At 58.8% G+C, this 57,046-nt stretch carries 47 protein-coding genes, 1 tRNA gene and 6 pseudogenes (2 of these 54 cut by a window edge); 25 read left to right on the top strand and 29 right to left on the bottom strand.

The features are described 5' to 3' along the window. Together ettA and gdhA are read left to right on the top strand one after the other, a co-directional pair. A pseudogene (ettA, locus tag D3Z90_RS27460) lies at nt 1-689 on the top strand (energy-dependent translational throttle protein EttA) (it extends 973 nt beyond the left edge of the window). 255 nt (nt 690-944) lie between these two features. Continuing rightward, nucleotides 945-2,282: an NADP-specific glutamate dehydrogenase gene (gene gdhA / locus D3Z90_RS23200; protein WP_136478225.1), complete on the top strand. Its 1,338-nt coding sequence runs from the start codon at nt 945-947 to the stop codon at nt 2,280-2,282. Here gdhA and D3Z90_RS23195 read toward each other — a convergent pair. From D3Z90_RS23195 to D3Z90_RS23180, 4 genes and pseudogenes are all read right to left on the bottom strand, one after another. Further along, nucleotides 2,279-2,774 (bottom strand): annotated as a pseudogene (locus D3Z90_RS23195) (GreA/GreB family elongation factor). The gene gdhA and the pseudogene D3Z90_RS23195 sit on opposite strands and share 4 nt — an antisense overlap. A 67-nt stretch (nt 2,775-2,841) precedes the next feature. Then, complete coding sequence (locus D3Z90_RS23190) at nt 2,842-3,177, bottom strand: hypothetical protein (protein ID WP_136478224.1); 336 nt, start codon at nt 3,175-3,177, stop codon at nt 2,842-2,844. 114 nt (nt 3,178-3,291) lie between these two features. Then, nucleotides 3,292-5,140: pseudogene (locus tag D3Z90_RS27455) on the bottom strand (DUF4105 domain-containing protein). 76 nt (nt 5,141-5,216) lie between these two features. Further along, nucleotides 5,217-5,705, bottom strand: a complete 489-nt coding sequence (locus tag D3Z90_RS23180) for a DUF3015 domain-containing protein (RefSeq protein ID WP_136478223.1) — start codon at nt 5,703-5,705, stop codon at nt 5,217-5,219. 277 nt (nt 5,706-5,982) lie between these two features. Here D3Z90_RS23180 and D3Z90_RS23175 point away from each other — a divergent pair, with 277 nt between their 5' ends. From D3Z90_RS23175 to D3Z90_RS23155, 5 genes are all read left to right on the top strand, one after another. After that, nucleotides 5,983-8,421 (top strand): Lon protease family protein, encoded by a 2,439-nt coding sequence (locus tag D3Z90_RS23175; RefSeq protein WP_136478222.1) that lies wholly within the window; start codon nt 5,983-5,985, stop codon nt 8,419-8,421. 160 nt (nt 8,422-8,581) lie between these two features. Beyond that, entirely contained in the window at nt 8,582-8,923 is a 342-nt protein-coding gene (locus tag D3Z90_RS23170) for a hypothetical protein (RefSeq protein WP_136478221.1), read from the top strand. 123 nt (nt 8,924-9,046) lie between these two features. Then, nucleotides 9,047-9,535 (top strand): TIGR00645 family protein, encoded by a 489-nt coding sequence (locus D3Z90_RS23165; RefSeq protein ID WP_038614811.1) that lies wholly within the window; start codon nt 9,047-9,049, stop codon nt 9,533-9,535. Between the two features lie 148 nt (nt 9,536-9,683). Next, nucleotides 9,684-9,989 carry a DUF6482 family protein gene (locus D3Z90_RS23160; RefSeq protein ID WP_136478220.1) on the top strand — a complete coding sequence of 102 codons (306 nt, stop codon included), beginning with the start codon at nt 9,684-9,686 and terminating at the stop codon, nt 9,987-9,989. A gap of 86 nt (nt 9,990-10,075) precedes the next feature. After that, a complete protein-coding gene (locus tag D3Z90_RS23155; RefSeq protein ID WP_136478219.1) occupies nt 10,076-10,693 on the top strand; it encodes an FKBP-type peptidyl-prolyl cis-trans isomerase in 618 nt (205 codons plus the stop codon). Between the two features lie 73 nt (nt 10,694-10,766). On the opposite strand, the gene D3Z90_RS23150 is transcribed toward D3Z90_RS23155, so the two are convergent. From D3Z90_RS23150 to D3Z90_RS23140, 3 genes are all read right to left on the bottom strand, one after another. After that, nucleotides 10,767-11,015, bottom strand: coding sequence for a hypothetical protein (locus D3Z90_RS23150; RefSeq protein WP_136478218.1), 249 nt, complete (start codon nt 11,013-11,015; stop codon nt 10,767-10,769). Nucleotides 11,016-11,147: 132 nt separating this feature from the next. Next, nucleotides 11,148-11,489, bottom strand: a complete 342-nt coding sequence (locus D3Z90_RS23145) for a zinc ribbon domain-containing protein YjdM (protein WP_136478217.1) — start codon at nt 11,487-11,489, stop codon at nt 11,148-11,150. Between the two features lie 134 nt (nt 11,490-11,623). Continuing rightward, nucleotides 11,624-12,592 carry a polyprenyl synthetase family protein gene (locus tag D3Z90_RS23140; RefSeq protein ID WP_136478216.1) on the bottom strand — a complete coding sequence of 323 codons (969 nt, stop codon included), beginning with the start codon at nt 12,590-12,592 and terminating at the stop codon, nt 11,624-11,626. A 252-nt stretch (nt 12,593-12,844) separates the two neighbouring features. Between D3Z90_RS23140 and rplU the strand changes: the two genes are divergently transcribed. From rplU to D3Z90_RS23115, 5 genes are all read left to right on the top strand, one after another. Then, a complete protein-coding gene (rplU, locus tag D3Z90_RS23135; protein ID WP_010225695.1) occupies nt 12,845-13,156 on the top strand; it encodes a 50S ribosomal protein L21 in 312 nt (103 codons plus the stop codon). 33 nt (nt 13,157-13,189) lie between these two features. Then, complete coding sequence (rpmA, locus tag D3Z90_RS23130; protein WP_045187979.1) at nt 13,190-13,447, top strand: 50S ribosomal protein L27; 258 nt, start codon at nt 13,190-13,192, stop codon at nt 13,445-13,447. A 193-nt stretch (nt 13,448-13,640) separates the two neighbouring features. Further along, nucleotides 13,641-14,864 carry an Obg family GTPase CgtA gene (gene cgtA, locus D3Z90_RS23125; RefSeq protein ID WP_136478215.1) on the top strand — a complete coding sequence of 408 codons (1,224 nt, stop codon included), beginning with the start codon at nt 13,641-13,643 and terminating at the stop codon, nt 14,862-14,864. Between the two features lie 75 nt (nt 14,865-14,939). Next, entirely contained in the window at nt 14,940-16,058 is a 1,119-nt protein-coding gene (proB, locus tag D3Z90_RS23120; protein ID WP_136478214.1) for a glutamate 5-kinase, read from the top strand. Between the two features lie 10 nt (nt 16,059-16,068). Continuing rightward, nucleotides 16,069-16,524: a CreA family protein gene (locus D3Z90_RS23115; protein WP_136478213.1), complete on the top strand. Its 456-nt coding sequence runs from the start codon at nt 16,069-16,071 to the stop codon at nt 16,522-16,524. A 64-nt stretch (nt 16,525-16,588) separates the two neighbouring features. Here the strand turns inward: D3Z90_RS23115 and mksF are convergent, their stop codons facing one another. The 3 genes from mksF to mksB are packed head-to-tail and all read right to left on the bottom strand — an operon-like array spanning nt 16,589 to nt 21,388. Beyond that, a complete protein-coding gene (gene mksF / locus D3Z90_RS23110; protein WP_136478212.1) occupies nt 16,589-19,423 on the bottom strand; it encodes an Mks condensin complex protein MksF in 2,835 nt (944 codons plus the stop codon). Beyond that, entirely contained in the window at nt 19,420-20,121 is a 702-nt protein-coding gene (gene mksE / locus D3Z90_RS23105) for an Mks condensin complex protein MksE (protein ID WP_136478211.1), read from the bottom strand. Before mksE ends, mksF begins: the two co-directional genes overlap by 4 nt. Next, nucleotides 20,111-21,388: an Mks condensin complex protein MksB gene (mksB, locus tag D3Z90_RS23100; protein WP_136478210.1), complete on the bottom strand. Its 1,278-nt coding sequence runs from the start codon at nt 21,386-21,388 to the stop codon at nt 20,111-20,113. Before mksB ends, mksE begins: the two co-directional genes overlap by 11 nt. A 179-nt stretch (nt 21,389-21,567) precedes the next feature. Here mksB and D3Z90_RS23095 point away from each other — a divergent pair, with 179 nt between their 5' ends. Together D3Z90_RS23095 and rimI are read left to right on the top strand one after the other, a co-directional pair. Continuing rightward, on the top strand, nt 21,568-22,359 hold the full coding sequence (locus tag D3Z90_RS23095) for an energy transducer TonB (protein WP_136478209.1): 792 nt from the start codon (nt 21,568-21,570) through the stop codon (nt 22,357-22,359). Continuing rightward, nucleotides 22,352-22,804 (top strand): ribosomal protein S18-alanine N-acetyltransferase, encoded by a 453-nt coding sequence (rimI, locus tag D3Z90_RS23090; protein WP_136478208.1) that lies wholly within the window; start codon nt 22,352-22,354, stop codon nt 22,802-22,804. The genes D3Z90_RS23095 and rimI overlap by 8 nt, the downstream gene beginning before the upstream one ends. Nucleotides 22,805-22,809: 5 nt before the next feature. Here the strand turns inward: rimI and D3Z90_RS23085 are convergent, their stop codons facing one another. Continuing rightward, nucleotides 22,810-23,133, bottom strand: a complete 324-nt coding sequence (locus tag D3Z90_RS23085) for a serine kinase/phosphatase (RefSeq protein WP_136478207.1) — start codon at nt 23,131-23,133, stop codon at nt 22,810-22,812. A gap of 118 nt (nt 23,134-23,251) precedes the next feature. On the opposite strand from D3Z90_RS23085, the gene can reads away from it, so the two are divergent. Continuing rightward, entirely contained in the window at nt 23,252-23,890 is a 639-nt protein-coding gene (can, locus tag D3Z90_RS23080) for a carbonate dehydratase (RefSeq protein WP_136478206.1), read from the top strand. Nucleotides 23,891-23,957: 67 nt separating this feature from the next. Here the strand turns inward: can and D3Z90_RS23075 are convergent, their stop codons facing one another. After that, complete coding sequence (locus D3Z90_RS23075) at nt 23,958-25,097, bottom strand: hypothetical protein (RefSeq protein ID WP_136478205.1); 1,140 nt, start codon at nt 25,095-25,097, stop codon at nt 23,958-23,960. Nucleotides 25,098-25,277: 180 nt separating this feature from the next. On the opposite strand from D3Z90_RS23075, the gene D3Z90_RS23070 reads away from it, so the two are divergent. Then, nucleotides 25,278-25,802: a D-Ala-D-Ala carboxypeptidase family metallohydrolase gene (locus tag D3Z90_RS23070; RefSeq protein WP_256658276.1), complete on the top strand. Its 525-nt coding sequence runs from the start codon at nt 25,278-25,280 to the stop codon at nt 25,800-25,802. On the opposite strand, the gene D3Z90_RS23065 is transcribed toward D3Z90_RS23070, so the two are convergent. Continuing rightward, nucleotides 25,790-26,668, bottom strand: coding sequence for a LysR substrate-binding domain-containing protein (locus D3Z90_RS23065; protein ID WP_136478203.1), 879 nt, complete (start codon nt 26,666-26,668; stop codon nt 25,790-25,792). The genes D3Z90_RS23070 and D3Z90_RS23065 overlap by 13 nt on opposite strands. A 123-nt stretch (nt 26,669-26,791) precedes the next feature. On the opposite strand from D3Z90_RS23065, the gene D3Z90_RS23060 reads away from it, so the two are divergent. Continuing rightward, a complete protein-coding gene (locus tag D3Z90_RS23060) occupies nt 26,792-27,409 on the top strand; it encodes a LysE family translocator (protein WP_136478202.1) in 618 nt (205 codons plus the stop codon). 51 nt (nt 27,410-27,460) lie between these two features. Further along, nucleotides 27,461-28,414 (top strand): FecR domain-containing protein, encoded by a 954-nt coding sequence (locus D3Z90_RS23055; protein ID WP_136478201.1) that lies wholly within the window; start codon nt 27,461-27,463, stop codon nt 28,412-28,414. Nucleotides 28,415-28,424: 10 nt separating this feature from the next. On the opposite strand, the pseudogene D3Z90_RS27170 reads toward D3Z90_RS23055, so the two are convergent. The 7 genes and pseudogenes from D3Z90_RS27170 to D3Z90_RS23020 all read right to left on the bottom strand — a co-directional run. After that, nucleotides 28,425-29,495: pseudogene (locus D3Z90_RS27170) on the bottom strand (surface lipoprotein assembly modifier). Between the two features lie 519 nt (nt 29,496-30,014). Further along, the gene (locus D3Z90_RS23045; protein ID WP_168198496.1) at nt 30,015-30,776 is read right to left on the bottom strand and encodes a Slam-dependent surface lipoprotein; all 762 of its coding nucleotides are present in this window, start codon (nt 30,774-30,776) and stop codon (nt 30,015-30,017) included. Between the two features lie 87 nt (nt 30,777-30,863). Beyond that, nucleotides 30,864-34,010, bottom strand: coding sequence for a TonB-dependent receptor domain-containing protein (locus D3Z90_RS23040; protein WP_136478199.1), 3,147 nt, complete (start codon nt 34,008-34,010; stop codon nt 30,864-30,866). 128 nt (nt 34,011-34,138) lie between these two features. Next, nucleotides 34,139-35,119: a FecR family protein gene (locus tag D3Z90_RS23035; protein WP_256658275.1), complete on the bottom strand. Its 981-nt coding sequence runs from the start codon at nt 35,117-35,119 to the stop codon at nt 34,139-34,141. Nucleotides 35,120-35,162: 43 nt separating this feature from the next. Then, nucleotides 35,163-35,660, bottom strand: coding sequence for an RNA polymerase sigma factor (locus D3Z90_RS23030; protein WP_136478198.1), 498 nt, complete (start codon nt 35,658-35,660; stop codon nt 35,163-35,165). A gap of 334 nt (nt 35,661-35,994) precedes the next feature. After that, nucleotides 35,995-36,071 (bottom strand) — tRNA-Met (locus D3Z90_RS23025). Between the two features lie 93 nt (nt 36,072-36,164). Next, a pseudogene (locus D3Z90_RS23020) lies at nt 36,165-37,771 on the bottom strand (TonB-dependent siderophore receptor); the annotation flags it as partial. Nucleotides 37,772-37,859: 88 nt separating this feature from the next. Between D3Z90_RS23020 and D3Z90_RS23015 the strand changes: the two are divergent. Continuing rightward, nucleotides 37,860-38,147: pseudogene (locus D3Z90_RS23015) on the top strand (TonB-dependent receptor plug domain-containing protein); the annotation flags it as partial. Nucleotides 38,148-38,266: 119 nt separating this feature from the next. Here the strand turns inward: D3Z90_RS23015 and D3Z90_RS23010 are convergent. Further along, complete coding sequence (locus D3Z90_RS23010; RefSeq protein ID WP_136478197.1) at nt 38,267-39,211, bottom strand: FecR domain-containing protein; 945 nt, start codon at nt 39,209-39,211, stop codon at nt 38,267-38,269. Between the two features lie 343 nt (nt 39,212-39,554). On the opposite strand from D3Z90_RS23010, the gene D3Z90_RS23005 reads away from it, so the two are divergent. From D3Z90_RS23005 to D3Z90_RS23000, 3 genes are all read left to right on the top strand, one after another. Next, nucleotides 39,555-40,772, top strand: coding sequence for an MFS transporter (locus tag D3Z90_RS23005; protein WP_136478196.1), 1,218 nt, complete (start codon nt 39,555-39,557; stop codon nt 40,770-40,772). A gap of 77 nt (nt 40,773-40,849) precedes the next feature. Continuing rightward, complete coding sequence (locus tag D3Z90_RS26885) at nt 40,850-40,993, top strand: hypothetical protein (protein ID WP_168198419.1); 144 nt, start codon at nt 40,850-40,852, stop codon at nt 40,991-40,993. Between the two features lie 121 nt (nt 40,994-41,114). Then, on the top strand, nt 41,115-42,275 hold the full coding sequence (locus tag D3Z90_RS23000) for an MFS transporter (RefSeq protein WP_136478195.1): 1,161 nt from the start codon (nt 41,115-41,117) through the stop codon (nt 42,273-42,275). A gap of 48 nt (nt 42,276-42,323) precedes the next feature. Here D3Z90_RS23000 and D3Z90_RS22995 read toward each other — a convergent pair whose 3' ends face one another. The 3 genes from D3Z90_RS22995 to D3Z90_RS22985 form a co-directional block, all read right to left on the bottom strand. Continuing rightward, nucleotides 42,324-44,798 carry a TonB-dependent receptor gene (locus tag D3Z90_RS22995; RefSeq protein WP_136478194.1) on the bottom strand — a complete coding sequence of 825 codons (2,475 nt, stop codon included), beginning with the start codon at nt 44,796-44,798 and terminating at the stop codon, nt 42,324-42,326. 96 nt (nt 44,799-44,894) lie between these two features. Beyond that, complete coding sequence (locus D3Z90_RS22990) at nt 44,895-45,872, bottom strand: FecR domain-containing protein (protein WP_136478193.1); 978 nt, start codon at nt 45,870-45,872, stop codon at nt 44,895-44,897. Next, nucleotides 45,859-46,374, bottom strand: coding sequence for a sigma-70 family RNA polymerase sigma factor (locus tag D3Z90_RS22985; RefSeq protein ID WP_136478192.1), 516 nt, complete (start codon nt 46,372-46,374; stop codon nt 45,859-45,861). The genes D3Z90_RS22990 and D3Z90_RS22985 overlap by 14 nt, the downstream gene beginning before the upstream one ends. 149 nt (nt 46,375-46,523) lie before the next feature. On the opposite strand from D3Z90_RS22985, the gene D3Z90_RS22980 reads away from it, so the two are divergent. Beyond that, nucleotides 46,524-47,273 (top strand): FadR/GntR family transcriptional regulator, encoded by a 750-nt coding sequence (locus D3Z90_RS22980; RefSeq protein ID WP_136478191.1) that lies wholly within the window; start codon nt 46,524-46,526, stop codon nt 47,271-47,273. A gap of 67 nt (nt 47,274-47,340) precedes the next feature. Here the strand turns inward: D3Z90_RS22980 and D3Z90_RS22975 are convergent, their stop codons facing one another. The 5 genes from D3Z90_RS22975 to soxR form a co-directional block, all read right to left on the bottom strand. Then, nucleotides 47,341-48,924, bottom strand: a complete 1,584-nt coding sequence (locus tag D3Z90_RS22975) for an aldehyde dehydrogenase (NADP(+)) (protein WP_136478190.1) — start codon at nt 48,922-48,924, stop codon at nt 47,341-47,343. A gap of 108 nt (nt 48,925-49,032) precedes the next feature. After that, the gene (gene garD, locus D3Z90_RS22970; protein WP_136478189.1) at nt 49,033-50,586 is read right to left on the bottom strand and encodes a galactarate dehydratase; all 1,554 of its coding nucleotides are present in this window, start codon (nt 50,584-50,586) and stop codon (nt 49,033-49,035) included. A 69-nt stretch (nt 50,587-50,655) separates the two neighbouring features. Then, nucleotides 50,656-52,032: an MFS transporter gene (locus D3Z90_RS22965; RefSeq protein ID WP_136478188.1), complete on the bottom strand. Its 1,377-nt coding sequence runs from the start codon at nt 52,030-52,032 to the stop codon at nt 50,656-50,658. 107 nt (nt 52,033-52,139) lie between these two features. Then, on the bottom strand, nt 52,140-53,051 hold the full coding sequence (gene kdgD, locus D3Z90_RS22960) for a 5-dehydro-4-deoxyglucarate dehydratase (RefSeq protein ID WP_136478187.1): 912 nt from the start codon (nt 53,049-53,051) through the stop codon (nt 52,140-52,142). A 203-nt stretch (nt 53,052-53,254) separates the two neighbouring features. Beyond that, complete coding sequence (soxR, locus tag D3Z90_RS22955; protein ID WP_371922333.1) at nt 53,255-53,689, bottom strand: redox-sensitive transcriptional activator SoxR; 435 nt, start codon at nt 53,687-53,689, stop codon at nt 53,255-53,257. A gap of 136 nt (nt 53,690-53,825) precedes the next feature. On the opposite strand from soxR, the gene D3Z90_RS22950 reads away from it, so the two are divergent. Both D3Z90_RS22950 and D3Z90_RS22945 read left to right on the top strand, forming a co-directional pair. Next, nucleotides 53,826-54,932, top strand: coding sequence for an efflux RND transporter periplasmic adaptor subunit (locus D3Z90_RS22950; RefSeq protein ID WP_136478185.1), 1,107 nt, complete (start codon nt 53,826-53,828; stop codon nt 54,930-54,932). Then, nucleotides 54,919-57,046, top strand: the 5' portion of a protein-coding gene (locus tag D3Z90_RS22945; protein WP_136478184.1) for a MexW/MexI family multidrug efflux RND transporter permease subunit. It continues 962 nt past the right edge of the window; only the first 2,128 of its 3,090 coding nucleotides appear in the window; its start codon is at nt 54,919-54,921; its stop codon lies beyond the right edge, outside the window. Before D3Z90_RS22950 ends, D3Z90_RS22945 begins: the two co-directional genes overlap by 14 nt.

The following is a 57,046-nucleotide window of genomic DNA, read 5'->3' as shown; positions in this document are numbered from 1 at the left end:
GTTCAAGAAACGTCACCAAAGGTTATGGCGATCGCGTCCTGATCGACAACCTGTCGTTCAGCATGCCTAAAGGCGCCATCGTTGGCGTAATCGGCGGTAACGGTGCTGGTAAATCGACTCTGTTCCGCATGCTCATGGGCAAGGAGCAGCCGGATTCGGGCACCATCGAAATCGGTGAAACCGTGCAACTGGCCTGTGTTGACCAGAGCCGCGAAGACCTGGACGGCAGCAAGACTGTGTTCCAGCAAATCTCCGACGGTTCCGATCAGCTGCGTATCGGTACCTACGAGATTCCGTCGCGCACCTATGTGGGTCGCTTCAACTTCAAAGGTGGCGATCAGCAGAAGTTCGTCAAGGACCTCTCCGGTGAGCGTGGTCGCCTGCATTTGGCCCTGACGCTGAAAGAGGGCGGCAACGTCCTGCTGCTCGACGAACCGTCCAACGACCTTGACGTGGAAACCCTGCGTTCGCTCGAAGAAGCCCTGTTGGACTTCCCTGGCGCCGCCATTGTGATCTCTCACGATCGCTGGTTCCTTGACCGCGTGGCCACTCACATCCTGGCTTACGAAGATGATTCGCAAGCGGTGTTCTTCGAAGGCAACTACACCGAGTACGAAGCCGATCGTAAGAAGCGCCTGGGCGAAGCTGCTGCCCAGCCGCATCGGGTACGGCACAAAAAACTGGCATAAACCTGCGGGTTTTGCACTGAAACGGGGCCTTCGGGCCCCGTTTTGTTTTCTCAGGAAAAGCGCACTGTCCCCACGTGCAGGGCTTCCCGTGGCCGCGGGCTTGCCCGACGATATGCGCGCGAACATGTATACACTTATACAAATGCACCATTTAATTTCGAAAAAACGACATAACGCCCTGTTGCGGTGCGACTGGTTCTTGGTAAAGTCTGGAAAAAACCAATAAGTCCAATCTCTATCTGGTGAAGTGTCTAAATGATCGAATCCGTCGAAGACTTCCTTGCGCGCCTGAAACAGCGCGACCCGGCCCAACCTGAATTCCACCAAGCAGTGGAAGAAGTATTGCGCAGCCTCTGGCCTTTCCTTGAAGCCAATCCGCATTACCTTCAGGCAGGTATCCTTGAGCGTATGGTCGAACCGGAGCGTGCAATTCTGTTCCGCGTGTCATGGGTCGACGATTCCGGCAAGGTCCACGTCAACCGCGGCTACCGCATCCAGATGAGCAGTGCCATCGGTCCGTACAAGGGCGGCCTGCGTTTCCACCGCTCAGTAAACCTGGGCGTACTCAAGTTCCTGGCATTCGAACAGGTATTCAAGAATTCCCTGACCTCGTTGCCCATGGGCGGCGGCAAGGGTGGTTCGGACTTCGATCCGAAGGGCAAGAGCGACGCCGAAGTCATGCGCTTCTGCCAAGCCTTCATGAGCGAACTGTACCGTCACATCGGCGCAGACCTGGACGTGCCTGCCGGTGACATCGGTGTCGGTGCCCGCGAGATCGGCTACATGTTCGGTCAGTACAAGCGCCTGGCCAACCAGTTCACTTCAGTGCTCACCGGCAAGGGCATGACCTACGGTGGCAGCCTGATTCGTCCCGAAGCCACCGGCTATGGCTGCGTGTACTTCGCCGAAGAAATGCTCAAGCGCCAAGACCTGCGTATCGACGGTCGCCGTGTGGCCATCTCCGGTTCCGGTAACGTTGCCCAGTACGCTGCGCGCAAAGTCATGGACCTGGGTGGCAAAGTCATTTCGCTGTCCGACTCCGAAGGCACCCTGTACTGCGAAGCGGGCATGACCGACGAGCAGTGGGACGCAGTGATGGAGCTGAAAAACGTCAAGCGTGGCCGTATCAGCGAACTTGCCGAGCGTTTCGGTCTGGAATTTCTCAAGGGTCAAACCCCATGGAGTCTGACTTGCGACATCGCTCTGCCATGTGCAACCCAGAACGAGCTCAATGGTGAAGACGCCCGTACTCTGCTGCGCAATGGCTGCATCTGTGTGGCCGAAGGCGCGAACATGCCGACCACCCTCGACGCTGTGGATATCTTCATCGACGCCGGCATTCTCTTCGCCCCAGGCAAGGCGTCCAACGCTGGCGGTGTGGCTGTGAGCGGTCTGGAAATGTCGCAGAACGCCATGCGCCTGTTGTGGACCGCTGGTGAGGTAGACAGCAAGCTGCACAACATCATGCAGTCGATCCACCACGCCTGTGTTCACTACGGTGAGGAAAATGGCCGGATCAACTACGTGAAAGGCGCCAACATCGCCGGCTTCGTTAAAATTGCCGACGCCATGCTGGCCCAGGGTGTGGTTTAAACCTCTGGTGTAACGGCGACGATCTCGATCGACAGATCCCCTGCGGGTCGTCGCCACACCACTTCATCGCCAGGGGCTGCACCCAACAGGGCGCGGCCCAGCGGTGAGCCCCAGTTGATCAGGTCGTTGGCCGCATCGGCCTGATCTTCACCGACCAGTTGCACCTGGTGCTCCTGGTTTTGTTCATCAATGAATGTCACCCGGCTGCCGATCTGTACCTTGCTTGTGGAAGTAGCCTTGGGCACCACTTGCGCGCTCTGCACGCGAACGTTGAAATAGCGCAGGTCGCTCGGTGTCGGCCAGGCGTTGTTTGTCTGAGTGCTCGCCTTGAGACTGCAACTCAGCGCGCAAGGTATTGAGTGCACTTACCCGCTGCTGCAACTGGACAAGCCCTTGAGCGGTGACATAGTTGGATTGTTCGCTGATCCTGCGCTCTACCGGCTGGTCCGCCTGCGCGGCGGCCTGGTCTTCGTTGACGAATGCTCGGCTCATGATGTCCTCCTTTCTAGAGGAGACCATGCTGACAGATCATCCGTTGCATCGATTGCGTACAAGCGACCTATTTGCGTCGATAGGCGCGGGCTGCATCGCGGTCTTTCTCTTCCTGCCACTGTTCGTTGCGTTCATCCCAATGGCTGGCGCGGTAGCTCTGCAAGTCCTGGTTTTCCTGCATTGAATGGCATTGGCGGAACCCATCATCCCAACCGCTTTCATACTGCCGGCTGTGCAGGTAGCGGGGTACATTCTTGCGAAAATCCCCAGCCATTACGCCAGCGGCCTGGCGGCCGCTGCTGCAGCCGTCCTGAAAACCGTCAGCGTAGGCGGGCGGATAACCTTGATTGATCAATTGCTCGTGGGTTGTCTGGCAACCGCCGAGCACCACCGCCATTCCCATTATTTGCGCCGTACCGCCACATATTCAGATTCTCCACGTGCCTGGAAAAGTCTAGGGCGTGGCTTGTCGGCGCGCTGTCAAAAGGATGTGATCAAGGTGTTGGGTGATCGAGGCCTAGTAGTAGTACCACTTCAATTCCAGCATCAGCTCGTTCTGCGCCGTCGCCAACTGACTGAATTCGCGCTTGGCGCTGAGACGCAAGCCCAGGTCGCGGGACAGCTCCCATTGCTGGTTCAGGCTCAAACTGCGGCGTACCTCGCCATTGGTGAAATAATCGCCTTTGCCTTCAAGGCTCAACGTGCCCAACGGGTTGCGCCATAGCAGGCGGTGTGAAGCCTGCTGCCGGAGAAATGACTTCGGCAAGCGTTATTGTGCTCAACCCTCACCTGTACCCAGGGCAAATCCAAGCAACTCGTCAGCAGCTGCCAGGTGCCCCCTGCGCCGCCATTGACGGTGGCTGACAGCACTTCATCCTCATGCTTGCCCAGTACGCGCTCAAGACCGCCGGTAACCTGCCCACGACCACGGCTGCAGCAGGGTGTTGCGCGGCGTCATCGAGCGGATAGTGGCAAGGTCCAGGCGTTGGACCTGCAGTCGTTGCCTTCGTACTGGCGTACCTTTAGTTGCAGAATTTCGATCTGTGCGCCGAGTGGGAAGCTATACGCGTTGTCGTTGAGGTCGTGATACGCCATGCGCAGACCGTATTCGGCAAAGGCGCGGTCTTCGCGAGTGCCTGCACCCAACTGCCAGGTGCGAGACTGATGGCCATCTTCGGGCAGGCCTGGACGTTCGATGTCCAGTTCTGGCGCCGGGTTGCGGTTGATCGCCCGCAACAATTCGAAACTGCGCTGGGTTCGCGCAGGGTCACGTTCCTGACCGTTGGCCCGATAGCGTTCCAGGCGGTAGGCGGCATCTTGTATCAAGGCCTGGCGCTCGCGGGGCAGGGCGGTGAACGCGGGGCTCTGCAACAGCGTGGTATCGGTGCTTACTGCCAACACTTGCTGTTGTTCGCTGGCGTCCAGAGGCTTGGCCCGCTCGAGCAGTTCGCGCTCGCGTGAGGGCCGATAATCTATTCGCTCCACCAGGCCGGACTGTTTGACCGCCTTGACTGTGTCGGTGGGTATTGCAGTGAGCGGGAACTGTGAAGTCAGGTCCAGGCTGGGGCGGGCCACCTGGAGCAGTTCCAGCAGGCGATAGGAGCAGTTTTCGTCGAAGAAGAAGTAGTCGAACTGGATCTGCTTGAGCTCCAGATATGTTCGACCATACGTCCGGTTTCTTCCGGGGTAAGGTTGAGCCGGTACTCCCACAGGTCGCGGTTCTCCAGGCTGCGGTATTCGGAGAGCTTTTCCTGATAGGGCACCAGGGCGAACAACCCCGGATAACCGCCCATCAGGCCTTTCCAGGCATAAAGAATACTGTTGTCGTTGCCTTCAATGTAGGCACCGAAGTTGACCGCATAGCTGAGCAGGGCCGTCTCGTTACTCTGCACGTCGGCCTGGTCGATGCGCAGCAGCGTGTGACCGAACATCGAGGACGGGCTGTTGAGATAGGCCGCCGGAAAGATCATTACCGCGCTATGTGGCGACACATCCTTGTACCACTGCGTGTACTCCTTGCAGTCGGGTGCAGGCAGGTCGGTGAGTTGCAGTTGCTCACGCAGCCACCGCGTGCGCGCCGGAAATACGCATTGTGCGTGCTTGTCGCCAAGGTTTGCCGGGGCATACAGCGCCGCAACCGTGGCCCGCAACTCCTGGTCGGGATGGTGCGCACCGTCCTCGGCAAGGAAGAAGCGCCGGTCATCGACATAGCTGCGCCATCCGCCGAGCTTGGCTGTTTCGTAGTGGCCCAAAGATATCCAGTAACGATCGGCAGCCAATTGTGAAAGGCGTGAGTCATCGATCGAGGGCGCAGCATGCAGCGGGGCGCAGGCACAGAGCGCCAGGTAGGCAAGGCGTTTGAGCATGTCGGGCAACTAAGTCTGAATGATGCCGATAGAGGCAGGAAACAACCCGCCCCGGTTAGGGGCGGGTGGGCCGAGCTTAAGCCTGGGTTGCGTATTTGGCCAGGCGTGGATCGCTTTTCAGAATGGCCAGTGTGTTGGTGTGGACATCTTCGGCGGTCACATCTGCAGTCTTGAAGATTTCCTGGAAGTGTTGATGGGTGACAGTGGCAAAGTGCGCACGGTCTTCTGGGGCTACGCCGAGTACCACGGCGTAGGTGGTCAGGGCTTCACCCTGGCCCTTGGCCATGTCTTCGGAGAGCTCGTTCATCATCCCGTTCATGGCGAACCAGGATTTACCGCCATAGGTCAGCGCTGCATTGGTCGAGCAGCCATTGGTGCCCGAGGTCATGCCGAACGTGGCGTTGCCAGAGGTGCCGTTGGTGGTGGATGCGAGGAAGTGGGCCGGTGTGCCTCGTTGGCCCTCGAACAGCATGTTGCCCCAGCCGCAGTCAGGTCCGCCAGGGGCCTGGGCCATGGCGTTGAGAGAGACCGCGGTGAACAGAGTACCCAGAAGAATCCGTTTCATAGCTTTGTTCTCTTTCTAGTCGTAGATACCAAAGGTCAGGGTTGTCTGGCATATCTGTCAGCAGAGTGCCAGGGGCGGGTCGGTTATTTACCCAGCCGCGCAGTAATGGAGTTTAGGCACGATCTAAGGGTTCCGTGATTTATTGCGAAAAATTGCTGAGGAAGTTGACGCCACGCGGGTTTTCACCCCTGCGACATATTGTTCCGATGAGCCTTGCAAGGCGCGGGCAGGCAGCGCCAGAATGCTTTCATCCGCCCCGCCGAAGTAAGGAAGCCCGATGCCCGATCCTGTTGCTGCGAGCCTGCGTCTTGCGCCAGAAGCCTTGACCCGGCCGTTTTCCGCCGAACAGTTCGCCTTTTCCACCACCAATGATCTGGAGCCTTTTCGCGGTGTGCTTGGCCAGGAACGTGCTGTCGAAGCCTTGCAGTTCGGCGTCGCCATGCCTCGTCCTGGGTACAACGTATTTGTCATGGGTGAGCCCGGTACCGGGCGATTCTCGTTCGTCAAACGTTACCTCAAGGCCGAAGGCAAGCGCTTGCAGACGCCCTCGGATTGGGTCTACGTCAACAATTTCGATGACCCTCGTGAACCCCGGGCCCTGGAACTGCCGCCAGGCAGCGCAGGATCGTTCATTTGTGACATTGGCGGTTTGATCGACAATTTGCTGGCAACCTTTCCGGCTGTGTTTGAGCATCCGTCCTACCAGCAGAAGAAAAGCGCCATCGACCGCGCTTTCAACCAGCGATACGACCGCGCGCTGGATGTGATCGAGCGCGCGTCGCTGGAGAAAGACGTAGCCCTGTACCGTGACAGCAGCAACGTTGCCTTTACGCCGATGGCCGATGGCAAGGCGCTGGATGAAGCGGAGTTTGCGCAGTTGCCAGAGGCCCTGCGCGAGCGCTTTCACGACGATATCGCTGATCTGGAGGAGCGCCTCAACGAAGAACTCGCCAGCCTGCCGCAGTGGAAGCGTGAGTCGAACAATCAGCTGCGTCAGCTGAACGAGGAAACCATTACCCTGGCGCTGCAGCCATTGTTGGCGCCGCTGTCGGAAAAGTACGCGGAGAATGCGGCCGTCTGCGCTTACCTGCAGGCCGTGCAGGTGTATCTGTTGCGCACAGTGGTCGAGCAACTGGTCGATGACAGCAAGACCGACGCCCAGGCGCGCAAGCTCCTGGAAGAGCAATATGCCCCGAGTCTGGTGGTTGGCCATCACGTCAGTGGTGGTGCGCCGGTAGTGTTCGAGCCGCACCCGACCTATGACAATCTGTTTGGCCGGATCGAATACAGCACTGACCAGGGCGCCTTGTACACCACCTATCGTCAGTTGCGTCCTGGCGCCTTGCATCGGGCCAACGGTGGGTTCCTGATTCTTGAAGCCGAGAAGATGCTTGGCGAGCCCTTTGTCTGGGACGCCCTGAAGCGAGCCCTGCAGTCGCGCAAGCTGAAAATGGAGTCGCCGTTGGGTGAGTACGGCCGTTTGGCTACCGTCACCCTCAATCCGCAAATGTTGCCGCTGAACATCAAGGTCGTGATCATCGGTTCGCGCCAGCTCTATTACGCCCTGCAAGACCACGACCCGGACTTCCAGGAGATGTTCCGGGTGCTGGTGGACTTCGATGAAGACATTCCAATGGTCGATGAAAGCCTGGAGCAGTTCGCTCAGTTGCTCAAGACCCGCACCAGCGAAGAGGGCATGGCGCCGCTCACCGGGGATGCCGTGGCGCGGCTGGCGACCTACAGCGCGCGCCTGGCCGAAAATCAGGGGCGCCTGTCAGCGCGTATTGGCGACTTGTTCCAGTTGGTCAGTGAGGCAGACTTCATTCGCCACCTGGCCAGCGACGATATGACCGATGTCGGTCATATCGAGCGGGCGCTGAAGGCCAAGGCTACCCGTACCGGTCGGGTGTCGGCGCGAATTCTCGACGACATGCTGGCCGGCATCATCCTCATCGATACCGAAGGGGCCGCTGTAGGCAAATGCAACGGTCTTACCGTGCTGGAGGTCGGGGATTCGGCCTTTGGTGTGCCGGCGCGCATTTCCGCTACGGTCTATCCAGGTGGCAGCGGAATTGTCGATATCGAACGCGAGGTCAACCTTGGCCAACCGATTCACTCCAAAGGAGTAATGATCCTCACCGGGTATCTGGGAAGCCGTTATGCCCAGGAATTCCCGCTGGCGATTTCGGCAAGTATTGCCCTGGAGCAGTCCTACGGATATGTGGACGGTGACAGTGCATCGCTGGGTGAAGCCTGCACTCTGATTTCAGCCCTGTCGAAGACGCCACTCAAGCAGTGCTTCGCGATCACCGGTTCGATCAACCAGTTCGGCGAAGTACAGGCGGTCGGTGGGGTCAACGAGAAAATCGAAGGCTTCTTCCGGCTCTGTGAAGCACGAGGACTGACGGGCGAGCAGGGGGCGATCATCCCGCGCGCCAACGTTGCCACGCTGATGCTGGATGAGCGGGTTCTGCAGGCCGTACGTGCTGGCATGTTCCATGTCTACGCGGTAAGCCAGGCCGACGAAGCCTTGAGCCTGCTGGTAGGCGAGCCTGCTGGCGAGCCGAATGCCGAGGGCGAATTCCCTGAAGGCAGTGTCAACGCCCGTGTAGTCGAACGCCTGCGAGTGATTGCCGAGATGATCAGCGAGGAAGACCTCAAGGAGGCCGAGAAAGAGCAGGCCGAACTGGCCTTGGCCCAGGTCAAATCGTCCTGAGTCAAATTATCGGCGCTCCAGCGGCTGTGACCGCTGGGCGCCGGTTTTTTCACGCGAAAGCAAATCTCTTCTATTCTTCACATTAAGGACTGTAGTCACTACAGGAATGAAACAGCCCTGTGCGCAGGGTTGAACAGGGGTTTTACCGAGGATCGACGCCATGCCGCGCAGCCTCAGCCTTACTCGTCAATGCCTGGGCCTGGTGACTCGCATTGAATGCAGTATTCGTCCGCTGGCCGGCGACAACGGCATGTGGACCCTTCTTTTCGCCGCAGGGATGGCGGGCGAACAACCTTCTGCGATCAAGGCTCAAGGGCCGTTTCATGGGCCTTTCGTGGCTGAGTCGGTACTCGATGCTATCGTCGACAGCTTGACCCTTCACGGTTATCAGCTGGCGGATGATCCGCAGATCTGGTGCGTGCATCTGCAAGCCCAGCTTCGCCGGATCAATGGCGAGCGCGTCCACCACGTCGGTGACTTCCAGTTCCATCCGGAAACCTGAAGCGTTCCTCCGGACCCGCCAATCTCGCCCGGTACTGCCTGTGTCAGCGTGCCACGGGCTTTTTCTGTCATGGCTGGCTGTTTATACTCCTGTTCGCTTTTAATGCCACCTGACGAGTTATCAATGGAACGTATTATCGAAAATGCGATGTATGCCTCGCGCTGGCTGCTCGCTCCGATCTATTTTGGTCTGTCGTTGGGCCTGCTGGCGCTAGCACTGAAGTTCTTCCAGGAGATCTTCCATGTATTGCCCAATATCTTTTCCCTGGCTGAAGCCGACCTCATCCTGGTGATCCTGTCCTTGATCGACATGGCGCTGGTGGGCGGGCTGCTGGTGATGGTGATGATTTCCGGCTACGAGAACTTTGTCTCGCAACTGGACATTGATGAGGACAAGGAAAAGCTCAATTGGCTGGGCAAGATGGACTCATCTTCGTTGAAGATGAAGGTTGCAGCGTCGATCGTGGCAATTTCCTCGATCCATCTGTTGCGGGTGTTCATGGATGCACGCAACATCGAGACCGAATACTTGATGTGGTATGTGATCATCCACATGACTTTCGTAGTGTCGGCATTCGCCATGGGCTATCTGGATAAGCTGACCAAGCACTGATCGCTCTGCCAGGCGTATTACCTGACCGCCCGTCCGTTGCAAAACGGACGGGCGGTTGTGTTTTTGCCTTGTGCTTTGACGCGTGCTGTACAAAAAATGAACCGTCACTCGAAGTGCCTGCTCCACGTTCCAGTAGCGAGGTATCGCAATGAACCTTCAACAACTGAACACTGAGGCCAAGGCCGGTCATGTGGAAGAGCTCAACCTGATTGCCATCGAAGGCGGCGACTTCATTCTTGAGGCCCGTGTCAAAGGCCATGCCCACCCCCTTTCCGATACGCAGGGGCAGCGTCTGAAAGTGCATTCGGTGGTCGATGCGCAACGTCTGCTCAATGGTTTGCCTGCCGTGCCTGTGCACCTTGTCCATTGGTCGATGGATGACGAGATGTGCGGAGGAAGCAGTGCCGGCGATGGCGATATGAAAATACCGATGCCGCGACGTTCCGCCTGGTAGCTGAACTGCTTTGCCGCAGTGTGCTAGGCTGCTCGCCCTTTTCATAAAGGGCGCGGTTGTCGTGCGCCCTGCAGCGGAGCAAGCAAATGTCCGAAATCAACCTGTCTACCGACGAAACGCGCGTCAGCTACGGCATCGGCCGTCAGCTGGGTGGCCAACTGCGCGACAACCCGCCACCGGGCGTTAACCTGGACGCCATCCTGGCCGGCCTGACCGACGCATTCAACGGCAAAGACAGCCGCGTCAGTGAAGAAGACCTGTCGGCCAGCTTCAAGGTCATCCGTGAAGTGATGCAAGCTGAAGCTGCTGCCAAGGCCGAAGCGGCTGCGGGTGAAGGCAAAGCGTTCCTGGCCGAGAACGCCAAGCGTGATGGCATCACCACCCTGGCTTCGGGTCTGCAGTTCGAAGTGCTGACCGCAGGCGAAGGCGCCAAGCCAAGCCGCGACGACAGCGTTCGCACTCACTACCACGGCACCCTGATCGACGGCACCGTCTTCGACAGCTCCTACGAACGTGGCCAGCCAGCAGAATTCCCGGTTGGCGGCGTGATCGCAGGCTGGACCGAAGCGCTGCAACTGATGAATGCCGGCAGCAAGTGGCGCCTGTACGTTCCGAGCGAGCTGGCTTACGGCGCTCAGGGCGTTGGCAGCATTCCGCCGCACAGCGTACTGGTATTCGACGTCGAGCTGCTGGACGTCCTGTAACACCTATCGCGGGGCTAGCTCACTCCCACAGGGTTGTAACTGCTGTGGGCGCGGGCTCGCCCCCCGATGCTGTTCAGTTCCACTCGGTTCCACCGCCAGGGCGCAACGCCCGTGCGTAGCAGAACAGGAACAGGTTCCTCACCAGTTCCTTGAGTACTATCGGCTCACTTGAGTTCAAGCCATTGATATCCAGGTCTCCCTGATCGCGCAGTTCGTCCAGTGCTTCTTGTTCGAGCACGGCACAGACTTCGCCGGTTTCCCGGTGCAGGATACGAAGGTAAGGGTGCGGCCGGTCAAGCCAGGCGTCTATCAGATAAGTCATGGCTATTCTCCTTGGAAGCGTCCAATGAGAATAATTCTTATTATCAAAATAGCAAGGGTCTATTGGTAAAAAAGCGCCCAATGGTGCAGCAAGTTGTTTCGAGGCCGGGCGCCAGCCTCGAAACCGGCAGGGTCAGACCTTGCGGACGAACTCGGACTTCAGCTTCATCGGGCCGATGCCGTCGATCTTGCAATCGATGTCGTGGTCGCCGTCGCACAGGCGGATGTTCTTGACCTTGGTGCCGACCTTGACCACCAGTGAGGTACCTTTGACTTTCAAGTCCTTGATCACCGTGATGGTATCGCCGTCCTGAAGAACGTTGCCAACCGAATCCTTCTTGACCGCTTCATCGCTGGCTGCCTCGGTTTCACCAGCGGCGGACCACTCGTGTGCACACTCGGGGCAGATCAGTTGGACGCCATCTTCGTAGGTGTATTCGGAGTTGCATTTAGGGCAGGGTGGCAAAGTGCTCACTAGGGTTCCTCAAGACGTACAGGTACAAAACCTACATTATATAGGGTTTTGTTGGCCAGCGGGCGAATGCAATCGCGGGGCAAGCCCGCTCCCGCAGTGGGAACGGGGTTGCCCCGCGATTGGGGAGGTGCGGATCAGTGGGTACGGGCGACTGCGAATTCGCTCAGTTCCACCAGGGCGTCGCGGTATTCGCTGGCTGGCAGCACTTCCAGGCAGGTGATGGCACGGGCTACATAGTCGCGGGCCAATTGCGCGGTGTAATCCAGCGAGCCAGAGGCTTCCACCGCTGCACGGATGCTCTCGAGGTCTTCGATGCCGCCTTTCTGGATGGCCTGGCGTACCAGGGCCGCCTGTTCGGGGGTGCCTTCACGCATGGTGTAGATCAGTGGCAAGGTTGGCTTGCCTTCGGCCAGATCGTCGCCGACGTTCTTGCCCAGGGTCTGTGCATCGCCCTTGTAGTCGAGCAGGTCGTCGACTAGTTGGAATGCGACACCGAGGTGATCACCGAAGGTGCGCAAGGCCTCGCTCTGCTCAGGCGTCGCCTGGGCCAGGGCAGCGGCGCTGTGGGTCGACGCTTCGAACAACATCGCGGTCTTGCCGCGAATGACGTCCATGTAGACCTCTTCGGTGGTGCTGGCGTCGCGTACCTTCGATAGCTGCAGGACTTCGCCTTCGGCGATCACGCGAGTAGCCTTGGAGAGGATCTGCATGACCGGCATCGAGCCCAGTTCGACCATCATTTCGAACGAGCGCGAATAGAGGAAGTCACCCACCAGCACACTGGGTGCGTTGCCCCACAGGGCGTTGGCCGTGGAACGGCCGCGGCGCATGCCGGACATGTCGACGACGTCGTCATGCAGTAAAGTGGCGGTGTGCAGGAATTCGATGGTGGCGGCCAGCAGGCGCACGTCGTCGCCTTCGCGACCAAGGGCTTTGCCACACAGCAGCACCAGCAACGGGCGCAAGCGCTTGCCACCAGCTGAAGTGATGTAGTCGCCGATTTTCGATACCAGCGGTACACGCGAAGTCAGCTGTTTCTTGATAATCTCGTCAACGGCGCTGAAGTCATCCGCTACCGCACGGTAGAAAGCTTGGGGTTGCATCGGCCACAGGTGCTCCATAAAGGTTGCGCGGCATGCTAGGTCGCGGGTCCCGGCCTGTCAAGGCGCGGTCCGGGCAAACCGGGGGCAGGACTTGCAAGGGATGCACGCCTTGCGTACAATCGCGCACCCTGAACTTCCTGGGCAGCACCTGCCTTACGCAATTGCACTGGGCCGTTCCAGCCCTATGCAGCCATGCCAGCCAATACTCTTACTATAAAGAGCTGGGTGAGCAGGATTATCGGAGAAATACCCATGTACGCAGTAATTGTTACCGGTGGCAAGCAGTACAAAGTCGCCGAAGGTGAATACCTGAAAATCGAAAAACTGGAAATCGCCACTGGCGAATCCGTTACCTTCGACCGCGTTCTGTTGGTTGCCAATGGCGACGACGTGAACATCGGCGCTCCAGTCGTTGCTGGTGCCAAGGTTGTTGCTGAAGTGATCTCGCAAGGTCGTCACGACAAAGTGCGCATCATCAAGTTCCGCCGCCGTAAGCACCACATGAAGCGTATGGGCCACCGCCAGTGGTTCACCGAAATCAAGATCACCGGTATTTCGGCTTAATCGCCTAAATCCCCATTTCTGGAGAATTGAACCATGGCACACAAAAAAGCTGGTGGTAGTACCCGTAACGGTCGCGACTCAGAAGCCAAACGCCTTGGCGTGAAGATGTATGGCGGCCAGGCTATCGTTCCTGGCAACATCATCGTGCGTCAGCGCGGCACCCAATTCCACGCTGGCTACGGCGTTGGCATGGGTAAGGATCACACCCTGTTCGCCAAGATCGAGGGTAAGATCAAGTTTGAAGTTAAAGGCGCCTTCGGTCGTCGTTACGTGAGCATCGTCGCGGCCTGATCGCGTTGACGCTGGAAAAGCCCTGTCTCGCGACGGGGCTTTTTCGTTTGTGGGGTGAGTCTCTTGCAAAGCTGTTTGTATGGGCTGCCGGCGCTGGTGTTTCGGTCGTTGACGGGGGCCGCCGCGCTCACTTTTGCAAGAGCCTTATGTCTTTGTGTCACTCAGCTCGTCAAGCTGACGAGAGGCGGTTTTTATGAAGTTTGTTGACGAAGTATCGATCCGGGTCAAAGCCGGTGATGGCGGTAACGGTTGCATGAGCTTCCGCCGCGAGAAATTCATTGAAAATGGTGGTCCCAACGGCGGTGATGGTGGCGACGGTGGTTCGGTATTCATGGTCGCCGACGAAAACCTCAATACCCTGGTTGACTACCGTTATACCCGTCACTTTGAGGCCCAGCGTGGCTCCAACGGTGGCAGCACCGACTGCACCGGCAAGAAAGGTGACGACCTGATTTTGCGTGTGCCAGTCGGCACGACCGTAATCGACTCCGCTACCCAGGAAGTCATCGGCGACCTGGTCAAGCCAGGTCAGAAGCTGATGGTGGTTCAGGGCGGCTGGCACGGTCTGGGCAACACCCGTTTCAAATCCAGTACCAACCGTGCGCCACGCCAGACCACTCCAGGTAAACCGGGTGAGCAGCGTGACCTGAAACTGGAAATGAAAGTGCTCGCCGACGTCGGTCTGCTGGGCTTGCCGAATGCCGGCAAGAGCACCTTTATCCGTTCGGTCTCGGCGGCCAAGCCGAAAGTCGCCGATTACCCATTCACCACCCTGGTGCCAAACCTGGGTGTGGTCAGTGTCGACCGTTGGAAGAGCTTCGTAATTGCCGACATTCCCGGCTTGATCGAAGGCGCGTCCGATGGTGCAGGCCTGGGCATTCGTTTCCTCAAGCACCTGGCGCGTACTCGCCTGCTGCTGCATCTCGTTGACCTGGCCCCGCTGGATGAAAGCAGCAGCGCTGATGCCGCCGAAGTCATCGTCAACGAGCTGACCCGCTTCAGCCCGTCGCTGGCCGAGCGTGACCGTTGGTTGGTGCTGAACAAGACCGACATGCTGATGGATGACGAGCGCGACGAGCGCGTCAAGGAAGTGGTCGAGCGTTTGCAGTGGGAAGGCCCGGTCTACGTGATCTCGGCAATCTCCAAGCAAGGCACCGAACAGCTCAGCCGCGACATCATGCGCTACCTCGAAGATCGCGCCGACCGTCTGGCCAACGATCCGGCCTATGCCGACGAGCTGGCTGAGCTCGATCAGCGTATCGAAGACGAAGCCCGTGCCCAGTTGCAGGCGCTCGACGATGCTCGCGCCTTGCGCCGTAGCGGCGTCAAGAGCGTGCACGACATCGGCGACGACGATGACGACGATTGGGATGATGACGACGAAGACGGTCCGGAAATCATTTACGTGCGCGACTGATTCGTTGCAGTACACTAAACGCCGCTCTCTGGAGCGGCGTTTTAGTATCTAAAGATCTATATAGGTTGGAAGAAGATGCGGAGCAAGGTGACGGGTGCGCAGCGCTGGGTGGTGAAAATCGGCAGTGCGCTGTTGACCGCCGATGGCAAGGGTCTGGATCGTGCGGCCATGGGTGTCTGGGTCGAGCAGATGGTAGCGTTGCATGAGGCGGGTGTTGAGCTGGTGCTGGTGTCGTCCGGGGCGGTCGCCGCCGGGATGAGCCGCCTGGGCTGGGCCAAGCGACCGAGCGCAATGAATGAGCTGCAGGCTGCAGCTTCGATTGGCCAGATGGGGCTGGTGCAGGCCTGGGAGTCGAGTTTTGCCGAGCATGGCCGGCATACCGCGCAGATCCTCCTGACCCACGACGACCTCTCGGATCGCAAGCGTTACCTCAACGCCCGCAGCACGTTACGCACGCTCGTGGAGCTGGGCGTAGTGCCGGTGATCAACGAAAACGACACGGTGGTCACCGACGAGATTCGGTTTGGCGACAACGACACCTTGGCCGCGCTGGTGGCCAACCTGGTCGAAGCTGACCTGTTGGTGATTCTCACCGACCGTGACGGTATGTTTGATGCCGACCCGCGGAACAACCCCGACGCGCAACTGATCTACGAAGCCCGTGCCGACGATCCGAGCCTGGATGCCGTAGCCGGTGGCACCGGTGGTGCGTTGGGACGTGGCGGCATGCAGACCAAACTGCGCGCTGCTCGCCTGGCTGCCCGCTCCGGTGCCCATACCATCATCGTTGGCGGTCGTCTGGAGCGCGTGCTCGACCGTCTCAAGGCCGGCGAACGCCTTGGCACGCTGCTGTCACCTGAGCGTGGCATGCTTGCAGCGCGCAAGCAGTGGCTGGCCGGCCACCTGCAGACTCGTGGCACCCTGGTGCTCGACGACGGAGCAGTCAAAGCCCTGCGCCAGGCCAACAAGAGCCTGCTGCCGGTAGGGGTCAAAACGGTGCAAGGCAGCTTCCGCCGTGGTGAAATGGTCGTGTGCGTCGGGCCTGACGGTCTGGAAGTGGCTCGCGGCCTGGCTAACTACAGTGCGCTGGAAGCACAAAAAATCATCGGACAGTCATCTGAAGCCATCGAAGGTTTGTTGGGCTACATTGCCGAGCCGGAGCTGGTGCACCGCGACAACCTGATTCTGGTCTGAGGAAACAATCGTGTTCAAGGGAATTGTGGCAGCCGCGCTGCTGGCATTGCCGGTGCTGGCATCGGCCGAAGAAATTGGCCAGGTGTCGACCGTGTTCAAGTTTGTCGGACCCAACGACCGTATCGTCGTTGAAGCGTTCGACGATCCGAAAGTGGATGGCGTGACCTGCTACCTGTCGCGGGCCAAGACCGGTGGCGTGAAAGGTGGCTTGGGTTTAGCTGAAGACCGAGCCGAAGCGTCGATTGCGTGCCGCCAGGTTGGGCCGATTCGCCTCAAGGAGCAGCTCAAGGACGGTGACGAAGTGTTCAAGGAGCGCACTTCGCTGGTGTTCAAGACGATGCAGGTTGTGCGCTTCCTCGACAAGAAGCGCAACACCCTGGTCTACCTGGTGTACTCGGACCGCCTGATTGAAGGCAGCCCGCAGAATGCGGTCACCGCGATTCCTATCCTGCCTTGGGCCCAGTAACACCGGGCTCAACGCATCGCCGGGCAAACCCGCTCTCACGGTTGGGCTTGCCCGGCGATCGACCTCACGCTGAAGCTTCTTCCTCTTCTTCGTTGCGCACCACTGCCTTTTCCACGTCGCGGCGGCTGATGTATTTCCAGTCCGCTTCGTCGATGTAGATCCCGTTCGGTCCGCTACCGCCTTCCAGGTCGATGGCAACATGTGCCGACACCTGTGGCTTCACGCTCGCCAGAATCGGCACGAAGCCCAACTGCAGACTGGTTTCCAGCAAGGCCGCCTGGTTGCGTTCGTCGATGTCGGCCGCTTCGTCGAGGTAGTAGGGCAGGCGTACGCGGCCAGCCAGGTCGCGGTCCATCAGGTGCAGCAACAAATACATGTTGGTCAGCGCCTTGATGGTCATGGTGGTGCCGTTGGATGCCGCACCGTCGATGTCGGTGTGGATCACTGGCTGACCACCGACCTTGGTGATTTCAAAGGCCAGTTCGAACAGATCCTTCAAGCCCAGCTGGTTGTGGTTTGCCGCCACCAGTCGCGCCAGGTACTCCTTGGCCTCTTCGTTCTTGTTGTCCTGCTCGGCGCTCGCGTTGAGGTCGAACACCGACAGCGTCTCGCCTTCTTCGTACTGCCCGGCGCTGTGGATAATCTGGTCGATGTGCTTGAGTGCTTCCTTGTTCGGGGCCAGAACAATGCGGAAGCTCTGCAAGTTGGAAACCTGACGTTTGTTGATCTCGCGGTTGAACAAAGCCAGCTGGTGTTCAAGGCTGTCATAGTCGCTACGGATGTTGCGCAAGGTCCGGGCGATATCGGTCACCGCTGCACGGCGCGCCTTGCCCAGGGTCAGGGCTTCTTCGGTGCGGTGCGAGTAGGCGTTGATCAGCAGTTGCAGGCGGCGTTCCATGTCGTCTTCGCTGTCGAACTTGGCCACGCCCTTGAGGCGAACCTGGGCGTACAGCGCTTCGATCTGGCCATCGACGCGCAGCAAACCTTGCCAGCTGTCCTGGTAGTCGTTGAGCAGGGGCAGCAGGTTGTCCATGGAATCGTCTACCGGCTCCATGAACGGCGTACCGAATGGCAACTCGGCGGGCAGCAATTGGCGACGGCGCAAGGCGTCGTCCAGGGTGCGCTGCTTGGCTTCCATGTCGGCGATCTGCCGGCCAACCAGCTGCAGCTTGGCCGACAATTGCTGGACTCGCTCGGTGAAGGCGTCGCTGGAGCGTTTCAATTCATCCTGGGCTGCTTCCATCTGCGCCAGTTGTTCGAGCTTGTCGTCTTCTTCTGCGGCCAGCGTCTGGCTGCGACGGAAGTCTTCCAGGGCCTTTTGCGCATCCAGTACTTGCTGGTAGAGGGCTTCGGTCTGGGTTTTGCTGGCGGCGCGATCCGCGCTGACGGCTTGTTGGGTCTTGAGTTGTTTGAACTCTTTTTCCAGACGCTCTTTTTGGTCGCGTAGCGCGGCGCGATCGGCCAGGGCCTGCAGGGCAGGGGGCTCGATATGCGACAGGTCGATGGACAGGCCAGGCACTTCGAAGCGTTCGCCTTTGAATCCGTCCAGCACCGCTTCCAGGGATTTGACCCAGACGTCGCTGTCATCCAGCTCGATGCCTCGTTCGCCCAGCGGCAGGCTGAACAGTGCGCCGTTGAACAGGCGCATCAGGCGCTCGACATCCTGTTGGGAGAATTCTTCGCGCAGACGGGCATAGCTGTTGTTGTCGGCATGGTCGAGCTGCTGCTTGACCGACTTGAGGCGTTTCTCCAGCTCACGCAGACGCTCTTCGAGGTCTTCGGCGCTGAACTGACGCGACTGGGCCAGGGCGCCGGCCAGTTCGTCGTGGGCGTCCTTGGCGGCCAGCAGTTGCTGCTCCAGCACTTTGACGTCGTCGACCAGGGCAAAGCGGTGCTTGAGTACCGACAGCTCGCCGAGCCAGCGCTGCACGCCGGTGATCTCGCGCTCCAGGCGCATCAGCTCCTGGGTACCGCCACGTTGGTCGTTCTGCAGGCTGTCCTGTTCGTTCTTGTAGTGCTCGGCTTGAATGACCAGTTCTTCCTTGCGTGCGCTGGCGTAGTCCTGCCAGGTGCCAAGCAGCGAGTCGAGCAGCGGCGACAGGCGATGCAGCTTGCCGCGCAGAATGTCTCGCTGGGCCACGCCGTTGGCCAGGGCTTCGACCAGCGGACCGGCGGCGACCAGCGAGTTGTAATCCTGCTCCATCCGGCGCACATCGCGGAAGGCTTCTTCGCAAGCGGCAATGTAGTCGACGCTGCCCGAGCGCAAGCTGTGCTCGAAGGCATCGAGGAACAGCTGCTTGAGCTTGGCGGCAGTGATTTCACGCATGTGCAGCAGGTTGATGAACAGGGCGCGGAACGTCTTCAGGCTTTGCTCGCTGGTGGAGCGCAGCGGGATCAGGGTGAGATCCAGCGGGATAGTGGTATGGCCACCGACCAGTAGTCGACGCAGTTCGTCAGGCTTGAGCTCGTAGGCCTTGAGGCCATTGCGCTCAAGGTTGTTGAACAGTTCTTTCTGGCGCAGGCAGGTGTCGTTCTTCTGGTAATGAGCCAGGTCCAGCTCACCGGCATAGGCAAAGAACTGATGGCCGAAACCGCCGCCCGGGCCGCGCCCCACCACGCCGATCACGTGAGGGCCGTGGGGCAGGTTGACCTCGCAGAGGATGTAGCTGGTGTCGCTGGCGAAGTAGAAGCGGCGTGACTGCTCGAGGCTGTACTTGCCAAAGCTCATGTCGGACATGCGTGCCAGGATCGGGAACTGCAGGGCGTTGATCGAGGCACTCTTGCCCAGGTTGTTGGCACCGTAGACCGACAGCGGGTGTTCCAGGGGGAACAGGCCGAGGCTGTAACCGGCGGTGTTGAGCAATGCGAAGCGGCGAATGCCGTAGCGTTCCTGGCTCATGCGTCAATCTCCTGTTGCTCTTCGGCGATGGCTCGGGCCAAGGCGTCTTCTTCGCTTTCTTCGAACGGGCTGAGGTCGAGTGGATCGTCGGTCTTGTTGAGCTCTTCTGCGCTCTCTTCCTCGACCAACACCGGTGTTGGCAGTGGCAAGTTGCTGTGCAGGCTGGCGGCAAGGTCTCGGTCCTGCTGGACCGACAGGCAGACGTCAAGAAAGCGGTGCATCGGTGGCAGGAAGCGGTAGATGCCGTTTTCTTCATGGGCAAAACCCAGCTGGGTCATGCGTCGCATGATTTTTTCTTCCAGCTCGTCCGGTGTCTGTACTTCAGCCTGGATAAACAGGTCGCGGTATTTCTCCAGCATCGACGGCAACTCATCACGGCCAAGGCTGCCACCGTCGAGCACCGACATCGGATCGCGGCCCTGGTCGGCCAGATGCTCGACCAGGATGAAGGTGAACAGCGACAGGCGCTGGGCGGTTTTGTTTACCTGGGCGGCGGCCAGGTCCGGGACGAAGTAGTAGAAACCGCGGGTATCACATACCAGTTCGAAGCCAAGGGCCTTGAACAGACCGCGGTACTGGTCCTGGAAGTTCGACAGTTGGGCGTACAGCTCCGGGTCGCGGCGGCTGATATGAAAGCCCTTGAACAACTCGCGGAAGATCGGTGCGAGCTGAGGCAATTCGGAAAGATCAAGATGCATTGGCAGGGCTCGCAGTAGGCTCAGGCGATGGTTCGCGGCTCGATGTCAGGGCGAACGAGCGCAGGCTGACCAGGTGTTCGCGGGTGGTGTATTCACAGCGCTCCAGGCGTTCGCGGCTAAAGCGCTTTTCCCGGGACAGGCGTGAGAACCAGTACAGCAGCTCGTCGGTGGCGCCTTCGGGCTCCTGCTCCAGCAACCAGACCATCAGGTCGGGCAGTGGCAGGGCGCTTTCGCAGCGCTCGAGCATTTCCTTGACGGTGCGTGGTGCTCGCGGTGTTTCGCCCTTGCGGGTTTTATGCGCTTTCGGGAATTGCGCAGGCTTGGGTTCGAAGCGGGCCAGGGCGTAAACATAGGCTTCGACCTGGCTGGCGCTGCCGAGAAACGTGCTTTGTGGTCGCGTGAACATCGGCATGGCCGCTTGCGGTACCGCGTCCAGGCCCTTGCGCCGGATGACCGAGAGCGCCAGGGCTGCGCCACGGGTTACGGCGTTGTGACGGCGCGCTTCTTCACGCAGCGGCAACAGCAGTTCGCGAGCATGGCGCAAGGTCAACTGGGCGCTGGTCTGCATCTCGAGGATGCGCGCATGGGTGCGCAGGAGCATGTCGTCGTCGACCAGGTGCCCCAGGCGTGCCTGTTCGCCAAGCAGGCGCAGCAAAACGGTCTCGACCTTGCGTACACCCTGTTCGAATGCGCCATCGGCGTTGACCAGCTGGATCATCGGCTCGACGTATTCGTCCCAGGTGGCCAGGACTTCGGCATATCGCTGGCGCAGTGGGATCTGGCGGTCGCTGGTCTTAGCGCGTTCGGCCACGGCGACCAGGGCCTGCTCGTCGTTGTCGAGCTTCTTCAAAACGTCGCGCACACGCATGTCCAGCAGGCGCAGTTGGCGTGCCAGATCGTTACCGTCGCGAATCTCGAAGGCGTCCTGGATGTGGCCAGCGAGACGTTCCAGGTGGCGCAGGTAGGCTTCGATTTCCAGGCACAGGCCCAGGCGGTGCTCACGGCGCAGGTAAGCGAGGAAGTCGTGGATCTGGGCGTTGAGCTCGAAACGGTTGGGGCTTTTCGCCACGGGCACCAGAATATCCAGGCGGATCCACACGTCGAGCAGGCTGGTAATGTCCTGGGGCGTGCTCTCCAACTGCTGGTTGGCCAGTTGTTGGCGCAGTTCGCCGAGGCTCAGGGTGCCCCCGTCGAAGCGCTCGCACAACGGCTCGAGCAGGGCCCAGTGTTCGGCTAGGGCGCGCAGGACGCGCTTGGGTTCGATCATTGGCGGGTCGACTCGTTGCCAAATAAAAGCGCCGATTGTACTGCATCAAGTGCCTGTCGATTCACCCCCTGATCGCTAGAAGCTGCTGTCGGGCGGTTTTCTGCCGATCAACAGCGGCACCGGAGCGCGAACAACGGTAGAATATCGGCCCTGACTTATCCACAGATGGCCGATCCTTCTTGTTAATCGAGTCCCGCCGCCGCGCTTATCTCAATGCCATGCAAGTGGTGCATTGGCTGCCGCGTACCGAACTGCCGTTCGCCGCCCCTTCGCGCCCGGAGCTGTTGCTGGCGCTGGTGCCTGAGGCCGTACCCGAGTTCGATGAGGCACCGGCACAGCCGGTACGGGTGGCGGTCAGTACGCCGGTTGCGCGCAGCGGCGAGCGACCGAAAATCGAGATTCCCCGCCCTGGCACCGACGCCAAGGCAGCCAGTAAGCCAGCAGAGAAAGCCGAGCCTGCGGCCGAGATCACCAAGCCGAAGCCAGTTGCACCGCCGCGTTTTTCCCTGCAGTTGCTGCGTGCCGGCAATTGCCTGCTGCTGGTGGAACTGGCTACGGGCGAGGCGTTCCAGAGCCGTGACCCTTCCTACCTGTTGCTCAAGGACATGCTGCGTGCCGCCGGACTGCCTGATAGCCCGCAGATCATTGGCGAGCCGGTGCGCTGGCCGTTGCTGGTGCGCGGCAATCTCGACCAGGGCCCGCAAGCGGCGACCGATTTTGTCCAGGGCTTCATCCAGGCCCGGCTTGAAGAGACGCCCTGTGCCTGTTTGTGGCTGATTGGCCTGCCCGCCGTGCGTTTTGCCGGCGAGGCGGACGCCGAAGCTTATTATCGCGAGTTGCCGATAGAAGGGCTGGGCACTGCCTGGGCCTTGCCCGGCCTCGAATTGTTGATGGACGAGCCGCAGCGCAAGGCGCACGTCTGGCAAGCCATGCGCCGGCTTATGGCGCGCTGGAAACCAAGTGATGAGTGACACAATCAGCTTCCGCCGGATGACCGAGGCGGACCTGGACGCTGTACTGAAGATTGAATATGCGGCCTTCAGCCACCCCTGGACCCGCGGGATTTTCCTCGACGGGCTCAAATCCTATGAAATCTGGCTGATGTTCGAAGGCGAGCAGCAGGTGGGTCATGGCGTAATCAATGTGATTATCGACGAGGCGCACCTGCTCAACATCACCGTCAAGCCGGAAAGCCAAGGCCGTGGCCTGGGCTTACGCTTGCTTGAAGAGCTGATGAAGCGCGCCTACGAGATGAACGGCCGTGAGTGCTTCCTTGAGGTGCGCGCCAGCAACCAGTCTGCGTATCGCCTGTACGAGCGCTATGGCTTTAATGAAATCGGCCGACGTCGTGACTATTATCCGGTCGCTGGCGGTCGGGAAGATGCCCTGGTAATGGCCTGCACTCTGATCGATTGAAAGGCTCAGCGCTCTGGCTTGCCGTCCAGTGGGTCGCGACGAGCCAGTTCGGCCTCATCAAGGCCGTTGCCGCCACCAATTTCGCCTTCATCGACCACGCTCAGGTCCCAATCGGCCGGATGATTTGCGCCTGGCTCCGAAGGGGAGCGGGCTCCATCCTCGGGAATCAGTGTTTCAGGTTCGAGGTCGTCGTCGGTTGGATCGAAACCGCTGTCGACGTTGGGAGTATTCTCATCAAAGTGCAGCTCTTGCATCGAGCCCATGCGGTCTTCGTCGTCGTCGATCGGGGCCGGTTCGGGAGCGTGTGGCGGACGATGGGGTTGAGTCATGGTCAGTCTCCTGCGGGTGGCTGTAATGGGTGGACCCGACGGCTGCCGGAAGATTCCAAAGCGTGACCCGAACGGGCTTGCGCCAGTCACAAATGGGCACCAACCACGAGGCTTGACCATGCACGATCTACAAGAACTGATTGATAACAACGAGCGCTGGGCCGATGCGATCAAGCAGCAGGATCCGGATTTCTTTGCCAAGCTTGCGCGTCAGCAGACCCCTGAATACCTCTGGATCGGCTGCTCGGATGCGCGGGTTCCGGCAAACGAGATCGTCGGCATGTTGCCAGGCGACCTGTTCGTTCATCGCAACGTAGCCAACGTGGTACTGCACACCGACTTGAATTGTCTGTCGGTGATCCAGTACGCAGTGGACGTGCTCAAGGTGAAACACATTCTGGTCACCGGGCACTACGGTTGCGGCGGTGTCCGGGCGTCGATGCAGGATCGTCAGTTGGGCCTGATCGATGGCTGGCTGCGCTCGATTCGAGACCTGTACTACGAAAAGCGCGGTGAGTTGGCGCAATTGCCCACCGAAGAAGAACGTGTTGACCGCCTGTGCGAGCTGAATGTGATCCAGCAGGTGGCTAACGTCGGACACACCACCATCGTTCAGAATGCTTGGCACCGTGGGCAGAGCCTGTCGATTCATGGCTGTATCTACGGTATCAAGGACGGACGCTGGAAGAGTCTGAATGCAACCATCAGTGGCCTGGACCAATTGCCGCCACAGTATCGGTTGCGTCCACAGGACTGAGTGAGATCGTGTCGAGGGCAAACCCACAGGGCAATCGAGAGCCTGTGGGTCTGTCCCACGACGATGCTCACGCCTTCTTCAGTTCGCGCAGGGTCCGGGTTATCGATCCGCTGTTGCACTTGGCGCTTGCCTGATCCCGGGTCATCTTGGCCACCGTGCGGAAGTACAATTCGCATGTCTGCTTCTTCGCCGTCACTTGCCACTTCTGCGTGCATGCGTTCAGCGTCGCCTGGGCATCTGCGTGCGGGTTGCGGCCCATGCCCGCCTGCCAGCAGGCGGCGCTCAAATCCTGGCCCATCATTTTCAAGCCCGCACGATCAGCTTTATCTTGATCGCCATCGTGGTTTTTCTTATCAGCGGCATACCAGATTGCGCTGGGGTGGTTGGCGCCGAGCACCGGCACCTGTTGACCGCTCTGAGGGCTGATGCTTACCAGCCCCAATACGGTGAGCGCTGGTCCGTATTGTTGCTCGATCCAACTTCGCACCGGCGCACCGAACGCGACCATCGGCAGGGCAGTGCCATGGGCATCGCGGGTGAGCTCTTTGACCATGCGCAACTGGTAATCCTTGAAGTACTCATACACACCTTCCAGATCCTTGCCGGCGCTGGCGGGCGCGGCGATCGGAGCGATGTCGATGATGGTCTGGTAGGCCGGTGTCTGTTCGGCAGCAATGCCGTTGTAGGTCAATAGCGTCGCCCAGCGATCGGTGGTGTTGGAGCGCAGATAGTCTTGAGCCTGAGTCAGTGAGTAGTCCGGCGGGAAGTGCAACAACTCGATGCTGCGACGGTTATCCAGGGCCATGCCCAGCGGCAGGAACAGGTTCCAGTTGTAGGCCCACTTGCCGTCGTTGTTCAGGCGACTGGCGCCTTGGAAGGCCAACTCGCCAGCGTCGAGCAAAGCCGCCAGGGGTGTGCTGTAACTAGCGGGAACGCCCTGAATGTCAGCATACAGATTGTGGTTGTCACGGCTGACCCGCACCGTGGCAGCGGTATAGCCATCGCGCTGAACACTCATGGTCAGGTAATGCTCGACTGTCTGTTCCAGGCTCCAGTCGCGGAAACAGATGACATTGCAGTTGTTGGGGTAAGCGAAAAGCCGCGTTACTCGCTCGGTGCTGCCCAGGTCAAGTTGGGCATCGGCCAGCGCAGTCGCGCTGCATGCCAGGGCTGCCAGGCCTAGGCCCCATCGAACTGTCGTGTACATGCTTAACTCCTTGTCAGTAGCTCCTCAGAGTGGGAGTGGGCGCCATACTGGAGGCGTTTCGCGGGGATTGGGAAGGAGAAGATGCCAATGGTGGGGTGGCGCAGGGCTGGGATTCATGCAGGGCTTTTGCTGACGTTGCTGTGCGGCACCCAGGCAAACGCCGATCAGAGGGATGTGTATATGTTTGCCCAATGGGCAGGCGATCATGAAACCCGGGCGTTCCGGCAAATGCTGGTGGATGCGCGCTTGTATGGTGTCGTGCCTATCTATCAGTTGCTGCGCAGTGCCAGTGACTGGCGCTTGTGCTCGGCAGAGCCTTTCGCGGTGGCGCCCGCCGCGCAGTGGCCAGCGGTGCGTTCGACGCTGCAGTTGCTCAAAACGCTGGCGGATCAAGGCGTGCTGCGGCGCTATGAAGTGGTCTCCACGTACCGCGCGCCGCGGCTCAATCGCTGTGCCGGTGGCGCCTTCGACAGTGCCCATATGCGTGCGTTTGCAGTGGATGTATTGCTGCCAGCGGGGACCGACCCCAGACCGCTATGCACGTTCTGGCAGACCCAGGGCAAAGCCTGGAACATGGGACTGGGTCGTTACCCTTCGGGGCGCATTCATATCGATACCGCTGGCTTTCGCACCTGGGGTGGGGACTTAAGTGCCCATTCTTCCTTCTGTACTTTGCCCGCTGGCGCTACGTCTCATAGCAAATGAGCCAGGCAAGTGGCGGCTTGTGCACTGATCCATTGGGTGAAGCGCAGGCACTTTTCGTCGTTGGCCATGCTGGGAGGGCACAGCAGGTAGTACGCCGATTGATCGCGAACAAAGCCGTACGGAGCACACAGTTGGCCGCTGGCGATTTCGTCCGCCACCATCAGGAATGACGCCATGGCCACACCCAGTCCGGCCATGGCGGCCTGTATGCACAGGTAGAAATGCTCGTAAACGGCGCGGCGGGTGTCCTTGGCTGATGCGCCGGTCAATTCCAGCCAGGTGTTCCAGGCACCGGGGCGTGAGGCGCTGTGGAGCAAGCGCAGACCATCCAGGCCATGGCCCGGAACAATCTGGTTGGCGCTGCTAACCGGCCCCACCCGTTCATCGCAGATCTTCACGGCGTGAAGGCTGGCTTCCCAGCGAAAATCGTCGCGCCGTAACGCCAGGTCGACACCGCTTCGCGAAAAATCGACAGGGCCGCCGGCAGCCACCAGATGCAAGTGGATGTCCGGGTGGGCGGCATGAAAGTCCGGCAGGCGGGGAATCAGCCATTTCATCGCGATGGTCGGCTCGCAGGACAGTACCAATACGTCCTCACGAGCTTGTTGTTGGAGGCGGTAGACCGCGCCTTGCAACTGTTCGAAGACCGACAGCGTGGTGCCATGCAGGGCACGACCGGCAGGGGTGAGAAACACGGCGCGGTTTCGGCGCTCGAACAGCGTCACCCCCAGTGACTCTTCCAGCAAACGTACCTGACGGCTCACTGCGCCATGGGTGACGTTAAGTATTTCGGCTGCGCGGACGAAGCTTTCGGTCTGCGCAGCGACGTCGAAGTAACGAAAGGCCGAAAGTGCGGGCAGTTTCATATCGGTGAGAAAAACTAGCGGATTTACTGCACTATAAATCGCTTTTTGCCCAGCACGAAGCTTTCGATAATGGCCATCCATAACTTTATCTGTGCGATTGTCTAACCGATCGAGGAGCTTTTCGTGAATGAACTCATCGCCGTTGCCTTGTTCACCATCCTGGCGGTGATCAGCCCGGGCGCGGACTTTGCCATGGTCACACGCAGCAGTTACGCCTTTGGCAGGCGTGCCGGTTTGTCGGCGGCACTGGGCATCGCGCTGGGGGTGCAGGTGCATGTGATGTACACGATCCTCGGCATTGCCCTGATCATCAGTCAGACCCCTTCGTTGTTCCTGGCGATGAAGGTGCTGGGGGCGGGCTATTTGATCTACCTCGGTTACAAATCGCTGACCAATCGCACATGCATTTCCCTCGATGGCGACCCGGCTTCCAACCAGCTTGGGGTAGGCACAGCCTTGCGTTCAGGGTTTCTGACCAATGCCCTGAATCCCAAGACCATGTTGTTCGTCGTCAGTGCCTACACTCAAGTTGTACAACCGGGTAGCTCTCTTGCAACCAGTCTTGGTTATGGTCTGTTCATGTCCGTCGCTCACTGGCTGTGGTTCAGTCTGGTTGCGGTGTTTTTCTCTTCGCCGTCCTTGCGTCGGATCATGCTCGATCGGCAATTGCTGGTCGATCGAGTCATTGGCGTGGCCTTGATTGGCCTGGGATTGGCGGTGGTTCTGGCCAACGCGCGGTGACGCGCAGACAGCGGCCGTGTTGCAGTGTCATGCCGCCAGCGACAAACGCTCATGAACAAGTCACCTTCTGTGAAAGCGCTGCAAGAGGCAGCCGAATGGCTGGTGCGCCTGGACGGTGAGGTCGATACGGTCGAGCGCAATGCTTTTCGTGACTGGCTCAACGCTGATCCAGAACACCTGGCGGCCATCGAACGACTGGAGGGAAGCCTGGCAGCGTTGCATGAGTTGTCCCGCGAACCTGCACGGGTGGCTCTGGACGGCATCGTCCGACGGCGCACCCTGCGTCAGCCAATCAAGGCGCTGGCTCTGGCAGCGTTACTACTGTTGCCGGTCGGCTTGGCGATACAACAGTTTCCGCCGTCCTACTTGCTGGCGGACATCCGTACCAACAATGGCGAGTGGCACTCACAACAACTACCCGATGGCAGCCTTATCAGCCTTGATGGCAACACCGCCGTGGATCTACAGTTCGATGCTCAACGCCGTACTGTGCGCCTGGTGCAAGGGGAAGTACGGATGGATGTGGTCAAGGATGCCACGCGGCCTTTCCTGGTATTGACCGAGCATGGCAGCGTCAGTGTCATGGGCACTCGGTTTGTCGTCGAGCAGCTTGGTGATGCCACCCGTGTGGCGATGATCGATTCCACCGCGCATGTCGAAAGCGATGGCAAGCGCTTGGTTGTCCACGGTGGGCAGGAAGTGCACTTCAACGCTACAGGGTTGGGCGCACCGCAGAGCATTGATCCCGCCGCGCTGGAACAGGCTTGGCTGCAGCATCAACTGCTGGTTCACGAGCAACCCTTGAGTCAGGTGCTCGAACGCTTGGCGCGCAATCATCATGGTTATTTGCTGTATGACGCCGAGGCACTTGAAGTGCTGCAGGTCACGGCAGTACTACCTGCCGACGACAGTCAGCGGGCATTGCGCTTGCTGGCGCGCAGCCTGCCAATCAGGCTCGAATATTACACACCATGGATCACCCGCGTTGCGCTGGAACGGCCGTAGGCGAAACCAGCTAGAACTGCTTTTCCAGTTTGAAACTTATGCTGTTTTTGTCGTACGCATACAGCCAGTCGATGTTGCTGTCTACCTTGTTGTACTTGACTGTCAGGCTGGGAACGATGTCGTGCACTGCCAGGCGTGGAGCACGCAGAATAAAGGTGTAGCTCTGTTCATCGTCGTTGCGACGCGCATCGAGTATGGCGCTGTAAGCATCGTATTGGCGCTTGCGGTAGGAGGCGAACAACACTGCATTGACGCCAACACCAAAGTCCTTGGCGACACCAAGGCGCAAACCTTTTTGCAAATAGGCGGCAGTACGGTCCTGGCTGTTGCGGTCGCTGATGTCCAAGCCGCCGAAAAGCGTCCACTGCCGGGGCAAAGCCTGCCACAGGGTGGCGTACACCGAGCTGATATCACCATCCAGATTAGTGTTGATATCGTGTTTGTAGACCATGTCCTTGTATTCGCCTTCGAGCTTGAACATGCGTGTGGGTGATAGTGTATGCATCCATTCGCCGCGCAAACCCCAGGCGCTGTACATGGCGTTGTCGCCAATTGTGTTGAACTCGAACGAGGGGCCCAACGAGTACTGATTGCGAGCGTCGTGATAGCTTTAACCGGCGTTGTTGATCAGTGTGCCCTCGTTATATTTACTCTCCTTATCGTAGGCCTGGCCGTACAGCAGCGAACGCACGAACAGGCCATGGTGTCCGCGGATGGCCACGCGTTTGTTCAGTGTGGCCTCGTAATCTGCACCTTGCGCAGATACCGCTTTAGGTAGTGAGCGCTTGATCAAATAGGTGCCTTCCGCGGTATCCATGCGGTAGGTCACCGTGCTTTCGGAGGATTGGTTGAGGTTGTCGCTCCAGATTGGACCTATGGCGAGCGACCCTTGCCAGTCTTCGCGGTGATCCAGAGCCTGGAGAAAGCTGTCGACAGTCTTGCCCAAGCCCATGGCCTGCGCATCCGCAGGGCTGAGACTGTTGCTGATCTGCTCGAATACCGCACTGGAGTCGCGGTCCTTGCGGTTTTCGAACAGCACGCGCGCCAACTCCAGGCGCCCTGGAAGGAAGTCGGCCTGCATACCCAATAGTTGGCGGTAGTAGTGCTCAGCCTTTTCCAGGTCGCCGTCGGCGCGGGCCAAGGCACCATTGGCATAAGCGGTGAGCATCGGGTCGTGGCCGGGCAGGGTGGTGTAGCGCTTGAGGTAGTCCTTGGCGTGCAGCCATTGCTGGCGTTCGATTGATAGATAAACGGCGCGTCCCAATTCATCCAGGTTGTTGCCGACACTGTAGTTCTGGCCATTGATGTTCAATAGCGGCGCGGCGGTGTCGTTAGGTAGTTCGTCCTTTAGAAACTCGCGTTCCTGTTGGTTGGCGCGGTACTCGATAGACTGGTTCAGGCGCAGGCTGGTGTCCTGGTCGGCAGCGAAGCCCGCTGTGGTGAACATCAACAGGAAAAATGAAATAAGGTGCGGCGTGAAAGATCGCATGCAATAGGGCTGGGGCATTTCCAGGCTCTCAGAGTCACTTCAGCGCACCAAAAGCCAGGACCTGAACGCCAGGCACTGGCTTATGGTGCTACTACAGGTTCAACCCACTACTTACTTGCGAACGCCACCGAATGCAGTGTCATAGTTGCGATCGGTGAACTTGGCGATACCGGCCAGCGACGCGGTGGCGCCTGCGCCGAAGAAGCTACCTTGGGTGGTGCCTTTGGAGAGCTGGGCGTTGGTGGTTGGGTTCAGTGCTTGTGCTGCGCCGCTGAAGCTGGCATCAGCGGTGTTGATATTGGCTGCCAGTGAAACCTTCAGCGCGCTATTGCTCAACGCACCGGTCAAGGTTGGCGAGGCCGTGCCGAACGACGCGGTCAGGTCACCGGACAACAGGTTGGCGCCGGAGTAGTTGTTGATGCCCTGTACCGCGTAGGTCACGCTGGCCGTGGGCAATACGCGACCCGCCGTGTCACCGGAGTAGTAAACAGCGCGGGTCGGATCGTTGTGGACACCGTTCTGCGACCACTCGCCGTAGTACACCTGCTGGCTCGCTACTTGTTTGAAGTCAAAATTACCCAAGGCCGAGTGGGAGGTAGGCATCATTGCCGGCGTAATGCTGGTCACCCCATTGGCATCGGTCGCGACCATACCTTTAAGGCCGCTGAAGGCAACCTTCGCGCCGTTGTAAAAGGCTTTGACACCCACGGCCGGAGCGCCGTTGGCGCTAGGGTGATTCGGCGTGCCTGTACCTTGAGTTCCGTCAACGATGATTGCGTTGTCGTAACTTTGTGCGGACGAAGTCGCTGCCTGAGCAACGCCGGTCAGGCCAAAAATTGCAACTGCCAGTACGGTGTAGTTGAAAGATTTCATTTCATCATCCATTAAGTAATTTGAGTTAATTCAACACGTCAAGCACTTGCCAGGTAGCGCGTTAGCCACCCGTTTGATACCTCCGATTTAGAAAGTTGCGGTCAGTCCAAGTTTTAGGGTTCTGCCGGGCGCGGGCATCGCCGAGCGGGTCAGTGGGTCGATGTAGTAGAGGTTGCTTAAGTTAGTGCCGGTCAACTCTATTGAAGCGTCATCAGTCAGCTTGTAGTTTATGTAGGCGTCATAGGTGACAATCTTGTCCCATGACATGGGTGTATTCAGGTAATAACTGATCATGGCACTTTGACCGTAGTTATCATAAAATTTGCTTTCATGTTGACGGTAATAGATGGCTCGCCCGCCAACTTCCAGCTTACGATCGAAGAATCGTGCACCTAGGCCCAGATTGGCTGACCATTCAGGCATTGCCATGCTCACCAGATAACCGCCGACAAAACCGTCATCTACGCAATTTGAGGTGCTGCCCGTTGCGTCGAGCGAGATAGCCGAGCTCTCATCACAGACTTTATTTTTTAAAACATGGCCGATGCTCAAATCGGTGAAGATGCGTCCGTTATCGTAGCGGCCCTGCAGCTCAAGGCCTGCAGTGGTCTGCTTCTCAAGGTTGGAGAAGCGCATCTGGGGGCTGCGCTCAATCACATTCTTGGTGGTGTTGTGGTAATAGCTGAGCTTGATGTCGGCAATTTCGCTGCCGCCGAGGCCAGATAGGTTGTGGATATAGGCGGCTTCGTAATTATGCGCATGCTCTGGCTCTAGTCCCCATGGGTTCATTGAGGAAGAGAAACCGATAGTACTTTCAAACATGCTCGGGTAACGCAAGGCTTCGCTGTAACGTAGATAGACCCGGCCATTATCAGAGGTGTAGAACGTGGCAGAGAGTGTCGGTGTCCAGCCATGATCCCTTTGATGCTTGGCGCTTACATCTTTTTCATAGTTGACGGGGTTGCCGTCTGCATCTATTTCGCCGTACCCATATTCGTAATTGCTGCATGAAATAATTTTTTCCCGGGGGTCCTGGAAGTTAACGCAGGGGTTGTTGCTGCGAGAATATTTACCTTTACCATTGTGCGCCCAGTCTGCTAGATGTTGGGTTTCCTGAAGGCGTGGGGTTTGCTCTCTGGTTATTCTTATATCCTCTTGGCGTTGTTCCTCCGTCATACCGAACATGTCCCAGAAGGGTTTGGAGCTTTCAATTATTTTGGCGATTTTTGCTTCCCATTCAGCTTCTGTCAGGAGCTTTTGTGTGGTGTAAGCAACTTGCTGGCCGGTTTGCACATTTGCCTTGGTAATGCCATTACGCTCTTGGCTCTCCTTCAGATAATCATCAAAAGCCCAATAAGAGGAATAGCGCATCCCGGCATTGAAACGAGCAAAGGTCACTGGGCGCCAATCGAAATTGAAATTGTATTCCTGCTCTTCCCTGCGCCCAGCCCGCGGGTACATACGCAGTGTGGTGCTGATCGCCGTATCGTAGTAGTCGTCGTTAGAGCTGAGCTTTTCGTGCTGGTAACTACCGCCGAGGGTCAGATCGAGGCTATCGAGCAGTTTGAACGTGTTGCTGGCGGTCAGGCCGACACGGTCATGTTTGGCGTTTGCCACTGCGGTGTTTCTGAAGGCTGGATCAGCCATGGTGGTCTGATTGGGAACGCCACCGCTGCTGTAAGTGTCGCTGCGGGTATTGGTGGCCCAAAGGTTGGAGTAAAAATCCACCCACGGATTACCCTCAGGCTTTAGTTTGTACTCCAGGTTGTAGGCTTTGCTTTGCACATGGCTAAGTGGCCACTGTGGCACCCCATGTGTCGTTGCGTCATATAGGCTGCCGGGAGTAAAGAACGAGATCCGCGATGGTAGGATTTCGCCGTACAGCGAATCAGTGTCGCGGTAGCCGAACTCCAGAGACTGGCCTACATCGATTTTGAGTTTTGCTTTGCCCAGCCACGATTCCATCTTGCTGGAGGTGTTGGGCACCTCATCGCCTGGTTTGTAGATGTTCGCAAGGTTGGGAATGTAGTCCCAGCGGCCGTTGACCTGCTTTCCAGTGGAGTAGAAATCGCTCTTGTTCTTGCCCGCGTAATGGTTGCCTTTTTCCCGGTAGGCGTAGGCGGTCAGCAGCTCGAATTTTTCCTGTCGCGTTGCCAGGGCAAGGCGATAGGCATAGTCGTCGCTGGACAGCAGCCCGTTACTGCTGCTGGTCCGCGGCTGTTTGTACAGCGATGGGTCGAAATAGGAACTGATCGGGAAGTACTTGTAGTCAGGGCCGGGCATCTGCCCGGTCATCAGCGTCGGCAGCTTGGGCGAAACCGAGTTGTTGCTGCCCTCGATTTTGAATTCGCCGCCGAACTCACGACCCTCCTTGAGCACGTCATCGACGTTGAGGGTGCTGGCCACTACTGCGCCACCGACACCGCTATAAACGTTGCGCTCAAGGTTTGGCCCTTTGATGACCTTGATACTACCAATCAGGTTGGGATCGATGTAGTTGCGATTGCTGGCGCCCATATAGCCGCGATAAACCGTCAATGCCTGTTCAGTACCATCGATGGTCAGCGGTACCCGCCCTGGTCCCTGGATGCCTCGGATGTTCGGGTCCAGTGCGCCGCTGTTGCGAGCGTCGCCGCTGTAGACATTGAGCATGCCCTTGAACAGGTCGGCAGGGGCGGCGCCCTTGTAGCGTTCGATCTGTTCCTTGCCGGCATAGACCGAGGAAATATCCTGGTCGTAGATATCGTTGTAACCCTTCTCGTCGCGTGACTCCTGGTACTCCATGCCATGTACGTAGGTGGGGTGCAGGTCGTCTTTGGTAGCCGCTGAAGCTGCAGCCGTTTGCACTTGAATGACCGGTCGATCCGGCTCCCCGGCAACGCTGTAGGTTACATTTTGATTGGCCAGTAATTGCTGCAGGGCAGCGTCCAGTGACAGTCGACCCTGGACCGGGTTGCCATAAGCACCGGCAAAGTTGCTGCTGCCAATGTAAAGCTCGGCGCCGGATTGACGGGCCAGCAGTACCAATGCTTCGTCCAGTGCCATTGAGGGCACGTTGAAGGTATGGACAGCGGCCTGGGGCATGGTGTGTGCTGCAGGTTCGGTGGGGTTGGCCAGCACTGGACGGAGTATTGCTGCCTCGGCGATCAGTGCCAATACGGCGAGCTGTACGCCCAGCGCCAGAGGTGTGCGCGTGGGTGACTTGCGCTTGTTGTTGTTCTCTTGCGTTTGCAAAACCGGCCTCACTAAAAGCAAATAAGATTTATTTACGTTAGTAAGAACGGGCCAGCATTGGAAATGCGATAGATCGTTAAGGTCTATATATTTTGTTTTTTATTCATTAGTTGAATTATTTGCTGGCTTCAGTAGATCAGCGTCAACCCTGGAAACTCGATAATGCGGGCATGGGCTTGTGTTGCCAGGCGCTGGAGGGCGTCGTCGAGGTTATCCAGGCGCATTACCGCGCTGATCTGGACATCGCGCAACGCCTCGCCCTTGACCATGACCAGACCGGTTCGATAACGGTTGATGCGCGAGACCGCGTTGGCCAGGGATTCGCGTTGAAACACCAAGCGACCTTCTTGCCAACTTGCCAGCTCTTGCGGGGAGATCGACAAAGGAGTCAGGCCTTGCAAGGGACTGAACGTCAGGCTATTGCCTTCGTCGAGCCAGGTCGAACCGGCCACATCGTTGATCTCGCGCTGGACCAGATTGACCTCCACCCGGTGTTGCAACACTCCTACCCAGCCTTCGCGATTGTCCCCCACACCTACCAGGTACCGAGTACCGCGAGCCGTGATATCTGCGCCAGGCGTACTGACCGTAAAGGGTCGCTGCTCTTGTTCGTTCATAGGAGCAGGCGTGAACACGGCTTCGCCCTGGCTCAGGTGTACGACGCGACGCTGATCGCCATAGGCAATGTTCAGAATACTGTGGCTACCCAGCTCTACCTGGCTGCCATCTGCCAAGGTGATCTGGCGTACTTCACCGAAGCCGGTGTGGTAGTCGCTGCTTATGGCCTGGAGCCAGAAGGGTGGCGCCAGCAGCATCCAGCAGCCAAGTGCTAATGCCGTCACGGTGCTACCGGTTACCAGTGGCATTTGCAGCCAGCTGCGGCGCGGTGGGCGTTGGGGTTTTACGTAGCCGCGATACTGTTTGAGCTGGGCGCTGGCCTGCCAGGCGCGATCAACTCGCTGCGCGGCAGCAGCGTGCAAAGGGTCTGCAGCCAGCCAGCGGCGATAGGCCTTCAACTCTCGGGATGAAAGCTGGCCTTGGCGATGGCGCACCACCCAATCGGCAGCTTCGTGCTCTATCGGGTCGATACTCTGGGGGGAAGCTTTCACGGTTTAGTCTGGTTACCTTCTTGCTTTTTATAATCCACAAGGCCTAATTCTCTGGCCCTGGATCAAGCGCCCTGCCGATTTTGGCCAGAGCCATCGCCATGTGTTTTTGTACAGAGCTTGTAGATATCCGTAAATAGCGCGCGGTCTCTTTGTGCGTCATGCCCTCGACACGAAGGAGCAGGAACACGTCGCGGGTACGTGATGGCATACGCTCAAGCAGACTTTCCAGTTGCTCCAGTTCCAGGGTATCGATGGCTTGTTCTTCCGGGCGACTGGTTTCGTCGACCAGCGTGTCAAAGAGCGCTGCTGGATCGTTGTCGAAGCGCTTGTCGCCGTAGCGTCGATAATGATCAATCATCAGATTGTGCGCGACCCGGAACAGATAGGACGGTGCGCGAAGAACACTCTCCAGATTCTCCAACTGAGCAAGACGCAGAAACGTCTCCTGCACCAGATCGGAGGCCAGGCTCGGTGTGCATTTCTTTCGCAAGAGATAGCGGTGCAGGGCAGACGAATGTTGAGTGAACAATTTTTCCAGCACGGCAGCGCTTTCCTTTGCTCGGGCAGAACCGGGAGAGCGCAGAGTATAATGACAATCTTTCTCATTAAGCCAGTATTGGTTCAGGGCGCGCTATGTTGTCTCAGGCGTCTCGATGTTTTGGAAAGCCACTGCTGTGCGCCCTGCGTGGTCATGTATGTCCATCGTGAGCAGATTCCCATTCACCATGGAGCTACCCTTGGGTTCGATTTTCATCAAGGGGCAGGGAAAGGACAGAGTGGGGGCAGAGGCGTAGAGCCAGAAACAAGAAAGCCCGCACTAGGCGGGCTTCTTGAGGTGATTCACAGACTGCTGTAGACATCTATGAATCGGTACTTGGTGGCTACACAGGGACTTGAACCCCGGACCCCAGCATTATGAATGCTATGCTCTAACCAACTGAGCTATGTAGCCAAGTGGCGCGCATTATTCGCTTGAAACGATGTTGTGTCAACACATCTTTTCAAAAAATTTTACGCACGATCAACCGCTTAGCCGATCATCGGTTCAGAAGTCGTATTTGAACGTGGTCATCAGGTTACGTGGTGCGCCGTAATTTCCGTATGACGAGGCCATGGAGTAGTACTCTCGGTCGAAGGCGTTGTTCAGATTGACGCTGGCACTGAGGTTCTCGCTGATGTCGTAGCGTGCCATCAGGTTGACCAGTGCGTAGCTGCTCTGGGTAAAGTTGTGCAGGTCCAGACCGACTTTGCTTTGCCAGTTGACCCCACCGCCCACGGTGACCTTGTCCAGTACGCCAGGCAGGCGGTAGCTGGTGAACGTCTTGAAGCTGTGACGCGGCATCAGGGTGGCGATGCGTTCATCCTGGTTGTCGGTGGTCAGGGTATAGGTGTACCCCGCCCATGCCTGCCAGCCATCGGCCAGCTCGCCGTTGAGCTCCAGCTCCAGGCCCTTGGAGGTGGTGTCCTGCTTGGCCTCATAGACATCGTCGTGTTGCCAGATTGCCAGGTTGTCCTGTTCCAGCTTGAACGGCGCCATGCTCGAGTTCAGCTTGCCGTCGAAATGACTGCCCTTGACGCCGACTTCGTAACCCACGCCTTCCATGGGGTCGAGTGGCTGATTGTTTTCGTCGCGTACCCAGGAACTTTGCGGGTTGAAGATCTTGGTATAGCTGGCATACAACGCCCAGGTTTCGTCCAGGTCATAGACCACACCGGCGTAGGGGATGAATACACCGCTTTCCTTACGATTGACCTCGGTGCTGGCGGTGCCGTATGGGCGGTCTTCGCTGTCACGCTTCCAATCGATTACTCGGCTGCCGAGAATCAGGTTGAGGTCGTCGGTCAGGTGCAGGCGCGAGGTCAGGTAGGCCGCGTATTGAGTTTCCTCCATGGAGGACTTGCCGCTGATGGTGAAGTCCGGTTTGGGCTGTTTGCCGTCCCAGTCGAAAATATTGTCGATTGCCGCGCCAGGGGTAGCGTTGTAGTCGTAGCGCCATCCGCCCCAACTTGGGACGTTTTCGTTGTACCTGGACAACGTCACGCCGCCGATCAACTCGTGCTCGCGGTCGAACAGGCTGAACGGACCGGTGACGTACAGGTCGAGGTTGTCCTGACGCGGGTGCCGGAGAAACGCACCGGCAATTGGCTCAGGCCGCTGCCGTCAGGGTGCAGGTCACCCATGAGAAAGCCGAACACTTCGTCGAACTTGTTCTCGGAATGGCTGTATTCGATCTTGCCGCTCCAGCCGTTGCCAAGTTGCTGTTCCAGTGAGGTGAAGAAGCTGGTCTGTTCATGGTCGTTGTATGACCAGGTCGGTGCGTTGTTGATCGCACGCTTGAGGTTGGAGCGCTCACCTGTACTGAAGCGTGTGGGTAAACCGGTACGCGAAGGTGAGTCGACATCGGTGCGCAGATAGCTAAAGCCAAGGGTCAGCAGCGTGTCTTCGCTCAGGTCGAATTCGCTGATGCCATAAAGCAACTGGCTCTCCATTTTGTAACGGTCTATCCAAGCGCCTTCGGTCTTGTAGTCAGCGACCAGGCGACCGCGAATGTTGCCTGTCTCGGTCAGCGGCCCGGAAACATCTGACGCGCGTGTGATGCTGGCCTGGCCTTCGGCAGTCGGGCGTTTGCGAATAAGGTTGATGGTCGCAGCCCAGGCGCTGGAAGCACTCACCGCAGGCAGCAACGCTCGTTTTAGCCAGCCCAACGCCGACAGCTTCGTCGTCGATTTGCCGATGGAATTGAGCGGTGCATTGCAGCTGGATGCCATGAGTATTTCCGGTAAGGCGCCCGGTTCCACCACCGAAGGCACCGGGCTCTACACCACTTACTCCTCAAGCAGCTCGACACGCCTGAACCTGACGCCCCAGGAAACCCCGCAATCGCTAACGGTGATGACCCGCCAGCGCCTCGATGACCAACGTCTTACCAACCTTAGCGATGCCCTCGAGGCGGCCCCGGGGATCATCGTCACCCGTGACGGCCTGGGCGCCGGCGCGGGCAAGCGGCTGGCGCGTGAAAGCGAAATCGCGTGGGTACTGCATGTGTCCTCCCCCAGAGAATACAAATGTTAATGCTTCTTATGTGGAGGTGTGACGCAGCAGAATCAGGAATTACCGAGTGCGCGGAAAAATATTCTTCGCCCAGATCAGCGAACGATGATCCATTGCCCTGCAAGGTTGTCGATGTGCAGGTTCTGGTTACTGGCAAGGGCATCGAGGGCAGCCCCGGCCTGGTCAAGGTTGAAACTGCCACTGACCAGACGCCGACCAACCTGCTCGTCGATGTAGAGCAGGCGGCTGCCCTGATAATCGGCAAGTTGCTGCAGCACATCGCGCAAAGGGACTTCGCGTACCCGCAACTGTCCACTGCGCCAAGCCAGCAAGCGCTCGGCATCGACATTTTCGACCTGATCCAGGCGGCTGCCGCTCAGGGTCAAGCGCTGGCCAGGAGCAAGCATGCGCTTGTCGCCACTACGGCTGCTGACTTCGACCTTGCCCTTGAGCAGCACCACCTCATCATGATCGTGGCCACGGCTCACCGAAAAACGCGTGCCCAGTACCTGAACTTGTGCCTCGTTGACGTCCACCACAAAAGGACGGCCATCGTGGGTTACATCAATGAACATCTGCCCCTGGACCAAGCGAATCTTGCGCACGGGCCCACGCAGGTCGATATCCACGGCGCTTGCACTGCCAAGTGTCAGTTTGGAGCCGTCGGCCAACTGAATCTGCCGACGCTCGCCGGGAGCGGTGGCCACATCACTGTTCAAGCGTTGCAGCAGAGGAAGTTGCAGCATGACCAGGCCGCTGATCAGCAAGATGCTCGCTGCTACCGCCCAGCCGCCCCAGGAGCGAGGGGCGCTGCGCCGTTCGATCTTGTGCAGGCGGCGGGCTGGCATTTCCAATTGCTGCCAGAACAACTCGACTTCGGCAAATACCCGGGCGTTTTCCGGCGTCAGACGCCAGCGCTCGAACGCTTGCATTTGCTCATCGTCGAGGTCATCGGCGCGCAGCCTGGTGAACCAGTCGAGTGCCTGTTGTTCACGGTCGCCAGTTTCGGTCGGTTCAGCTGAATTTGGCGCTGTGCTCATGGCTGTTCAGTCTTGCGTGAAGTATTCAGGGCGGCCGCTGCGCAATGGCTCAGGGCTTTGTTCAAATGACGCTCCACGGCGCGAGGATCGAGGCCCAGTCGCGCGGCGATGTCCGTTCGCTGCGGTGCTGCTGATAAAGCAGCGTTAGGCTGCGATTGTCCGGATCGTTGGACATGGCGTGCGGTTTGCTCTAAGAGGCAGGAGTGGTGGGTGATAAATAAAATGCTAAAGTTAGTGAGAATTATTAGCAAGTGTGTAGATGTAACGCTCGTCGAAAATAATAGTGCGCTTGCTAACGAATTCTGGATAATTGGATCCCAACCACCGGATGGAAGAGTTTGTCATGGCTGTCAGCAGCGCCTCGTCCCCTACACCCGTAAGCGCCCCGGCTGCCCAGAGCAGCCCGCTGGTAATGCGGATCATCGCCGCGTGTGCGCTGGCCCACCTGATCAACGACTTGATCCAGGCAGTGCTGCCGTCGATCTACCCACTGCTCAAAGCCAACTACGACCTGAGCTTTGCCCAGGTGGGCATGATTACCCTGACGTTCCAGGTCACAGCATCGCTGTTGCAACCCTGGGTAGGCTTCTATACAGACCGCAAACCGATGCCGAACCTGCTGCCGCTGGGTACGCTGTGTACGTTGGTGGGGATCGTCATGCTGGCTTACGTCGGCAGTTTTGCCATGATCCTGCTTGCGGCGGCCTTGATAGGTATCGGTTCTTCAACCTTCCATCCGGAAACTTCGCGTATTGCCAGGCTGGCCTCGGGCGGTCGTTTTGGTCTGGCGCAGTCGACTTTCCAGGTGGGTGGCAATGCCGGCTCGGCTTTCGGCCCGCTGTTGGCGGCAGCGATCATCATTCCGTTCGGTCAGGGCAATGTGGTCTGGTTCGGCCTGTTCGCGGTCTTTGCGGTGCTGGTTACCTATGGTTTGAGTCGTTGGTACCGCGAGCACTTGAACGTGTTCAAGGCCAAGGCTGGCCAAGCGGCGACTCATGGTTTGTCGCGCGGTCGAGTGACCGGAGCGCTGGTGGTGCTTGCGCTGTTGGTGTTCTCCAAATACTTCTACATGGCCAGTTTCACCAGCTATTACACCTTCTACCTGATCGAGAAGTTCGATCTGTCGGTTGCCAGTTCACAGATGTACCTGTTCCTGTTTCTTGGCGCCGTGGCCGCCGGGACGTTCTTCGGTGGACCGATTGGTGACCGTATCGGACGCAAGGCGGTGATCTGGTTCTCCATCCTCGGTGTTGCCCCGTTCACGCTGCTGCTGCCTTATGTCGACCTGTTCTGGACCAGCGTCCTCAGCCTGGTCATTGGCTTCATCCTGGCTTCGGCTTTCTCGGCCATTGTGGTGTACGCCCAGGAATTGGTGCCGGGTAATGTCGGCATGATCGCCGGGATCTTCTTTGGCTTGATGTTCGGTTTTGGCGGTATCGGTGCCGCATTGCTTGGCTACCTGGCCGACTTCAAAGGCATCGAATACGTCTACAGCTTGTGCTCATACCTGCCGTTGTTCGGCCTGCTGGCGATTTTGCTACCGTCTACCGCAAAGCGCTGAAGGCTCAAGATCGGGCTATTGACGGGTGGCATTGGTTCTCCTAGAGTGCCGCCCGTCCTCACATGTGTAACCGATTGATGAATCGCTCCCAACACTCCTACCAGTTCTGCCAGCCGGTCATCCTGACCCGCTGCTGCGATTGGCCGAGCGATACTGTCCTCAAGCGTCGGCGCAGTGTGCTGTTCGCCTTTACCTTCTCCCCACACCTCCACGCCCTCTGACAAGGCCGTTATTCGCCCGGTGTCTAGCCGTGGCCGGTCGTTGTGCACCTGAACATTTTCATGGTCGTGTCTAGCCGCGCCCGGGAGCGATATCGCGCCGGAGGCGGTGAGTGGAGTAGTAATGAACAAGCGTTTTCTGGCGGGCCTGTTGTTCGCCGTTTCGGTGGTTGGTTTCAGTCTTGGGGCAAGCCTGCCATTGGTGTCCCTGCGACTGCTCGAGGCAGGTGCCAGCACCCTGCAGATCGGCATCCTCTCGGCGATTCCGGCGGCAGGAATGATGCTCTCGGCTTTCATGGTCGATGCCTGTTGTCGACATCTGACTCGGCGCACTATCTATTTGCTCTGCTTTGGTCTGTGCACCTTGAGCATCGGCCTGCTCGAATGGGCGTTCTCATCGCTCTATTTGCTGGGGTTGCTGCGCCTGGGGCTGGGTGTCGGTATGGGCATTGCGATCATTCTCGGCGAGTCATGGGTCAACGAACTGAGTCCGGAGCACAACCGCGGCAAAATCATGGCCCTGTACGCCACGGCCTTCACCGGCTTCCAGATGCTTGGCCCGGCAATGCTGGCCCTGGTCGGCGCGCAAAGCGCCTGGGTGACAGCAGTGGTGACTGCCTGCTATGGCGTGGCCCTGATCTGCATTGTGTTGACCGTGCCAGACGACCACGTCGAACATGGTGAAGAAGCCGAGAAGAGTTTTTCTCTGGCAGGGTTCTTCAAGGTGGCACCGGCCCTGTGCATGGGCGTGCTGTTCTTCTCTTTCTTCGACGCGGTGATTCTTTCGCTGATGCCGGTGTATGCCTCAAGCCATGGCTTTGCGGTGGGCGTGGCAGCGTTGATGGTCACGGTGATTCTGACCGGTGACATGCTGTTCCAGTTGCCGCTTGGCTGGCTGGCGGACCGCAGTGAGCGAACCAGAGTGCACCTGATCTGTGGCGTCGTGGCGATGCTCATCGGCATTGCCTTGCCATGGCTGTTGCAAATGCAATGGCTGCTGTGGCCGGCGCTGGTGGTGCTGGGTGCTGTTGCCGGTGGGGTCTACACTTTGGCGCTGGTTTTGATTGGCCAGCAGTTCAAGGGGCAGGATCTGGTCACGGCTAACGCCAGTGTTGGTTTGCTGTGGGGCGTCGGCAGTCTGGTCGGGCCGTTGGTGAGTGGCGCGGCAATGGAAGTTGCTCCCCATGGCTTGCCCATGGCACTGGCGGCCATGGCGGCGCTGTTCGTCTGCTTTGCTCGCAATGCCAATCGCAAGGCCTACCGGCTCAGAGCAGCGGCTCGGTAGGCGATGCTATTTAAGGTTGTGGCGGCATGGGCTGCGTAGAGTCTGGTGTCAAAAGGTTCCGCGCAATGTCACGTTGAAGTTGCGAGGGTCGCCAAAGTAGTAGCCGGTTGCTGTCGGCCGAGCTTGGCGATAGTACTTTTTGTCGAAAACATTGTTGGCGTTGAACTGCAGCGAGTAGTGCTCGTTGAAGCGGTAACCGAGCAGGGCGTTGTACACCGCATAGCCCGATTGCGAGGCTTCGGCATTGCCGCTGCGTGCATAAATATCACTCTGGGCCTGGACACCGCCGCCGACTGTCCATGCACTCAGCTCACCCGGCAAACGGTAGCTGGTGAACAACTTGAGCATACGCTTGGGGTCGGTAGTGCGGATTGCGTTGCCGGTGTTGCTGACGGTGTCTTTCAGGTACTCAGTGGTGTTGTAGGTGTAGCCACCGGAGACCTGCCAGCCCGGCAGCACTTCACCTGAAACTTCCAGTTCGAAACCATCGCTGCGGTTTTTGCCCCCTGCCACTTTGCAGTAGCCGCTGGCGTAGTTTGGCGGGCAGGGGAAGGGCCCGCTGAGATCATCGAGAGGATTGCCGACCTGGTTGATACGGAAGATCGCGAACGAAGTGTTCAGCCGACCCTCATAGAACTCACCCTTGATCCCCATTTCGTAGGCTTCGCCCGTTACCGGGTCGAGCACGCCGCCGCTGATGTCGGTGGCGGTCTGTGGGTTGAAAATCTCCGTGTAGCTGGCGTAGGTACTGAAATTGTCATTGAGGTCGTAGATCAGTGCGGCATAGGGCACGATTTTATTGTCGACGCTGAATTTGCCATTGCTACGGGTGTTGTTTTCCTGCTCGTAGTCATACCAGTTGGCACGAGCACCGATGATTGCGGTCAGCGGTTCGGCCAGTGAAATACGCCACGTCGCATAGGCGGCTTGCTGCGTAGTACGGGTTCGCACGGGATGGGCGGTGATATTGATGTCCGGTTCAGGCAGGCTGTACTTGGGGTCCCATTCGCGAATGTCGAATACACCTGAGGTGGTGAAATTGGTGGCCGAGGCGTAGGAGTCGTTGCGGATACGCTCAACCCCGACCATCAGTTCGTGTGTGCGGCCGAACAACTGGAAGGGGCCATTGAGGGTGGCGCTGAGGTTGTTCTGCTTGCTTTCACCACCATCGCCTTCAGTGACCTGATAGTTCATCAGGTAAGGATTGTTGGTCGGGTTGGCGGTGCCGCTGGCGCGGGTGAAATAGGTTTGCTTGAAGCCGTGGTCATCCAACTGGAAATGAGTTTGGGTGGCCATCAGTTTCAGCCGCCAGTCGTTGTCGAAAAAGTGCTCCAGCTCGGCGAAGCTTTGCAGGTTGCTTCGGTCCCAATGGTTCCAGTCGGCCCCCAGGTAGGTGCTGCGACCCAGTGGCAGGGGAGATCCGTCGTAATTGGCCGGTAGGTTGCCCCAGGCCCCGGTAGCGTCCAGAGATGCATATTCAAGGCCGGTGGTCAGGGTGGTCTGCTCGTCCAGATCGAACGCGAGCACTCCGTAGAAGGTTTCCTTGCGCTCCATTCGCGCATCCTGGAAATGGTCCTTGTCATCATGCACGGCGATGACCCGTCCGCGCACGTTGCCTGTCTCGGTCAGTGGTCCGGAGAGATCGGCAACGTAGCGCTGGGCATTCCACGAACCAAGCGTGACGCTGCCTTCTCCCTGGAACTCGCGCGTAGGGCGTTTGCGCACCAGGTTGACAGTGCCCGAAGGGTTACCAGCGCCGCGTAGCATGCCGGTCGCTCCGCGCAGGATTTCGGCGCGGTCGATGATCGCAGCATCACTCTGGATGAACGACCCGCCGCCACTGCCCTGCACCACAGTCGCGCCGTCGTACTGGATGGCGTCGATTGTATAGCCGCGGGAAATGTAATTGACCCGCTCACTGTCGGTGAAGTCCACCACGACGCCAGGGGTTTGTTCGAGCAGGGTGGTGAGGTTGGTGATGTTCTGGTCATCCAGGCGCTGGCGGGTGATCACCGTCACCGATTGCGGGGTTTGTCGCAGGCTTTGGGGCATCTTGCCGATGGTCACCGCCCCGGTGGTATATGAGCCGGTATTCTCGGTGGTTTCACCCAGGCGTTCGGCACCAATGCTGGTAGGGGCCAATTGCATGGCGCTGCCCGCATCGATCGGAGCAAGCAACAGATAGCTGCTGGCACCTTGTTGCTGGATCTGCACGCCGGTGCCTTGTAACACCAGGCTCAACGCCTGGCTGCTATCGTAATTGCCCCGTACGCCGGAGGTGTGTTTACCCTGCAGATTGCTGGCGTCAAACGACAGATTCAGATGGCCCTGGCGCGCCAACTGGTCCAGTGCCGGGGCCAAGGGGCCTGCGGCGATGTTCCATTGTTGGGTCTGGCCGCTGCCCTCGGGGGCAGCATGGGCCAGCTGCGGAACAACAACGGCACTGGCTATCACTGCACCAACCAGTGCGGCATGTACGGCCCGTCGCAAACGGGTGCGTTGAATGAATCGAGGGGACATCATGCACAACTCCTGAAGGTACAAAGTGGCAGCGTTTTGGCTTTATTCCTTCAGGCCGAACAGAAATGAGATTCCACCTCATTTATTTTTCTGCAATTTTCAGGATGCTGAAATGCTTACCCAAAAGCGCGTGCGGTAGTCGACGCGGATTGGCAGCGATTGGGCAATCAGGTTGAGGATCTGGTCGGTATTGGCCAACTGGTAGGTGCCTGAGACCTTGAGCGCCGCGACCTCATCGGCGCAACGCAGCAGCCCCGGCCGATAACGGCCAAGTTCAGTGACAAACTCGCCCAACGGCATCTGCTGGACGCTGAGCACGCCATCGCTCCAGCCCCAGGGGTCACTGTGAGTCAAGGCTTGGCGAACTTGTCCCTGAGCATCGAACAACAGCGTTTCGCCTGGATAGACGATACGCGGCACATTGCTCGCCGAGGCGGCGCCTGGATACATCTTCACTTCGCCGCGCTTGATTGCCAGGAGCATGCCGTTGGAGTTTTCACGTACCAGCAGATGGCTGTCGCGAGTTTCCAGATAACCATCTCTGGTCTGGATACGAAACGGCCGGGCGTTGCCATGGGCAGTATCGTTGCTGACATCGACAATGATTTCGCCACGCACCAGCGTCAGCAAACGTTGGTGCGGATTGAAATGCAGATCGATAGCGCTGTCGGTGTTGAGTTTGATCTGGCTGCCATCCTGGATGTCGAGCGTACGCTGCTCGCCAGTACCGGTGTGATTGTCAGCCAGCAGCGGTGAGAGCCCGAGCCGATTACGATTGATCCAGCCCAAGCTGCTAGCCACTGTGAGTAGACCCAGCAGCTTGAGGCTGTCCCGCCGACTAATACGTCGGCGTTCGGTGGTTTGCAGGGTGTTGCGAGCGAGCGACGCAGGCAGGCTGGTGATTTCATCACTCATCTGGGCAACCCGTTGCCAGGCCTGAGCGTGTTCGGGCTGCTCCAGCCAGCGTTGAAAGCGCTGGTTGGTCTGTACTGTCGGGGTGTCGAAACGCAACTTCACCAGCCATTCGATAGCCTGGTCGACATGCTGCTGCTTGGGAGATGAATCAGGCGTCGGCATAGCGCATCCGATAACAGGTGGACAGGGCCTTGGCTAGGTCACGCTCCACCGTTGCCCTGGACACCCCCAATTGCTCCGCGATATTCGGACAGCTCATGCCGTCGAGTTGCGCCAGTAGAAAGGCTTGGCGCGTGCGCGGTTTGAGTTGCTGTAACAACTGATCAAGACGTTCCAGGGTGTCGAGAATGATCAGGCGTTGTTCTTCGCTCGGCGTTTCGCACTGCGGTAGTGCCGCTAGGCTTTCAAGGTAGGCCTGCTCCAGTGCCTTGCGCCGGAACTGGTCGATCATCAAACCCCGGGCGATGCTGCTCAAGTAGGCTTTGGGTTGCTTGAGTGGCGCAGCGTGGCGTGCCTTGAGCAGGCGAACGAAGGTGTCCTGGGCAAGATCGGCAGCATGCTCCTGGCACCCTACTTTGCCTCGAAGCCAACTGCGCAGCCAGGAATGATGGGTGCGGTAGAGCAGGTCGACATCGGTCGACTGCAGTGTCTCACTGGACTGCATCGTCGCGGGAACCTTGATAAAAACATGATTGTTAATCGTTCTCATTCTAGCAATCATGATCCGCAAGCAGCAATGCTTTTGCTGCATGTGATCGTACAACCGATTGCGCTATCATCCGGGTTGAAGAATATTCGGGACAGATGTTCGATATGAAAGACCACAGTGCACTGCCGCGAGCCCGCAGAAAGCCGCGTAGCCTGGCTCAGGAGCTGGTGACCATCCTCACCGAGCGCATTCGCGACGGCCACCTCAAACGCGGCGACAAGTTGCCGACCGAATCGGCGATCATGGAAGAGCAGGGCGTCAGTCGTACGGTGGTCCGCGAGGCAATTTCCCGCTTGCAGGCTGCAGGGCAGGTGGAGACTCGTCATGGTATCGGCACCTTTGTGCTCGATACTCCGAGCCCCAGTGGCTTTCGCATCGACCCGGCGACTATCGTTACCTTGCGCGAAGTGCTGGCGGTGCTGGAGTTGCGAATCAGCCTGGAAACGGAGTCGGCGGGTCTGGCTGCCATGCGCCGTAGTGCCGAACAGCTGGCAGCGATGCGCGAGGCGCTGGATACACTCAATGAAAGCGCGGCCCATGCCAGCGACGCGGTGGCTTCAGACTTTCAGTTTCACTTGCAGATTGCCATGGCCACCGGCAATCGCTATTTCACCGACATCATGTCTCACCTGGGTACCAGCGTTATTCCGCGCACCCGCTTGAACTCGGCACGGCTGGCCCATGATGACCAGCAGCACTACATGAGCCGGCTGAGCCACGAACACGAAGCCATCTATGAGGCCATCGCCCGCCAGGACGCTGATGCGGCGCGTGCAGCCATGCGCCTGCACCTGACCAACAGCCGCGAGCGCCTGCGCCTGGCTCACGAAGAGGCCGAGGCGCAACAGCAGTAGGCAAGAGGGCGGTTCCAACCGCCCCTTGCGAGGAGCCCGTTCTTGGCGGGCCGGACCTGGAGCTCATTCAGGCAATCGGATCTGCCGACCATTCACCGTTGACCAGGCGCTTCAATCCCAGTGGATTACTGTTGCGCAAGGCGTCTGGCAGCAAGGCCTCCGGATAGTTCTGATAGCACACTGGGCGCAGGAATCGGTCGATTGCCAAGGTGCCAACCGAGGTGCCACGGGCATCGGAAGTAGCTGGATACGGGCCGCCATGGACCATGGCATCGCAGACTTCGACCCCGGTTGGATAGCCGTTGACCAGAATCCGCCCAACCTTCTGTTCCAGCAGCGGTACCAGCCACTGATAGTCCTGCAAGTCGCCGGGTTCGCCAATCAAGGTGGCTGTCAGCTGGCCGCGAAGGCCCTGCAGGGCAGCCTTGAGTTCGGCATCATCGCGCGCTTCGACAACGATGGTGGTGGGACCGAACACTTCTTCTTGAAGCAGCTCATCTCCTTCAAGCAACAGCGCAACATCTGCTTTGAACAACTGCGCGTGAGCTTGATTGCCCTCTTGAGGCTGTCCTGCCAGATGGCTGATACCTGCATGAGCGTGCAAGTGTTCCAGGCCTTTGCTGTAACTGCGCAAGCCTGCGGCATTGAGCATGGTCTGTGGCGCCTGAATTGCCATCTGCTCCTGCAGATGCGCTTGGAAAGCGCTGAACGCTGGTGAGCTGACACCCAGCACCAGTCCAGGATTGGTGCAGAACTGGCCGCAGCCCATGACCACCGAGGCTGCCAACTCGCGAGCAACGGTTTCACCACGACTGGTCAGCGCCTCGGGCAGCAGGATGACCGGGTTGATGCTCGACATTTCGGCGAATACTGGAATCGGTTGCGGGCGTTCGGCGGCCATTTTACACAGGGCATTGCCGCCGCTCAGTGAGCCAGTGAAGCCAACCGCCTGGATTGCTGGATGCTTGACCAACCATTCGCCGACACCGGCACCGAAAATCATGTTGAACACACCTTTAGGCATGCCTGTACGCTCGGCGGCGCGAACGATGGCGCAACCAACATGGTCAGCCGTGGCCATATGGCCGCTATGCGCCTTGAACACCACTGGACAGCCTGCGGCCAGAGCGGCGGCGGTATCACCACCGGCGGTGGAGAAAGCCAGTGGAAAGTTACTGGCGCCGAACACTGCAACCGGACCGACTCCCATGCGCACCTGGCGCAGGTCGGCCCGTGGCATTGGCTTGCGCTCGGGCAGCGCAAGGTCGATGCGCGCGCCGAGAAAGTCGCCGCGTTGCAACACGTTCGCGAACAGGCGCATCTGTCCGCTGGTACGCGCGCGTTCGCCTTGGATACGTGCCGGGGGTAGGGCGGTTTCCTGACAGACAATGGCGACGAAGTCATCGCCCAGGGCGTCTAGCTCGTCGGCGATGGCCATCAGAAACTCACCGCGATGGGCCGGGCTCAGTTGACGGAATTGTACGAAAGCGGCTTCGGCTGCGCGCGCAGCACTGTCCACTTCAGCTTCAGTGGCCTGGATGAAGGTGAACGGCAGGACTTCGCCACTGTGGGCGTCGCGGCTTTGCAACTGCTGGGTACCTGCAGCGCTGCGTGCGCCGGCAATGAAGTTGTGGCCGAGAACGGTGGGCATGGAAATCTCCTGGCTCTGTAAGTAAGGTTGGATAACCGACATCGTATGACTCTACGAGACTCAAGCGGTGCGCAAGGCTGTGTACAGCGCCTTGTGGCTAATTTGCTGTCAGGTGATGGGTGCAGGATTGAACAGGGTTATGTCGTTATGCAGCTTGTAGCGTTCGGCCCAGGTTTGTTGGCGGCCGCTGGCTACATCAAGGTAGTAGTGGAACAACTCCCAGCCCAGCTCTTCGATGCTGGCGCGCCCGGTTGCGATGCGCCCGGCATCGATGTCGATCAGGTCAGGCCAGCGCTCGGCAAGCTCGGTACGGGTCGAGACCTTGACCACCGGTGCCATGGCCAGCCCGTAAGGTGTGCCGCGCCCGGTGGTGAACACATGCAGGTTCATCCCGGCCGCCAGTTGCAGCGTACCGCAGACAAAATCGCTGGCCGGGGTGGCGCAGAATACCAGGCCCTTGCCGGTAACACGCTCGCCAGGGCCAAGCACACCGTTGATGGCGCTGCTGCCGGATTTGACGATCGAGCCCAGGGACTTCTCGACAATATTCGACAAACCGCCTTTCTTGTTGCCTGGCGTGGTGTTGGCGCTACGATCGGCCTCGCCGCGTTGCAGGTACTGATCGTACCAATCCATCTCGCGTACCAGCGCCTGCGCGACTTCCGGCGTTTGCGCCCGAGAGGTGAGCATGTAGATGGCGTCGCGTACTTCGGTGACTTCCGAGAACATCACCGTCGCGCCCGCGCGAACCAATAGATCCGAGGCGTAGCCCAGTGCAGGGTTGGCAGTGATGCCGGAAAATGCATCGCTGCCGCCACACTGCATGCCGAGGATAAGCGCCGAAGCCGGGACTGTTTCGCGGCGGCGCTGGTCGAGTTTTTTCAAGCGAGTTTCAGCCAGCGCCATGATCTGCTCGATCATTTCGCCGAAGCCATGACTGGCGTCCTGCAGGCGGTACAGCCAAGGTTCGCTGAGGTCGACGCTAGCATCATCCTCGTGCATCACTTGCCCGGCTTGCAGCTTCTCGCAGCCCAGGCTGATGACCAGTGCTTCGCCGCCCAGGTTGGGATTGCGGGCCAGGTTGCGCACGGTGCGAATCGGAATGTAGGCATCGCGGGCGTTGATCGCCACACCGCAACCGTAGCTATGGGTCAAGGCGACCACGTCATCGACATTGGGGTAGCGGGGCAGCAACTCGTTGCGAATGCGGTTGACTGCATGATCCAGTACCCCGGTCACACACTGCACTGTCGTGGTAATACCGAGGATGTTGCGGGTACCGACGGTTCCGTCGGCGTTGCGGTAACCTTCAAAGGTGTAGCCTTCCAATGGCGGCAGTGCAGCGGGGACCGCGTCAGACATCGGCAGACTGTCGAGTGCTGGAGCCGATGGCATGGCCAGCTGGGTTTCCTTCACCCAGCTACCTTGAACCAGGTCTTGCAGCGCGTAGCCGATTACCTGGCCATAGCGCACCACCGGTTCGCCCTTGGCGATGTTTACCAGTGCCACCTTGTGGCTTTGCGGAATCCCTTCGACCACCGTCAGGCCATCGGCAAAGCGGCTGCCTTCAGCGACCCCCTGATCATTCACCACGACAACAACGTTGTCCTGTTCATGCAGGCGTACGTAGCGTGGTGAGTCAGCGTGTTCGATCATGTGCATGGGTTGGCCCTTCTTGTACTTTATTCAGGCTGATCAGCAGGCCTGCAACCGCGGTCGCAGGCGTTTTACTCAATGACGGGATTCAGCCAGGGTACCGCTGGCTGGTTGCGCCTGGGCATTACCGTTCTTGCTGGCATCTTCGCGCAGTTCGATGCGCTTGATAGGACCGACTATCACGAGGTAGCTGAACACGGCTACCAGGGCGTTGGCGCCGACGTATACCAGTGCCCACTTGAACGACCCGGTGGCGCTGATGATGTAACCAATGATGATCGGCGTGGTAATCGAGGCGATGTTGCCGAAGGTGTTGAACATACCCCCCGACAAGCCGGCGATCTGTTTTGGCGAGGTGTCGGATACCACTGCCCAGCCGAGCGCACCGAGGCCTTTGCCGAAGAACGCCAGGGCCATAATGGCGACCACCATCCATTCGGCATCGACATAGTTACAGATGATCATCGACGTCGAGAGCAGCAGGCCGATAACGATCGGTGTCTTGCGTGAGAAGGTCAACGAGTGGCCACGGCGCAGCAGGTGGTCGGAAATTATCCCGCCCAGCACTCCGCCGACGAAGCCGCAGATCGCTGGTAAGGAGGCAATGAAGCCGGCCTTGAGGATCGACATGCCTCGCTCCTGCACCAGGTACACCGGAAACCAGGTGAGGAAGAAATAGGTGATTGCGTTGATGCAGTACTGTCCCAGGTAAATACCGAGCATCATGCGGCTACTGAGCAACTGTTTGATGTAGTCCCATTTCGGTCCGCTCTTGCCAGCCTGCTTGGGTTTGTCCATGTCCACCAGGCCGCCGTTCTGCTCGATGTACTCAAGCTCGGCAGTACTGACCATCGGGTGTTCCTTGGGGTTGTAGATCAGTTTGAGCCAGGCGACGGAGAACAGAATGCCCAGCACCCCCATCACGATGAATACGTGCTCCCAACCCCAGGAGTGAACGATCCAGCCCATCAACGGGGCGAACAGTACGGTGGCGAAATATTGCGCTGAATTGAAGATTGCAGAAGCCGTGCCGCGTTCGGCTGTCGGAAACCAGGCCGCGACGATTCGGGCGTTGCCAGGGAACGACGGCGCCTCGGCGAAACCGACCAGAAAGCGCAGCATGAACAGAGCAATGATCGCATTGGCCACCGGCAGATAGCCGACAAAGCCTTGCAGTACGGTAAACGCAGACCAGGTGAAGATGCTCAGAGCGTAGACCTTCTTTGAACCAAAGCGGTCAAGCAGCCAGCCACCGGGAATCTGTCCCAGCACATACGCCCAACCGAAAGCCGAGAAGATGTAGCCAAGGGTGACCGCATCGATACCCAGATCCTTCTGCAAGCTGGAGCCAGCAATGGAAATGGTGGCTCGGTCGGCGTAGTTGATCGTGGTCACGATGAACAGCATGAACAGGATCAGATAGCGTACATGCGTCTTTTTAGTCGCTTGCATGCAGATGTACTCCCACTAATTATTTTTGTGCGGGGTTCTGGTTGTGTGGAGCCGAAGCGCTCAGGCTTCGGCTCCGGCGACCCTTGGCCGCCAGGGTGCGTCAGCCGTTATTGCGCACCCTGCTTGTCGATCAGCGCGGCCAGCATCTCGTACTCCTGGGTTGTCAGTTCGGTCAGTGGCGTACGTACCGGGCCGGCATCGTAGCCAGCGATCCTGGCCCCGGCCTTGACGATGCTCACGGCGTAACCGGCCTTGCGATTACGGATGTCCAGGTAGGGCAGGAAGAACTCGTCGATGATCCTGGCCACGGTAGCGTGATCGTCCCGGGCGACGGCGTGATAGAAATCCATCGCGGTTTTCGGAATGAAGTTGAACACTGCCGAGGAGTACACAGGCACGCCCAGGGCCTTGTAAGCCGCGGCGTAGACCTCGGCAGTCGGCAAACCGCCGAGGTAGGTGAAACGATCACCGAGGCGGCGACGAATCGACACCATCAACTCGATGTCACCCAGGCCATCCTTGTAGCCAATCAGGTTCGGGCAGCGTTCAGCCAGTTGCTCCAGTTGCGTGGCATTCAGGCGGCAGACGTTGCGATTGTAAACCACCACACCGATATCCACCGAGCGGCACACCGCTTCAACGTGGGCGGCAACGCCGTCCTGACTGGCTTCGGTGAGGTAGTGCGGCAGCAGCAGCAGGCCTTTGGCGCCCAGGCGCTGCGCTTCTTGCGCGTACTCGATGGCTTGACGGGTCGATCCGCCGACACCGGCCAGAATCGGCACGCTGGTGGCGCAGGTGTCGACCGCAGTTTTGATGATTTGCGAATATTCACTGGCAGCCAGGGAGAAGAATTCGCCGGTACCACCGGCTGCAAACAGGGCGCTGGCGCCGTATGGGGCCAGCCATTCCAGGCGCTTGATGTAGCCCGAGCGGTTGAAGTCGCCCTGGGCATTGAAGTCGGTGACCGGGAAAGACAACAGGCCGCTGGAGAGGATGGATTTCAGTTCTTGTGGATTCATTGTTGTAGAACACCCTGTAGGACACATTGGGAAACGCAGTGGTACTCGAGTAGAGATACGTTATCGTACAACTTAAAATGTGCCTAGCCCCGCTGGTCCTCTTTTTTCACTCTGCGGTAGTGAGTCGCCGGTGCGCGGGTGGCGCTGATGAGGCAAACAAGCCTCGTCTTGCACGCCACCGAGACAGGCCTTAAATCCGCAGCTCAACAACGCCGTATACCTTCGCCTTCCAGGACTCTCGGCCCTGGGCCTTCTTTGCCCAAGGCGTCATCAGGGTTGCGCAGCGGGCAGTCATCCAGGGACAGGCAGCCGCAGCCGATACAATTGTCCAGGCTGTCGCGCAACGCTTCCAGGGTGCGGATGCGGGCGTTCAAGTCTTCTCGCCAGGCTGATGACATTTCCCCCCATTGAGCCGCCGTCACTTTGCTGTTGGGTGGGTACTTACCGATGGCGTTTTTGATCTCCTCCAGTGGAATACCGGTGCGTTGCGCCACTTTGATAATGGCGATGGTGCGTAGCACCAAGGCTGGGAAGCGCCGTTGATTGCCGGCGCTTCGCGTACTGGCGATCAAACCTTTGGACTCATAGAAGTGCAGGGTGGAAACAGCCACACCGCTGCGTCTGGCCACTTCACCGATGGTGAGTGACCGCGAGCTATCCGTTCTTTCTTTCCCCGCCACAGTTGTTGACCTCAAGTTAAGTTGAGGTTTTATAGTCCGCTCCGATCTTTCCTGCAACTGGCAGTGAGCACACCCCTGAGGATCGGAGCAAGGCATGGGCAAAAGGATGTATTTGGCTGTGGGTGCCGCAGTGGTCGGCGGACTGGCCAGTGTGTATGCATTTACTGGCAACCGTTCGGCAGAGCAGGAACTTGCTGCGTGGCCGGCAACCAAGGTGGCACTGGCCAAGGTCGTGCGCCTGGATATTCCACGCCAGTCCCTTGCCGCAGGAGAGTTGGAAGCCGCCAGCCAGGTTCTGGTGGCGGCGGAGGCGGCGGGTCGTATCACTCGCATTGCCTTCGAATCCGGGCAAGTGATCAAGGCTGGGCAGTTGCTGGTCCAGCTCAACGACGCGCCGGAGCAGGCCCAGCGTGTGCAATTGCGAGCCAAATTGCATAACAGCGAGACGTTGTTGCAACGTACACGCAAGCTGCGAGCAGAAAATGTTGCTACGCAGGAGCAGTTTGAGAGCGCGTCGACCGCTGTGGAGGTGGCCAAGGGAGAGCTGCTTCAGATCGAAGCGTTGATTGCGCAAAAGGCGATCCGTGCACCTTTTGCTGGAACGGTCGGAATTCGTCGAGTTCACCTGGGGCAGCATTTGAATGCTGGCGAAGCCGTTGTCAGCTTGGTGGACGCACGTTATCTGCACGTCAATTTCTCGCTGGATGAGCAAGATGCGCCAGTGCTGCGCGTCGGACAACCGTTGGCACTTGCGGTCAATGCGTTTGCACAGCGGCAGTTGTCCGCCGAGGTGACGGCGGTCGATCCGATGATCAGCCAGGCACGCCAGGTGCAGGTGCAGGCAACCCTGGCCAATCCGGATGGGCAGTTGCAGCCCGGCATGTATGCAAGTGTCCGTCTCAATGCGCTGCGACCGTCTTCGGTGCTTGCCGTGCCTGAGACGGCGATAACCTACACCGCTTACGGGCAAACGGTATTCATCGCTACCCAGGATGATGAGCGCGGCATTGTCGTCAGTCGCACCGGGGTCACCACGGGGGAGCGCTGGCAGGGACAGATAGAGGTCAGTTCGGGATTGAAGGAAGGTGATCGGGTGGTCGTTTCCGGTCAGCTCAAACTCAGTGATGGCATGCACGTTGAAACGGTGGCCGAGGACACTCTGCAACGCGCCGTCGGGGAGCACCGTCGTGAGGTTCACTGACCTGTTCGTTCGTCGCCCGGTGCTGGCGTTGGTGGTCAGCAGTCTGATCGTGCTGGTGGGGCTGTTCGCCATGGCCAAACTACCCGTTCGTCAGTACCCACTGCTCGAAAGTTCGACCATCACCATCACCACGCAGTACCCGGGGGCGTCCGCCGAGTTGATGCAAGGCTTTATCACTCAGCCGATCACTCAGGCCGTGTCCTCGGTGGAGGGCGTTGATTACTTATCTTCTTCGTCGCTTCAGGGGCGCAGCCTGATCACCCTGCGCATGACCCTCAATCGGGACTCGACCCAAGCCCTGGCCGAAACCATGGCCAAGGTGAACCAGGTGCGCTACCGGTTGCCGGAGAAGGCATACGACCCGGTCGTGGAACTATCCGCGGGCGACTCGACAGCGGTGGCCTACGTAGGCTTTGCCAGCGATACATTGTCGACCCCGGAACTGAGCGATTACCTCTCACGCGTGGTCGAGCCGCAGTTTTCAGGCATCGAGGGTGTTGCCAAGGTGCAGACCTTTGGCGGGCAGAACCTGGCCATGCGTTTGTGGCTGGACAGCGAGCGCATGGCGGGGCGTGGGGTAACGGCCGCAGATATCGCTCAAGCCGTGCGCAACAATAACTACCAGGCCACGCCGGGGCAGGTTCGCGGGCAGTACGTACTTGCCGACATCAGTATCGATACCGATATGACCAGCGTCGAAGAATTTCGCGACTTGATCATCCGCAACGACGGTACCGATCTTGTGCGCCTGCGTGATGTGGGCACCGTCGAGCTCAATGCTGCCGCAACCCAGACCAGTGCAACGATGGATGGCAAGCCGGCAGTGCATCTGGGACTTTTCCCCACACCGTCGGGCAACCCCCTGGTCATCGTCGATGGCATTCGTGAGCTGCTGCCGCAGATCGAGAAAACCCTGCCTCCTGGGGTAACTGTTGCACTGGCCTACGAGACGGCGCGCTTTATCGAGGCTTCGATCCACGAGGTAATTCGCACACTGCTCGAAGCGATGCTGATTGTGGTTGTGGTGATTTGGCTGTGTCTGGGCTCGCTGCGTAGCGTGGCGATACCGGTGATGGCTATTCCGCTGTCGATGCTGGGGGCTGCGGGGTTGATGTTGATGTTTGGCTTCAGCCTCAACTTGCTGACCTTGCTGGCGATGGTGCTAGCCATCGGTTTGGTGGTGGATGACGCCATCGTCGTGGTTGAAAACGTTCATCGGCATATCGAGGAGGGTCAGTCGCCGGTTGCCGCTGCCTTGGCCGGTGCGCGTGAAATCGCAGGTCCGGTGGTCGCCATGACCCTGACTCTGGCGGCGGTATACGCCCCGATCGGCTTGATCGGCGGGCTGACCGGTACGCTGTTTCGCGAATTCGCCCTGACTCTGGCGGGTGCAGTAATCGTTTCTGGGGTGGTGGCGCTCACCTTGTCGCCGGTGATGAGTTCGCTGTTGCTCAAACCGGGTCAGCAGGATGGACCAATGGCCAAGTTGGCCGAGAAGCTCTTTGGAGGGCTGGCGGCGGTTTATGGACAGGCACTTGGCCATTCCCTTTCCAGGCGCTGGATCAGCGGTGGTGTGGCGTTGCTGGTGTGCATGAGCCTGCCCTGGTTGTACCAGTTGCCGCAGCGCGAGCTGGCGCCACCGGAAGATCAGGCGGCGGTGCTGACTGCAATCAAGTCGCCCCAGCATGCCAACCTTGAATACGTGGAACGCTTCGCCAGCAAGCTGGATCAAGTCATGAAGTCGATTCCGGAAACCACCGACACCTGGATCATCAATGGGACGGATGGACCGGCCAGCAGTTTCGGCGGTATCAACCTGACGACCTGGGAAGCGCGCAAGCGCTCGGCGGCGCAGATTCAGGCAGAGCTGCAGCATGCGGCGAGTGACGTCGAGGGCAGCAGCATTTTCGCTTTCCAGGTGGCTTCGCTACCAGGCTCCAGCGGTGGCTTGCCCGTGCAAATGGTGTTGCGCAGCGCTCAGGATTACCCCGTGCTGTATCAGACTATGGAAACGCTCAAGCAGCGTGCTCGCGAGAGTGGCCTGTTCAGCATGGTCGACAGCGACCTGGACTACAACAATCCGGTGGTGAAAATCAGCATCGACCGAGCCAAGG

The sequence above is a fragment of the Pseudomonas sp. DG56-2 genome (genome assembly GCF_004803755.1).
Lineage (GTDB): Bacteria > Pseudomonadota > Gammaproteobacteria > Pseudomonadales > Pseudomonadaceae > Aquipseudomonas > Aquipseudomonas auratipiscis.
Note: the sequence above shows the minus strand (reverse complement) of the source record. Positions and strands in the feature narration are given on the sequence as shown.

What these genes read in the sequence shown, in the direction of transcription:
- D3Z90_RS23170 (WP_136478221.1), top strand. Translation starts at nt 8,582, where the DNA reads ATGCCGCGCAGCCTCAGCCTTACTCGTCAATGCCTGGGCCTGGTGACT.
- D3Z90_RS23045 (WP_168198496.1), bottom strand. Translation starts at nt 30,776, where the DNA reads ATGAAATCTTTCAACTACACCGTACTGGCAGTTGCAATTTTTGGCCTG.
- D3Z90_RS23140 (WP_136478216.1), bottom strand. Translation starts at nt 12,592, where the DNA reads ATGCAACCCCAAGCTTTCTACCGTGCGGTAGCGGATGACTTCAGCGCC.
- D3Z90_RS22965 (WP_136478188.1), bottom strand. Translation starts at nt 52,032, where the DNA reads ATGCAAGCGACTAAAAAGACGCATGTACGCTATCTGATCCTGTTCATG.
- D3Z90_RS23175 (WP_136478222.1), top strand. Translation starts at nt 5,983, where the DNA reads ATGCCCGATCCTGTTGCTGCGAGCCTGCGTCTTGCGCCAGAAGCCTTG.
- D3Z90_RS23165 (WP_038614811.1), top strand. Translation starts at nt 9,047, where the DNA reads ATGGAACGTATTATCGAAAATGCGATGTATGCCTCGCGCTGGCTGCTC.
- D3Z90_RS22975 (WP_136478190.1), bottom strand. Translation starts at nt 48,924, where the DNA reads ATGCCCACCGTTCTCGGCCACAACTTCATTGCCGGCGCACGCAGCGCT.
- mksB (WP_136478210.1), bottom strand. Translation starts at nt 21,388, where the DNA reads ATGATCGAACCCAAGCGCGTCCTGCGCGCCCTAGCCGAACACTGGGCC.
- garD (WP_136478189.1), bottom strand. Translation starts at nt 50,586, where the DNA reads ATGCACATGATCGAACACGCTGACTCACCACGCTACGTACGCCTGCAT.
- rplU (WP_010225695.1), top strand. Translation starts at nt 12,845, where the DNA reads ATGTACGCAGTAATTGTTACCGGTGGCAAGCAGTACAAAGTCGCCGAA.
- proB (WP_136478214.1), top strand. Translation starts at nt 14,940, where the DNA reads ATGCGGAGCAAGGTGACGGGTGCGCAGCGCTGGGTGGTGAAAATCGGC.
- mksE (WP_136478211.1), bottom strand. Translation starts at nt 20,121, where the DNA reads ATGCATCTTGATCTTTCCGAATTGCCTCAGCTCGCACCGATCTTCCGC.
- D3Z90_RS22990 (WP_136478193.1), bottom strand. Translation starts at nt 45,872, where the DNA reads ATGCCGACGCCTGATTCATCTCCCAAGCAGCAGCATGTCGACCAGGCT.
- D3Z90_RS23150 (WP_136478218.1), bottom strand. Translation starts at nt 11,015, where the DNA reads ATGACTTATCTGATAGACGCCTGGCTTGACCGGCCGCACCCTTACCTT.
- D3Z90_RS23010 (WP_136478197.1), bottom strand. Translation starts at nt 39,211, where the DNA reads ATGAGCACAGCGCCAAATTCAGCTGAACCGACCGAAACTGGCGACCGT.
- D3Z90_RS23155 (WP_136478219.1), top strand. Translation starts at nt 10,076, where the DNA reads ATGTCCGAAATCAACCTGTCTACCGACGAAACGCGCGTCAGCTACGGC.
- D3Z90_RS22950 (WP_136478185.1), top strand. Translation starts at nt 53,826, where the DNA reads ATGGGCAAAAGGATGTATTTGGCTGTGGGTGCCGCAGTGGTCGGCGGA.
- D3Z90_RS23005 (WP_136478196.1), top strand. Translation starts at nt 39,555, where the DNA reads ATGGCTGTCAGCAGCGCCTCGTCCCCTACACCCGTAAGCGCCCCGGCT.
- rpmA (WP_045187979.1), top strand. Translation starts at nt 13,190, where the DNA reads ATGGCACACAAAAAAGCTGGTGGTAGTACCCGTAACGGTCGCGACTCA.
- D3Z90_RS23160 (WP_136478220.1), top strand. Translation starts at nt 9,684, where the DNA reads ATGAACCTTCAACAACTGAACACTGAGGCCAAGGCCGGTCATGTGGAA.
- rimI (WP_136478208.1), top strand. Translation starts at nt 22,352, where the DNA reads ATGAGTGACACAATCAGCTTCCGCCGGATGACCGAGGCGGACCTGGAC.
- gdhA (WP_136478225.1), top strand. Translation starts at nt 945, where the DNA reads ATGATCGAATCCGTCGAAGACTTCCTTGCGCGCCTGAAACAGCGCGAC.
- mksF (WP_136478212.1), bottom strand. Translation starts at nt 19,423, where the DNA reads ATGAGCCAGGAACGCTACGGCATTCGCCGCTTCGCATTGCTCAACACC.
- D3Z90_RS22995 (WP_136478194.1), bottom strand. Translation starts at nt 44,798, where the DNA reads ATGATGTCCCCTCGATTCATTCAACGCACCCGTTTGCGACGGGCCGTA.
- can (WP_136478206.1), top strand. Translation starts at nt 23,252, where the DNA reads ATGCACGATCTACAAGAACTGATTGATAACAACGAGCGCTGGGCCGAT.
- D3Z90_RS23065 (WP_136478203.1), bottom strand. Translation starts at nt 26,668, where the DNA reads ATGAAACTGCCCGCACTTTCGGCCTTTCGTTACTTCGACGTCGCTGCG.
- D3Z90_RS23000 (WP_136478195.1), top strand. Translation starts at nt 41,115, where the DNA reads ATGAACAAGCGTTTTCTGGCGGGCCTGTTGTTCGCCGTTTCGGTGGTT.
- D3Z90_RS23070 (WP_256658276.1), top strand. Translation starts at nt 25,278, where the DNA reads ATGTTTGCCCAATGGGCAGGCGATCATGAAACCCGGGCGTTCCGGCAA.
- cgtA (WP_136478215.1), top strand. Translation starts at nt 13,641, where the DNA reads ATGAAGTTTGTTGACGAAGTATCGATCCGGGTCAAAGCCGGTGATGGC.
- D3Z90_RS23075 (WP_136478205.1), bottom strand. Translation starts at nt 25,097, where the DNA reads ATGTACACGACAGTTCGATGGGGCCTAGGCCTGGCAGCCCTGGCATGC.
- D3Z90_RS26885 (WP_168198419.1), top strand. Translation starts at nt 40,850, where the DNA reads ATGAATCGCTCCCAACACTCCTACCAGTTCTGCCAGCCGGTCATCCTG.
- D3Z90_RS23085 (WP_136478207.1), bottom strand. Translation starts at nt 23,133, where the DNA reads ATGACTCAACCCCATCGTCCGCCACACGCTCCCGAACCGGCCCCGATC.
- kdgD (WP_136478187.1), bottom strand. Translation starts at nt 53,051, where the DNA reads ATGAATCCACAAGAACTGAAATCCATCCTCTCCAGCGGCCTGTTGTCT.
- D3Z90_RS23190 (WP_136478224.1), bottom strand. Translation starts at nt 3,177, where the DNA reads ATGGGAATGGCGGTGGTGCTCGGCGGTTGCCAGACAACCCACGAGCAA.
- D3Z90_RS22980 (WP_136478191.1), top strand. Translation starts at nt 46,524, where the DNA reads ATGAAAGACCACAGTGCACTGCCGCGAGCCCGCAGAAAGCCGCGTAGC.
- D3Z90_RS23055 (WP_136478201.1), top strand. Translation starts at nt 27,461, where the DNA reads ATGAACAAGTCACCTTCTGTGAAAGCGCTGCAAGAGGCAGCCGAATGG.
- D3Z90_RS23180 (WP_136478223.1), bottom strand. Translation starts at nt 5,705, where the DNA reads ATGAAACGGATTCTTCTGGGTACTCTGTTCACCGCGGTCTCTCTCAAC.
- D3Z90_RS22985 (WP_136478192.1), bottom strand. Translation starts at nt 46,374, where the DNA reads ATGCAGTCCAGTGAGACACTGCAGTCGACCGATGTCGACCTGCTCTAC.